The organism is Jejubacter calystegiae (assembly GCF_005671395.1).
GTDB lineage: Bacteria > Pseudomonadota > Gammaproteobacteria > Enterobacterales > Enterobacteriaceae > Jejubacter > Jejubacter calystegiae.
Window position 1 is genome coordinate 346,028 of record NZ_CP040428.1, and the last position, 56,939, is coordinate 402,966.

Sequence of the window (56,939 nt, forward strand, 5' to 3'; positions counted from 1 at the left end):
TCTCTTTACTCTGTTCGCTCCTTGCTGAATGTTCCGCTGGAGATACTGGAGGTTTACTCTCGCGGCCTTCACAGACAACCTGCGTCTCACTTGCTAACGTTAGCCCTACCCTTGGAATGGTTACGATGATCTCGTCATCAATTCCAGCCTTCTTTAGTGCTTTACGTAATATTGATATATTCTGATAATAAGTGTTTGAAGTCACATGTATTCCATTCTTCCCCCAAACTTCATCCATGAACTCCTGCTGCCCGATGATTTCACCCTGTTTATGAATTAACAACAAAAGACAACGTGCAGCGGGTGAGTTTAATTCTACCTCAGAGCCATGACCATCAAGGGGTTTCAATGTACTGACTGCGGGGCGGAATTCAACTTTACTATTAATGATATAGTGATTATGCATACGGTATCACATCCATTGTAAGCATGAATATATGTTTCAGGAAAGTTCCATATGTCATAAGGATATTATTATAATATTTAGCTGAAGTAAATTAATTTTATGAAGGGTTGCTTTTCATACAGACATCGCTTTGTGCACTTTCCTTAACCCTCATAACACATTGATTATTAATACCATTCTACCATGCCTGACATATGCGTTCAGAATACTTCATAGCAAAAGATGAAAATACGTACAATCTCAACCAGCTAATTATCATTATTCAGCTCCATTTTTTTAACTTTAAAAAACATACAGATACGAAATTTCATAAAAAATGAACTCCGATAACCAGAAAGGTTAAACAACTGAAAACTAATTCAATATAGGAATATTCTGCACATACTGAAATTTTCAACATCAAGATTTGATGAAATAATAGCCTGAAATGTTTCATCTAACTCTCCTTCCTTTATAAGGATTGAATAAAAAATCTTACAGAATGCATCAATCATCATATCTAATGCCTGATTGCGCCGTTGCTGCGTTTCCGGAGATTCGCAGACAGGAGTTATCCTACTCTGTGCCATCAGCTTCGAGTTAACTGATTTTTAATGAATTCATAACGCTGAAATCACCATCAACACACCATATAAAATATCTCGCGGCCTGCCAGAATCATGATAGGAAAAATGGCGATACTACTAATACCCAACGACAACACCCCACAAAAAACAAAGGGTTTTACATTTTATGTTATTTTCTCTACTTCCGACTCTGTGAGTTGCAATCATAAATTTATTTTCTTTTTTTCTCCACAAAAAACACTTCACTTTCTCTTTTAAGAAAACCGGACACATAATTAATACATCTTGAATCTCACTGATATGACGCATTCAGGTTGTGCCTGGCATTCTCGGGCATAACCTTAACAAGGCGGACATCGTGAGCATAAAGATGAGCTCGTACTTTAAAGGATTGTTCCTGCGTGTATACCTCCGCTACGGAGAGTTATGCATACGGAATAAATAATGGTGAAACAGCAATATCGCTAAATAAATTTTCACCGCCAATAATATGTTTATATAAAGGAAATTCTATGAACATGAAAACTGGTCTTTCTCTTACTGCGGTAGGGATGATGTTACTGGCTGGCAGCGTTTCCGCGCAGGCTTATGATGGTACCGTTAATTTTGAAGGTGAAATCGTGGATGCAGCCTGTACTGTTGATATCGGTGCCGGTAACAAAATGACCGTCGATCTGGGTAAGGTAAATAAAAGCACCTTTACTGGTGCGGGTTCTACCGCTTCCGCCACTAAATTCTCTCTAAAGCTGAAGGATTGCCCGGATACGATCACCAGCGCCACCGTAAAATTTGACGGTACCGCTTATTCAGGTGACGACTCTGTCCTGGCGCTGACTGAAGAAAGCGGCGTGGCCACTGGCGTAGGTATCCAGCTTTCCGATCGTACTCAGGCTGTACTGCCGCTGTTTACACCGTCCAGCGCCTACCCGCTGCAGGCTAACGTAGAAAACGATCTGCCTTTCTACGCCCGTTATATCGCCATGTCAGACACGGTGACCGCGGGTCCGGCTAACGCCGTTGCGACTTTCACCATGAATTATAACTAAGTTATTACCTTATTGGGTCGGTAACCCCGACCCAATATTTAACCTAACGGAAAGTCATCGATGAAAAAAATGGCTCTGTGCCTGGCGCTTTTTCTTGGCTGTTCCACAGCCTATGCCGGAGTAATTATTGGCGGCACCCGGGTGATTTTTGAAGGAGGAAAAAAAGAAACCTCACTCAGCGTTAATAATCCGGATTCATCGCCCTATTTAATTCAGTCATGGGTTGAAAATACGGATAACGGAAAGCCACCGTTTGTGATTACACCGCCATTATTCAGGCTGGATGCGCAACAGCAGAATATTATGAGAATTCTTAATGATGGTTCAAATCTGGCTGCGGACCGGGAATCTCTGTATTGGGTCAATATTAAATCAATCCCCTCGAAAGCCGCCGATAAAGAGAACGTGTTGCAGGTAGCGATAAAGACGCGCATCAAGCTCATTTACCGCCCCCAGGCGCTCAAAGATAAGCGGCCAGAAGATATGGCGGAACAGTTGCGCTGGACGCGCTCCGCAGGCCAGTTACAGGTGAAAAATCCAACACCGTACTACATGAATTTTTATGAAATTAACGTTGGCGGACAGCGAGTAAAAGATCCGCAGTGGGTAGCTCCGTTTGCGACGAAAACCTATTCGCTTAATGGGGCGGTCTCGGGAAATGTGACCTGGAAGCTAATCAGCGACTTTGGCGCATCAGGCCGCGCGCATCAAGCACAGCTGTAATGATGGGCGTTTCTGATGTCGGGTTCATGAATTAGCCAGAACAGGAAGGGAATCAGTAAATGATGGCAGTGGCGGAATATAAAAAAATCTCCTCAATGTTATTGGGCATCCTTTTTGCGTCCGGCATGACCACGCAGGCCCTGGCCAAAGCGCAATTTAACCCCGCGCTGCTGGAGCGCCAGGGAAGCGATCGTCCCCGGGTAGATCTGTCGGCGTTCGAAGAGGATGCCCAACAGCCTGGCATCTACCATGTCGATGTGGTGGTCAACCGTCAGGATCAAGAAACGCGCGATATAGCCTTTATGCTGAAAGCGGACACCGACGGCAAAAAACGTCTGTGGCCCTGCCTGAGTGAGGACGATCTGATTCGCTACGGCGTGCGGGTAGATGGATTTCCGTCCCTGAACGCCGCAGCGAAATGCGTGGATCTGAACGCCATTCCGGATGCCGACGCGCAGTTGATCTTCAGCGAACAGCGACTGATTCTGAGCATCCCACAGGCGGCCATGACCAATCAGGCGCGCGGCTACGTGCCACCAGAAAAATGGGACGAGGGAATCAGCGCATTCTGGCTGAATTACAGCTTCAGCGGCGCAAATTATTACGCCAAAAAGCCTGGCGCGCGCGATAGTGACAACCAGTATTTAAACGTTCGTCCCTCGCTGAATATTGGCCCCTGGCGTCTGCGTAACTACACGACCTGGAGCCGTAGCAGCCATGGCGATTCGCACTGGGATACGATTTATACCTTCCTGCAACGCGACATCGTAGCGCTGAAGAGCCAGCTTACCCTTGGGGAAAGCAGTTCGCCTTCGGATATCTACGATAGCGTCTCGTTTCGCGGCGTACAGCTGGCTTCAGATGACGAAATGCTGCCTGATAGCCTGAAAGGTTATGCTCCGGTAGTACGCGGCATTGCCCGCACCAACGCACAGGTTATTATCCGGCAGAACGGCTACATCATTTATCAGAGCTATGTGGCGCCTGGCGCCTTTACGATCTCCGATATGTATCCGACCGGCGGCAGCGGCGATCTCTACATCACCATTAAGGAAGCCGACGGCACCGAACAGCACATGGTAGTGCCCTTCGCGTCGGTTCCTGTGCTGCAGCGCGAAGGGCGTATGAAATACAGCCTGACCAGCGGGACCTACCGCTCATACCAGAACAATAACTCGGAGCATACCTTCTTTACCCAGGGAACAGGAATTTGGGGGCTGCCCTACGGCTTCACGATCTACGGCGGAACCCAGCTCTCATCGCGCTATCAGTCGGTGGTTGGCGGGCTGGGGAAAAACCTGGGAATGCTGGGTGCCCTCTCCCTGGACATGACGCAGTCATGGGGAAAGCCAAAGGATGAAGGACGCCAGCAGGGACAGTCATGGCGCGTACGCTACAGCAAGAATTTCGTCGATACCGGAACCAACTTCGCTATTGCGGGCTATCGCTACTCAACCCGCGGTTTTTACACCCTGAATGAGGTCATGGATTCCTGGTACAACAGCGACGAAGACTACGGGCTGTGGCAGGAGCGCCGCCGCAACCGCGCGGAAATGACGCTCAGCCAGAATCTGTGGCAGGGTGCAGGCGCGCTAACATTCAGCCTGATCGGCGAAGATTACTGGAACAATAGCCGCCAGATGCGTTCCGTTTCCGTTGGTTACAACAATAGCTGGGAAGGAATCAGCTATAGCGTTAACTATAGCTATAACCGCAACTCATATAAGCAGGATATCGGTTTCGACGAACACAGTGGCAGGGTTTACGACAAGGACCAGATCCTGGCTTTCAGCATCAATATTCCGCTGGAACGCTGGTTGAGCAATACCTGGGCCAGCTACAGCATCAATACCCAGCGTCATGGGGATACCTCTCAGACGGTCGGCCTGAACGGCACGGCCCTGGCGGATAACAATCTGAACTGGAGCGTTCAGGAGTCCCGGACAAATCACGGCGAAGGAAGCGGCGGTAACCTGAATGCCGATTATCAGGCGACCTACGGCGAAGTGAACGCCGGATACGCCTGGGATAAAAACAGCCGACGCGTCAGCTATGGCATTAAAGGCGCAGCTATGCTGCACGAAGATGGCATCACTCTGAGCCAACCGCTGGGCGAAACCGTTGCGCTCGTGAAAGCGCCAGGTGTAAGCAGTACCCGGGTCATCAACCAGACCGGCGTGAAAACCGACTTCCGCGGATACACCGTCGTGCCCTATATGAGCGCCTATCGCCGTAACGAAATCGCGCTCGATCCGGAAACGCTGGCGGACAACGTCGAACTGGAACAGACCACCCGTAGCGTAGTGCCAACGCGCGGCGCCGTCGTCAGGGCCGACTTTTCCGGACGCGTCGGACAGCGGGTGATGGTGAAGTTGACGCGACCGAATGGCTTGCCCGTTCCCTTTGGGGCAACCGTGACGCCGGAAGGGGAAGGCTCCTCTTACAGCAGTATCGTCGGCGATGACGGCGAGGTTTATCTGAGCGGATTACAGGAAAGCGGAACGCTGGGAGTGTCCTGGGGCAATACGGCGGATAGCCAGTGCCGGGCCAGCTACCGTATCACCAGTGACGGCTCTCCGGGACTTCAGAAAGTGGCGGCGGAATGTCGGTAACGGCAGCCAGACCAGAGCGTATAAAGGAATCAGGAAGGAAAATAATGTTAAACATCCGAACGCTGAGTTTACTGCTAACACCTCTTTTATTTGCTTCCGCGAAGGTGTTTGCCGGCTGTACTTTTGTAGCCTCTCCGGAAACGGTACGGGTGGTGCTCCCTAATCTTGCAGTGGATCCCAATATTCCCATCGGCGGAGTTATTGGAGGAAAAACCCTGAGCGTCGCAAGGTTGCTGACCCTGAACTGTACGGGTAGTACAACGTATCGTTCCTCCCTTCTGGGAAGCTGGGCGACACCAAGCGCCACGGTGCCGGGCGTGTATGAAACAGGATTGCCTGGCATTGGGGTAAAGGTTTCCGACTTTGTGCTACCCGATCGTTCCATGCCGGTGACCAATGCGGCCCTATCCCCTAATCAAACTCTGGGATTAAGCGGTTCCGACATTCAGCTACTGTTTTACCGTACCGGCGAAATTGAACCGGGCAACTTCCCTACCGGCCTGGTGGCCCGTTTCACCCTGCCGGGACCGTCCGGCAGCGCCACTAATATCCTGTCGCTTCAGGTCACCGCCGGCGGCGCCAGGATCAAGAGTTGCTACGCGAAATCGCCCAGCTTTACCGTACCGCTGGGCAGACACCAGCGTACGGAGTTTAACGGCCCGGGCAGTACCAGCGATATGGTGGCCTTTAACGTCGAATTGACCTGCCAGGGAGACAACATGCCCGTGAAAGTCTCCTTTAGCGCCAGCGGCGGATCGGCCTCACCCGAACCAGGCGTTATTCCGCTGGACGGTAGCGAAGGCTCGGCCAACGGCGTAGCGGTCAAAGTCGTCAGAGAAAGCGGCGCAGCCCTGCAGTTTGATACGGAAGAGACATATCACACTGGCGCTGAAACCAGCATTACGATTCCATTACGCGCCGGTTATATACAAACTGCGCCAACGATAACGCCAGGAATCGCCAATACGGCAATGACTTTTACTATTACGCAAAATTAATTTGCGAATAGTGCACAGAATTCATTCGTTATGAATGAATAGCAAAATACTATTGTCTGAATAACTTATTCGTCGGCAATGGTATTTCATATCCTTAACTGATATTAGAAGGTAATAAAAATGAGAGAATTAACCACTATTGAAATTGATGAAGTTGCAGGCGCATATGGCAATGGCTTCTTTTCCGACATCGGCGAAGCAATTAAAAGCGCTGTTGTTGGCGGAGTTGCCGCGGGTTTTGCCGGCGCCATCATCGGCGGCAAGCACGGTGGTGACGGCGGCGGTGTCCTGGGCTTCGGCGCTATCGGCCAGGGTGTTGGTATGGTCGCAGGCGGTTTGATCGGCCTGACCGGCGGGGTTGTCGCCTCTGCCGCCGTGGGCTGGGACACCACCTGGCAGGTTGTTGGCGAAGTCGCCAAAGGCTTCGCCAACGGGACTCTCGTTCCCTGATTATCCGTTCTTTTTAGCCGGGGGAAACCCCGGCTATTCAATAAAACACTGAGGATGTATGAAGACGATATGAGCAATCCTGGTATCTTCCGCTTACAAGTAATTAATCGTCAGAAGGCTGAATGGAGAGGAAGGGCACTATTAACTAACGGACTTCCACCGTGGTTAATTGCGCTACTGAGCATCCTGTTTATGGCCCTGTTACTCTATTTCCTGTTTTTTTTCGACTATACGCGCCGGATTGAGGTTAGCGGAGAGGTGATTACCTTCCCGCACGCCATAAATATCTATTCTCCGCAGCAGGGATACATTAGTAAGGTTTTCGTTAAACAGGGCGACAGCGTAAAATCTGGCGATCCTATCTACAGTATTAATGTCTCCAGGCAAACCACTTCAGGTAATGTAAGCGAGGAAACACTCACGGTGCTCAAAAAGCAAATAGCCAACATCGATCAAATTATCGAAAAGCTAAATAGTAATAAAAAAGAAACTCTCAGTAACTTGCAGGAACAGCTCACTAATTATCAGCAGAACCATGACAAAACCACCCGCCTTATCACCAGCGTCAAAGATGGCGTAGCGAAAATGCGTGAAGGCATGACCAGTTATGAGGGATATCGCAAACGGGGGTTAATTACCACCGATCAGCTAAATAATCAGCGCTTCATGTTTTATCAGCAGCAGAGTAATCTGCAATCGCTCAACAGCCAGGCAATTCAGGAAACGCTACAGATTTCCCAGCTACGCAGCCAGATACTCACCCGTGCGGCAGAATTTGACAATAACATTACGCAGAATATCTATCAGCGTAATGAGCTCCAGCGTAAGTTAATCGAGTCCGATGCCGGAGCGACCATTATCATTTTTTCTCAGGGAGCCGGACGGGTCGAGTCGCTCAGCGTCACGCCCGGACAGATGGTCAATAGTGGCAGCTCTCTGGCACAGATCCAGCCGCAGGAAAAAACGCACTACTACATGGTGCTGTGGATACCTGACAGCAGCCTGCCCTACGTTAAAATAAAAGATACCGTCAATATTCGTTATTCCGCCTTTCCATCAGAAAAGTTCGGCCAGTTTCCCGGCGTAATTAAATCCATTGCCTATATCCCGGCTTCCCGGGAGGAGATGACAGGCTACGGAAGCGCCCCAAAAGAGAGCGCAGGTAGCGCCAGCAATTACTACAAAGTGCTGGTCGACCTGAAAGACACCGATATCAGCGACAAGGGCCAGAAGATGCATTTATCGGGTGGCTTACAGGCAAAGACCATCGTTTTTCTGGATACGCGTAAATTATATCAATGGATGTTTATGCCGTTTTATGAAGTCAAGCATAGCGTGACAGGGCGGGTTGCAAATGAATAAAGAAATACTGGATTACCTCAGAAAAAAAATTAACTTTGGCCTGACCCGAAAAGTCCCACAAATATTACAGATTGAATCCAGTGAATGCGGGCTTGCCTGCCTGGCCATGATATGCGGTTATCACGGCCTGGATATAGATATGCTGAACCTGCGTCATCACTTTTCAGTCTCTTCCCAGGGAACGACGCTTAAAGGGCTAATTCGTACCGCCTCGGCTATAGGATTGAAAAGCCGCTCGCTGTCCCTCGATCTGGACGAAGTGAATAAGCTTAAGCTCCCCTGCGTTCTGCACTGGGATATGAATCACTTCGTTGTGCTTGTCGGCCATCATCGGGCTGGCTGGGTTATCCACGATCCGGCATTGGGCAAACGCGTTATCGGTGTTAAAGAACTTTCTGAACACTTTACCGGCGTAGCTGTAGAGTTCTGGCCCGAAAACCACTTCGAAAAAGGCAGCTATAAAACCCGCGTCAAATTGCTGGATCTGATGCGCAATGTCGAAGGGCTGAAAGGCGCATTAGTCAAAATCGCCGCCCTTTCCATCGTGATTGAAGCCATTAACCTTCTACTTCCTGTCGGTATGCAGTTGGTGACGGACCACGTCATCATGGCTCATGACCGTAGCCTACTGATGGTCATTTGCTGCGGGCTGCTGCTGTTTATGCTCTTTCGCACCTTTATGGGCATGATTCGTTCGTGGATAAGTCTGGTCATCTCGACGTTTATCGATGTTCAGTGGAAGAATTCCCTGTTCGACCACATGATCAAGCTACCGCTCTCTTTCTTCGAAAAACGCCAGGTCGGCGATATCCAGTCCCGTTTCTCTTCCCTGGACGTGATACGACGTACCTTTACCCAGGACGTCGTCGGCGGACTGATGGATGCCATCGTCTCCCTGGGTCTGGTAGTGATGATGGCGCTGTACGGTGGGTGGCTGACGTGGGTTGTTGGGGGGTTCACGGCATGTTATGCACTACTGCGACTGAGTACCTATAACGTTTACCGCCGCATTTCCGAAGAGCAGATTGTAAAAAGCGCCCGGGCTGGCTCGCATTTTATGGAGACGCTGTACGGTATAGGCACCATAAAAGCGCTGGGACTCAACGCCAACCGATCGGGAGGATGGCTAAATCTGAATATCGATGCGGCAAACACCGGCGTGCGCCAGACCCGCTTCGATATGTTTTTTTCCGGCATTAATATTTTTATCAACACCATCGATCAGGTCGCGATTCTCTGGATAGGTGCCCTTATGGTGATAGATAACTCTATGACGCTTGGGATGTTTATGGCGTTTAACGCCTATCGCGGGCAGTTTTCTCAGCGGGCGGGAAGCCTGGTCGATTTGGCGATTAAGCTACGTATGTTATCGCTCCACAATGAGAGGATCTCTGACATTGTCTTTACCGAGCCGGAAAAAGAGAATGCGCCACGCCGCCCTTTTGCCCCCGGCGTTCCCGTCAGGCTGGAGCTAAAAAACCTGACCTTTCAATACGATCCCTTAACCCCCCCCATCTTCAGCGAATTCAACCTCGCAGTAAAACCGGGTGAAAGCGTGGCGATTGTCGGCGCTTCCGGCAAAGGGAAAAGCACACTGATGAAAGTGATGTGCGGCCTGCTTTCCCCCAATGAAGGCGAAGTTCTGGTCGAAGGCATCAACATTAATAATATGGGGCTGAATAATTACCGGGAGGCGATCTCCTGTGTATTACAGGAAGATAAGCTGTTCTCAGGCTCCATCGCTGACAATATTGCCGGATTCGACAGCAATATCGATATGAAGCTGGTGACCACCTGCGCCCTGTATGCCAATCTTCATAATGAAATCATGAAGATGTCTATGGGCTATGAAACACTGGTGGGCGAACTGGGAACCGGGCTTTCCGGCGGTCAGAAACAGCGCCTGCTGATTGCCAGAGCGCTCTATCGTCGTCCGTCGGTGCTATTTATGGATGAAGCGACCAGCCATCTGGATCTGGACAATGAAGCCTTTATTAATAAGTCCATTTCCGAGCTCAAAATCACCCGTATCATTATTGCCCATCGCCCCTCTACGATTGCATCAGCCGACAGGATCGTTCCGTTATGAGCAAGTTCTGCATTGCGATCGCGCAGGATCTTTATCTGCGTCGGGGGATCAGGGAGATTATCTGTCAGAACGATGGTATCCGCTGCTATAGCCTGAAAAAGCTGGCTGAACTCCCTGACATGATGTTAAGAGAAACGCCAGAAATATTGATTCTTGATCATATTCCTCTTACCCGACAGGAGATTTCAATTCTGGACAGATTTCGACGCCAGGCCCCCGATATTCGCCTGGTCGCCATCTGCGGCGCCAGTTACTTCATGTTTTCACGGGCGATACGAATGGGATTCCATGGCTACTTATCCATTACGGCCCCGCTTTCCGAAGCGATACACGCTATTTCCCTGGTAAAGCGAGGGGGCGGTTATCTGTCTCCGGATATCCTGCAACACTATCAGCGCTATCCGACCGACAATCAGTATTTGAGTCGGCTGACCTCGCGCGAGATCGATGTGTTGCAGGGGTTTATGCGCGGCATGGATAGCCGAACCATAGCCCTGGAACTGGAAATAAGCGACAAAACCATTAGCGTGATTAAGAATCATATTATGCTAAAACTGCAGGCTCCCAATCTGGTCAGCATGCTGGATATCGCGTGGCGAAATCATCTGAATCATTAGCGCCCCATAATGTTAACCTCTGGTCTGGCACCGTTACCACAACGCGACGGTGATGTTTGGTTACGACTAAACTGGTAACCGGAGTCTCATTCCTGTTAAAACAGGCAATGTTTCTGCCAGCCCTGCTGCATGCAGAATAAATTGTTGCAGGAGTCACCCAGCCACTGAGGTCACACCTATGAAAGCCTACCGTTATATTACAGGACCAGATGATGCCGAATTTTGCCGTCGGATCACGCAGTTATTAAATCAGGGATGGGAGCTGGCCGGTCAGCCCACATTAACTTATGACGCTAACAAGCAACGCGTTATTTGCGGGCAGACGGTGCTGAAAGAGATTTCTGGTCTGGAGTACAGCGAAGATATCGATCTGAACAGTATTTGATAGCCGGCCCCCAGGGCCGGCACACATTTATTTATTAAACAGCCCTTTCACATCATGGGGCTCGCAGCGCAGATACTGGTCCGGAGCCTGTACCTTCGCCCCCAGTTTCGCCGCCGCATGCCACGGCCAGCGAGGGTCGTAAAGCACCCCGCGCGCCAGGGCTATCATATCGGCTTCCTGTTCCACCAGCACGGCTTCAGCCTGCTCCGGTTCGGTGATAAGCCCAACCGCGATAACCGGAATCGATACCGCCTTCTTCACGGCGGCGGAAAAAGGGACCTGATAGTTAGGACCAACGCTTATCTTCTGCTCCGGCGCCAGACCGCCGCTGGAAACGTGAATATAAGCGCAGCCCTCTTTTTCCAGCGCCTGACTCAGGGCGATGGACTGCTCGATATCCCAGCCCCCTTCCACCCAGTCGGTGGCCGAAATACGCACGCCAACCGGCTTATCCGCCGGGAATACCCGACGCACCTCGCGGAATACTTCCAGCGTCAGACGCATGCGATTTTCCAGCGAACCGCCGTACTCATCGTCACGCTGGTTGGCAAGCGGCGACAGGAACTGGTGCAGCAGATAGCCGTGGGCGGCGTGCACTTCAATCAGATCCAACCCCAGCCGATCGGCGCGAATGGCGCTGTCGATAAAGGCCTGTTTAATCTCTTCAATCCGCGCTTTAGTGAGCGCCAGCGGCTCGCCGTCATGGCTATGGAAAGGCAGCGCGGAAGGCGCTGAGGTTTGCCATCCCCCCTGCTCTGGCGTCAGAAAACCACCGCCGCGCCAGGGAACATCGGTCGAGGCTTTACGCCCGGCGTGGCCCAGTTGGATACCAAGCGGCATTGGGGAATATTTGCGAATATCTTTCAGCACCTCGCCCAGCGCCTGCTCGGTGTCATCATCCCAGATTCCCAGATCCTGCGGGGTGATACGTCCGTCAGGCTCGACGGCGGCGGCTTCCAGAATCAGCAGCCCGGCGCCTGACAGGGCCAGATTGCCCAGATGAATGCGGTGCCACGCGGTAGCCCGGCCGCGTTCGGCCGAATACTGGCACATCGGGGCAATAGCGATGCGGTTTTCCAGGGTCAGGTTGCCCAGTTTTATCGGGGTGAACAGTTGGCTCATGCAGTATCTCCGGTGTTAGTCACAGCGTTAAGCGAGCAGGCTAAGTATATGCCCAAAAATTTGTGCTGCTTCGCAGGCTATGCCGTTAAGCCCGGCAGACTACTCGTGATAAACCTGACTTCTGCCGCCGTCGATGACGATATCCGTGGCATTAATAAAGCGTGCCTCGTCGGATGCCAGAAACAGTGCGGTATAGGCCACTTCATCGGGCTCTCCCGCCCGACGACAGGGCAGAATCTCCTGCTGTCTGCGCCGTTCCGCCTCCGGATCCGGGCAGCTCGCCAGCCAGGCCTCGGCGGCCGGGGTCATAATCAATCCCGGCGAGATACTGTTAATACGTATGCCGCGACTGGCATATTCCACCCCCAGCGAGCGGGTGAGCCCAATCAGCCCGTGCTTGGCCACCGGATACGGGAAAGCGCCGGGGATAATTTTATGGCCGTGAACCGAGGCAATATTGACGATATTGCCATACTCCCGGCCCAGCATCCCCGGCAGCACGCTGCGGATCAGGTTGTACGGCCCCTGTAAATTGACATCCATACAGCGCTGCCAGTCCTCCTGAGAGAGTTCGAGCGCATCGCGAAACACGTTAATCCCCGCGCAGTTCACCAGAATATCAATGCCTCCCAGCGCCTGTTCCGCGGCACCGACGGCGCGTTGTACCTGTTCGGGCCGGGTGACATCCGCCACGCAGGCTAGAGCGCGCCGCTGATATTGCGTCTGGATTTGGGCCGCCAGCTTTTCGGTATTGTCGCTGGAGATATCCAGCAGCGCGACATCCGCCTCCTCACGGGCGAACAGCGTGGCTATCGCGCTGCCAATGCCGCTGCCCGCGCCGGTGATCAGGGCGCGCTTCTGTTTGAGTCTTTCGCTCATGGTTTCTCTCCCTGCATAATCAGCCAGTCGGCCACCTGCCAGCGCTGCCCGCCGCGCTGAATATCAATCAGCGGCCAGTCGCCGCTTCGCGTCAGCCACGCGATGCCGTTTTCTGTCAGTATGGCGGTATCTTCGCTTTTGACGCCGCTCAGAGTGGGATTCCAGGCCAGCGCCGTTCCCGGTGCCAGAACGCCTTCGGTCTGTGGCGTGACTATCCAGTCCCGACAGCCGTAGCCCGTCGGACCGCCCTGATGATGATGGCGCCATTCGCCGTCCTGACCCTGCCTTTCATAGGCCTGCTGGATATCGCTAAAAATCGCCTGCCACGCCCTTCCCGGCCGGGAAGCCAGCATGATATCGACGTGAATTTCCGCCAGCGCCAGAACCCGCTGGCGCAGGGCCGGTTCGGGCTCACCAAAGTGGACAATGCGGGTCAGGCTGACGTGCAGACCCTGGCGTTCTGCCCCCAGCGTCATCATCACTTTGCGGATAACGGGATACGGCCCGGGAACCGGATGTTTAAAGCTGGCGATACGCTCATCGGCGGCCACCAGCACACAGACCGGACGGATCGCCTTTTCCAGGCAGCGATGGGCGATTTCCGCTTCTATCTGCTGTTCGCTGATACCGGGACTGAGCCCTCTGGCAATCTGTTCCAGCAGCGTTGCCGCCTCTCGCCCTAATTCGGCGAAGCGTTCCTGTTCCTGCGGGCTCAGCCCCTGGCGTAGCAGGACCAGTTTATCCGCCACATCCCGGGTCCCTGCCAGAGGCGTATCGCTGCCCAACGCCCCGTTGAAAATGTCAGGAAGCCCCTGTCTGAGGCTCTGATACCAGGGATAGCTCGCGGTTTCGTATTCAAAAGGCATAGGCTCTTCGGCAACAATACGCGTCAGCTCGTTATCCGGGGCCAGCAGCCGCACTTCGCAAGGGGTAATCAGCAGGCTGGCGACCCCGACTTCCGCCCGTTCCACCACATGAAAAGTCGCGCCATCGGTCAGCCAGGCGATATTGTCACGCCGCGTCAGCAGCACGGCATCCAGTTGCCAGCCCGCCAGCGCTTCCTGCACCCGTCTTAGCTTATCGCTCATCAGGCGGCCCTCTCTTTATTCGAATCGGTATCCACGCTTTCACGGCCCATAATCAAATCAGCCGCCCGGTGCGCCACGGCCATGACCACCGCATTGGTGTTGCCGCTAATGATGTTGGGCATCATAGAGGCATCCACTACGCGCAGGCGCCCCAGACCGCGCACCCGAAGGTCGCTGCTCAACACCGCCATAGGATCGTCCCGATGCCCCATACGGCAGGTTCCCACCGGGTGATAGCCGGTTTTCACCATGCGTTTGCAGTGTTCGGCTATCTCGTCGTCAGAGCGGATGTCCACGCCGGGGAAAATCTCTTTGTCGACCATCTCTGCCATCGGCGGCGCCGCTATCACCTGACGGGCAAAGCGGAATCCGGCGATAGTGCGGGCCAGATCCTCCGGGTGGCCAAAAATCTGCGTATCCACCCGGGGTAACGCAGCGGCATCGCGGCTTTCAAGTGTGACGTGGCCCGTCGCTTTCGGTCGTAGCAGCAGGGAATTTATCGTGACGCCGTGGCCGGGGTTTTCCCCCATCACATCGCGGTCGAGGTAGACCGTGGGCACGCAAAACATCTGAATGGTGGGAATGGCTCCGCCGCTGAGCGGGTCGAAAAACGCGCAGCTTTCCACCCCGGTGGTCGTCACCGGGCCGGTTTTAAACAGCAGATACTGAAGACCCGCTTTCATCATCGGCCAGCCCTTGTCCTGACCGTAGTAGCCCCATGCGCCGCGCGTTGTCGCCACCACCGGCACTTCATAGTGGTCCTGCAAATTTGCCCCTACGCCTGGCAGAGAGCGGCGCTGCGGGATCCCCTGCTCGCGCAGCGCCTCGTCTGGCCCCACGCCGGAAAGCATCAGCAGCTTCGGCGTTTGATAGGCTCCGGCAGCCAGAATCACCTCTTTTTCCGCCATTGCGGTTTCATCGACGCCATGACGTTGAAAACGAACGCCAACGGCATCGTCCCCCTCGAACAGGATCTCCTTCACCAGAGCCTGTGAAGCAATGGTGAGGCGTGAATCGCCGCGCAGCGGCGTAATAAAGGCATCCACCACGCTGCACCTTTTGCGCGTCCGCCAGTCGATGGTGTGTTGCATAAAGCCCACGCCGCTCGGATCGCCCGCGTTGAAATCCGGCGAGTATGGGATGCCCATCCCCTGCATGGTTTTCACATAAGCGCGGCTCAGCGGGCTGAAATGGCCCAGATGGGAAACCTTCATCGGCCCCCCGACGCCGTGGCTGGGAGCCCCCAGGTGATCGTTATCTTCGATCGCCATGTAGTGAGGCAGCAGCGAATCCCACGACCAGTCCACGCCTTCGTGACCCAGAGCGTGGTTCCAGTCTTCATAGTCGTGGCGATGACCGCGCATGTAGACCATGGCATTCACCGTTGAGCCACCGCCCAGTACCTTCGCCTGGGGCACAATGACCCCCCGACCGTTCAACTGAGGCTGCGGCTGGGTCTGGTGCATGGTCAGATAGCGGTCGCTGGCCAGATATTTCATGTAGCCTGCGGGCATTTTCAGTACCGGATGGTACTCATCGCTTCCCGCTTCCAGCAGCAGAACACGGGCGTTGGCTTCCTTAACCAGCCGCGCCGCGACGATACAGCCAGCGCTGCCGCCGCCCACCACGATATAGTCGTAACTTTTCATTACCGCTCTCTTATTCTGATATTGCTGAATCCAGTTTTCGTAACCGCGCCACCGCCGGATTATTTTGTTCTCCGGGATCCTGCGGGCTGAGCAGGAACAACCACGAAATAACCGCGCTGATGACGTAAAGCGCCGCATAGCCCCAAATCACCCCTTCGGTGTTGAAGAGTCCGTTGAAAATGCCATACAGCGCAGGGCCGAAGAAGGTGGACATCCCGGCAGCGAAGCAGTAAATCGCCATCGCATTCCCCCGATCTTTTGGCTGACACAGGGTGGAAAAGAGCGCCGCGGCGGGCACGTAGCCACACAGCGTAATGCCGTACAGGCAGGCAAAAATGACGCTCAGTACAAAGCTGCCGCCGCTCCACAGCGGAACGAAGTACATCAGCAGCATGGCGATTGCCGATCCCAGACCGCCGAACAGCGTCAGCACCTTGCGCCAGCCGATAATGTCGCTCATCTTGCCAATAACCGGGTTAAAGCTCATGCCGACCAGCCCCATAATCGTTATCAGGCTGAGGTATTCGGTTTGGGAAAAGCCGATGCGCTCGGTGAAGAATCCCGGCAGGAAAATAAAGAAGCCAAAGTAAGGGGTCGTATTGATGATACGCACCACGGCAGCAGCGGCAATGCGCGGTTCACGCCACAGAATATCGATACCGCCCATCAGGGTGCGTCCTGGGCTCTGGTGGCGATGCGCTTTATCCAGCAGCGGGGCGTAGCCCGTGCGCTCTTTCAGCGCCACCAGCATCACCAGCATCCCGACGGCGACGATCGCCAGCGACAGCCACAGGGTGGCGTATTCATCCATCAGTCCTATCGAAAAGATCGCCACCAGCGATCCCAGGGTCGGCAGCCCACCGGTAAACGACAGCCAGAACCAGCCGGTTGCCGATCCGCGCATATCGGCAGGCGCAGCGGCCTGGATCCAGACCAGGAAGGCGTAGGCAAACATCGGGTAGGCGATGCCGCGCGGGCCGTAGGTGAGCATCAGGGCAATGACGCTTTGTGAAGGTAACGCCACCGCCAGGAACAGGATTTCAAAGACAATCCAGATAACGCCCCCGAGGATCATCACGTTCCTTGGACCAATCAGGGTCGAAAGCGCTCCTGCCAGCCAGGAGCCGATAGTCACCGTCACGCCGTAAAACGCGATGACGGTGGTGGCGATATCCAGCGTGAAGCCGTTACGGCTGAGGTATGGCGCGATAAAGTTAGACTCCACGCCGTCGCCAATCATAAAAAGCAGGACGGCGACGTAGCCCCAGGCCAGTGCGGGCGGAATACCCAGGCGCGACAGGACAGGAGCGCGCGATGCCAGTTGTTGATTATTATTCATAGCAGGTGATTCCCGTTAAAGTTAGCCGTCCTGGGGGAGATAGATCAGTCGCTCTCCTGGCATCATCAGGTGAAATTTTTTGCCGGGATAACGGGTCAGCATGTCATCGACAAACCAGGCGGGGTTGTCGCTGTTGCAGGTAAAGAGATCGTAATGACAGGGCAGCAGCAGATCGCTGCCGATCCTATGGTGCAGATCCGCCGCATCGCGAAAGTTCATATTCGGCATAATGCCCCTGGCGCCGCGCGCATAGTCGCCGCCGTTGATCGGCAGGACGGCGATATTCGGCCGTAACTCGCACATCTGCGTCTGGAGTTCTGGCGTGACCAGCGTATCGCCGCTGTGCCACAGGCTGAGATCCCCGCAGACGATGTGATAGCCCAGATAGCGATCGTTGCCCTGCGCATCACGCTCATATTCGCTGTGGGCTGCGGCAATGGGTAATACCCGAAATTCGCCCACCGTAATTTCCTGCCCGGTTTTCGCGGCAAACACCTGGCCGCCAACGATCGTATTTTCCCGCTGCAGGGTGGCGGCATCCGGCGCCGGAATCCAGAACGGCAGCCCGGGCGCCTGCTGTGCCAGAGGCTCAAGGGTGCCCATATCCATGTGATCGTCATGAAAGTGGCTTATCAGGATGGCGTCGCAGACCGCCAGGGCCTGCGGCGGAATGACAGGAGGAAAACGGCGCACAAATTCCGTACCGGGGTGCGTTCTTTCAATGGCATCGCTCAGGTAGGGATCGATAGCCAGCAGCGTGCCCGCCGCATTTTTTATCACCAGTCCCGCCTGACCAAGACTCCATAGCGCAAGTCCTCCTACTGGAACCCGGGTAGCGGTGAGTTCGTTTGCCAGTTGCTCTGGCGAGCGTAAACCAAATACCATGATTACCCCCTTATCTGGAGAACCAGGACTCTATCTAAGCCTGACTGCCATGGCTGGGGGGGGTGTCACATTGCACAGTAAACGCACTTTACTGAACCAGTGAGAGAGCCCTGCTCATCAGGGGAGGAGACGGGATGCATCAGCCCGGACTGAACAATTTTCAGGTACGTAAACACAATAAGGCCCTGTTTATGTCCCTGATGTGGCGCCATAAGCGGCTCAGCAAGTCGCGGCTGGCGCAGCTCAGCGGACTCACGATTCCCGCATCCAGCAATATTCTTGAAGAGCTGATGAACGAGGGAAAGCTGGAGCATTCGCCGCAATCACTAAGCTCGCGGGGGAAAAGCAGCGGCAGCTATCAGTTGCCGTCCACTGGGGCATGGACGCTGTGTATGTGCGTCACTCCTACCCGTATTGAATACCAACTGGCCGATGCCCAACTGGTCGGTCGGGGCGAATGCGGGCAGATAACCTTTAGCGTGACGACGCCAGAGGCGCTGCTCAGTCAAATCGCCAATATGTGGCGACGGGTAAGCCAGACCTGGCCAAAGCAGCGCATCAATCTGGCGCTGGCCGTTCACGGCCAGGTGGATCCGGTTACCGGGGTTTCGCAACATATGCCCCAGGCCGCCTGGAAAGCGCCGGTCGAGCTAAAATACCTGCTGGAAGAGCAGCTAAAGATTGATGTGCGCGTCGATAACGACTGCGTGATGCTGGCGCTGGCGGAAAAATGGCTGAACCCCCGGCAGCAAAGCGAGTTCTGCGTTATCAATGTCGACTACGGTATCGGCTCTTCCTTCGTCATCAATGGAGAGATTTTCCGTGGGAATCTTTATGGCAGCGGCCAGATTGGCCACACCGTTGTCGATCCTCGCGGCCAGCGTTGCAGTTGCGGAAGATACGGGTGTCTGGAAACTGTAGCCTCGCTGAGTGCGCTAAAACATGCGGCCCGCCAGCGCCAGCCAGGCGCAGAGCCCACCAACCGGCAACTGCTGGCCGCATGGAAGGCCGGCGAGCCGTGGATTCTTGACTGGGTCAGCCACGCCGCCGCCGCCATTGGCATGAGCCTGTATAACTTTCTGAATACCCTTAATATCAATCAGATTTGGTTATATGGTCGCAGTTGCGAATTCGGCGCGCAGTGGCGTGATGCCATTATCCGCCAGATTGCGTTTAATCCCTTCGATCCGCAGGACACCCTGAAAAGCAAAGCCACCAATATTCATTTCGGCCAGTTAGACCGCGCCAGCCAGATACTGGGGATTGGCTATCTGTATGTCGAAGAACGATGATATCCCCGACAGACTCCACGCTGCGGGGACATTATCCGCTCCCCGCCTCCGCCAGTTCACAGGGCGCGTGATAAGGCACATCCAGCAGTCCGTTTTTAAAGATAAACAGGCAGGCTTCGTTGAAGTTGGACAGCCCAAGCCGTTCATACAGCTCGATCCGCTTACGGTACAGGCTTTTCACCGACAGCGCTAAAGCCCTTGCCGCCTCTTCCATAGACTTACCTTCCCTGAGCAGTATCAGCATTTGGCGCTCTTGTTCACTCAGTCGGATTTCATCAAACCACTCTCTGGTCAGGCGATTCCCTTTCGTTTCCAGAAACAGACCAAACATCGCCGCCATATCGGTACGCGCCATAGCCATATCCATACACCACTTCAGGCTCAGCAGATGCGCTTCGCGGTAGCGCATCTCTAACACAATGCCGCTAACGCGCTTACCGTGACTTGCGGTGCTGAGCATCAGATACTCCGAAAGGCGCAGTGGCGCCCGGCTGTCCACCAGTACCGAATATTCATTGCCGTCGCTGTCAAAAATTTCTCCCTCGGTAGAATGCAGTAACACTATATCAGGGAAGAAATTTTTGATTCCCTGAAAGAGATAGCGATCCTGAGTAACCAAAAACATTGAACCCGCCACAAACCATCCCGTTAACAATAATCTAATAAAATCCTTTCTAAAAGCAGAGGCTCGACTTTCTCCTCTACTCCCCGAGTCTGGTTTTCTCTCAGTGACGATATAACTAACCTTTAAGTTAGTTACCCTCAATAACAACTCCACTCCCCATCGGTATTAATAAGCTGTATCTAATCACTAACCCCATTAACTGAAGCATCAATTATAAATAAAACGGAAGTACAAAAAAGCATCTTCTCAATCCATTCAGAATTTTTGTCACGAATCGTCCCAAATAGTTATAAGAAAACCACGAATAACTATAAAAAACTGGCCTGACCGGATAGTTCATGGACTGATAAAAATAAATAAACAACATTTAAAATCAGCAAGTTAAACAGAAATTAAAATAATCATTTTATTCTATCAATACATCCACTACAGAGTTTTCTTAAAAGTATCCACGCGGCTATCTGGGATATTTATTCGAAAAGATATCAGGTGTACATTTCACCCTGGTTATCTCTCCCCCTTATCTGAAAATCGGTTTCATTCATTAACTTGTCATACTTTATGAAAGACGGAGCGACATACAGAAAGAGATCGGCAGCAAAGCACTTATCCAGTCTTTAAATGGTGGGTTTACAACACCACAACTCGCATACAGACACTGTTTGATTTTATTCACAAACGGTGAATAAAACTGCGCCCTGGTGCAGATGGGATATATGGACGTTATTTATGGATCTATTACCTGGTATCAATAAGTTATTCCTTTACAGCAGGACTAAACTATCATTCTCATTAACATTCATATTACTATTCCCGCTTATGGTTCAGGGGACTGAATCGGTATATGAGGAACGAGTATTACAGGCCCGGAATGGCAATTACGCAGCGCTTCTGGACTATCTTCAGCATTATCAGCAGCAGCACCCGCTCAGTAACGAACAGGTAGCAGACTGGATTCAGGTCGCCTCCTGGGCCGGACATGATGATGACGTGGTTCGTCTTTGGTCATTATGGCAGAGAAAAATGGCCCTACCTGCCCGGGCGGATGCGGCGGCGGCACGCTCTTATCGCAATCTCAAACGTTGGGCGCCTTCGCTGGCGCTGTGGGATCGCGCCCGTCGCCTGGCACCAGAAAACGACGACTATCGCATCGGATGGATAAAAACCCTGGCCGATGCCCGCAGGGATGACCAGGCACTGCGCGAAGCCCGCCGTCTGGTCGCGGCCCAACCGAGCGCGCCGCACCTGCAAACGCTCTCTTATGTTTATCAGCGTCAGGGGAAAAGCTGGGATCAGTTACTGAACGATACCCGCGCATACTCTGCCGCACCAGGGGATCAGGCGGTACTTAATCGCCTGATTAACGCCCTGACGCTAAACCGAGTGAGCGATCCCGCTCTCAGGCTCTCAGATAAGGCGGCGCTTTCTCCTGAACAGCGCCGCGCCCTGGAATTAGATGCGGTCGCAGGACTGGTGCGCCTTGCCGATACGCCATCCCGCAGCGAACAGACGCGCTTTACCCTCGCTCAGAAAGCGCTGGACCGCTATGACGCGCTGTTCGCCCGCTGGCGTCATGAGCCCGGGGCCGACGCCGATATCGCCCGGGCGCGTATCGACCGTCTTGGTGCACTGCACGCCCACGGCTACTACCACGACGTTATCAGCGAATATCAGTCGCTCAGCGCGCAAAAGACGGCGATTCCCCCCTGGGCGCTACGCTGGGTGGTGTCTGCATATCTGGCAGAGAAAAAAGTAGATCGCGCACTGGCTATCATTCGCCAGCATCCGGAGCTTCCCCCAGAAACGGAAGAAGAGGATCAGAACGAAATGCTCTACGCCCTGATGGACAGCGGTCAGTATTCATCCGCTCGCCACTACATCGGGCGAATGACCCACAACGTCCCGTACACCCGCTATGACTTCGGTTCGCCTACGCCCCAGCCGAACGATCCGTGGCTTGTCGGGCAGTCGCTCTGGTTTCAGTATCTGCTGATGACTCATGCGCTGCCGGAAGCTGAGAGGCTGTCCCGTCATATGGCGACAACGGCCCCCGGGAACCAGGGGCTACGTATCGACTATGCGTCGCTGCTCCAGGCCCGGGGCCTACCGCGGGCCGCCGAACGCGAACTCAAAGCGGCTGAATCGTTGGAGCCGTCGAACATCGAGCTGGAGCGCCAGCAGGCATACGTCGCCATGGATCTCCAGGAGTGGCGACAGATGGATCTACTGACCGATGACGTTATCGCTCGTACGCCGCTCGACCTCGCCTCACGACAGCTGGCCAGGGCACGCGAGGTGCACCATATGTCAGAACTGCGGATCAACGGTACGCAGGGGATCCATTCAGACAACCCGGTCAGCGGTAGCCACGACCAGAACTGGGAGGCGGCGATCTATGGTCCGCCGATGGCCGACAACTGGCGTCTGTTTGGCGGTACCCGCTTCGCCGCAGGCCGGTTCGATGAAGGCAAGGGCTTCAGCCGCAACGTTTCCGGCGGCGTGGAGTGGCGCCCCCGTAACGCCTGGGCCGAACTGGCGCTGTCCAATAACAATTTTCACGGTGCCAACAAGCCGGGCGCGCGCGTTTCTGCCTGGTATGACGTTAGCGATAGCTGGCGACTGGGGGGCGGGCTTGAGCGTATATCAGCCAGTACGCCGTTACGGGCGCTGCGCAATGGCGTTAGCGCTAATCGCGCCGAAACCTGGGTACGCTGGTATCAAAACGAACGCCGTGAGTACCGGTTCGGCTTCGCCGCCAGCGACTTTTCCGACCATAACCGCCGTCAGGAATATAGCCTGGAGGGCAAAGAGCGCATCTGGCAGGCCCCCACCCTGACTCTGGATCTGATTCCGGGATTATCCGCCAGCGCCAACAGCCATGATGATGCGGCTTACTACAACCCAAAGCGGGATCTTTCCGCCACGGCGGCCCTTGCCGCCGATCACGTGATGTACCGGCGCTACGACACCGTCTGGAGTCAGCAGTTTATGGCCGGCGGCGGCGCCGGATGGCAGAAAAGCGAGGATACCGGCGCCATCGCGCTACTGGGATACGGCCAGCGAATTCAGTGGAATAACGTGGTCGATGCCGGAGTGATGTTGAACTGGGATAAACGCCCCTATGACGGCAAGCGCGAAAGTAATCTCTCCGTTGCCTTTGATGCGAATTTACGGTTTTAAGGATAAACATGCTGAATAAGAGTCTGCGCATCGGCCTGATGGTTATTGGCTGGTTGGCTATCGTTTTTTGCGCCCGGGCCGGGGAAGTCACCTTCGTGGCGCCGCAGGAAAGGCCCCAACTGCAAGCCAGTAAACCCTGGCCGAAAAATCACTTTCTGGTGCTGGCTTACCATGATGTGGAAGACGATGCGGCCGACCAGCGTTACCTGTCTGTACGCACCAGCGCGCTGAACGATCAAATTAGCTGGCTGCTGAGCAACGGCTACCGGGCAGTCAGCGTCCAGGAGATTCTGGATGCTCATAGCGGAATGAAAACGCTGCCGCCAAAGGCTTTTTTACTGAGTTTCGACGACGGCTATAGCAGCTTTTATACCCGGGTCTGGCCGTTGCTTAAGGCGTATAACGTACCCGCGCTCTGGGCGCCGGTAGGAAGCTGGGTGGATACCCCCGCCGACCGCCAGGTTAACTTCGGCGGGCTCATGACGCCCCGGGCCAAATTCGCCAACTGGAAGCTGGTGCGTGAGTTAAGCCAGTCGCCGCTGGTGGAGATTGGCGCCCATACCTGGGCGTCGCACTACGGTATTGTGGCGAATCCCCAGGGCAGCCATGAACCCGCAGTCGCCAACCGTTTTTACGATAAAGTTTCTGGCCAGTACGAAAACGATCTGCAATTTATTCGCCGTATTGATAATGACGTACGCCGGGTCACCGACAAGATTCATCAGGTCACTGGACGCTCTCCACGGGCCTGGGTATGGCCCTATGGCGCGGCAAACGGCACAACGCTTGACGTCGCCAAAAAGCGTGGCTACCAGCTGGCTTTTACCCTGAATAACGGTCTGGCTAACGTGCGGGATCTGGATAATATTCCGCGTCTGCTGATAGCCGGGAATCCGTCGATTAAAGCCTTCGCCAGTATGGTGGCCCGGATTCAGGAAACCGATCCGGTGCGAGTCATGCATGTGGATCTGGACTATGTCTATGACCGGGACCCCGTCCAGCAGACAAAAAATATCGATGCCCTGGTGCAGCGCGTCTACGACATGAAAATCAGCCATGTCTTTTTGCAGGCGTTTTCCGATCCGCTGGGCGACGGCAATATTCAATCGCTTTACTTTCCCAATCGCTGGCTGCCGGTACGCGCCGATCTGTTTAATTTTGTTTCCTGGCAGTTACAGACCCGGGCCGGGGTAAGGGTATACGCCTGGCTGCCGGTGCTCTCTTTCGACTTAAATCCGTCACTGCCGCGGGTTCAGGAGTGGGACCCGCAGTCTGGTTATGCCCGGCGCGCCACCCAGCCGTATCAGCGTCTTTCTCCCTGGAATGCGCAGGCTCGCAGGCAGATCCTGGATATCTATGAGGATCTGGCCCGCCACGCCACCTTTGACGGCATTCTGTTTCATGACGATGCGGTGCTTTCAGACTTCGAGGACGCCGGGCCGGACGCCATGGCCGCCTGGCGCGCCGCCGGTTTTCAGGGCGATATCGCCACAATTCGCCATAACCCGGCGGAGCTTCAGCGCTGGACCCGTTTTAAGAGCCAGGCTCTGGTGGAATTGACCCGCACTCTGAGACAGGGCGTGCGAGAAATTCGCGGTCCCCAGGTGAAAACCGCGCGCAATATCTTCGCTCTGCCAATCCTGGAGCCTAAAAGCGAAACCTGGTTCGCCCAGAATCTGGATGATTTTCTGGCGACCTATGACTGGACGGTGCCCATGGCGATGCCGTTGATGGAAAAGGTGCCGCAAAGCGAGAGCGACGCCTGGCTGACGCGGCTGATCCAGGCCGTGGCGGCCCGCCCCGGCGCGCTGAATAAAACCCTGTTTGAGCTACAGGCCAGGGACTGGAGCCGGAAGCCGCAAAACGCGATTGCCGACCAGCAACTGGCCCGGTGGATGCGCCTGCTGCAGCTTAACGGCGTTAAACATTACGGCTACTACCCGGACGACTTCATTAATAACCAACCTGATATTTCACGCATCAGGCCTGAATTCTCTTCCTACTGGTATCCTGACCATGACTGATCGCATTATTGCATTCTCCATTCTGTGCCTGGTATTCGGGTTGCCATTAGGCGTGGCCGCGATATTCACCGGGGAACTGATTCTGGATTTCGTTTTCTTCTGGCCGCTGTTTATGTCGGTGCTGTGGATAACCGGCGGGCTCTATTTCTGGTTTCAACTGGAGCGCCACTGGCCCTGGGGCAAAAACCGGCCACCGCCGAAACTGGAAGGCAATCCGCTGATTTCCATTCTGATCCCCTGCTTTAACGAAGAGAAAAACGCCCGGGAAACCATTGAGGCTGCGCTGGGCCAGCGCTATGAAAATATTGAGGTTATCGCCATCAACGATGGCTCTTCCGATAACACCGCTCAGGTTCTGCGCCAACTGGCGCAGGAGTGCCCAAAACTTCGGGTGATTCAACTGGCGGAAAACCAGGGCAAAGCGGTGGCGCTTAAAGCGGGAGCGGCGGCGGCGCGGGGCGATCTGCTGGTCTGTATCGACGGCGACGCCCTGCTGGAGCGCGATACAGCCGCTTACCTGGCGGCCCCGCTTATCGAGTATCCCCACGTCGGCGCCGTAACCGGCAACCCGCGCATTCGCACCCGTTCCACCCTGATCGGCCGTATCCAGGTCGGGGAGTTTTCCTCGATTATCGGGTTGATTAAGCGTACCCAGCGGATCTACGGCAGGGTATTTACCGTTTCCGGCGTGATTGCCGCCTTCCGCCGCCAGGCGCTGGCGGATGTCGGCTACTGGAGCCCGGATATGGTAACCGAGGATATCGACATCAGTTGGAAGCTCCAGCTACGGCACTGGACCATCTTCTTTGAGCCCCGGGCGCTGTGCTGGATCCTGATGCCGGAGACGCTAAAAGGACTGTGGAAACAGCGCCTGCGCTGGGCCCAGGGCGGCGCGGAGGTGTTTCTGGTCAACCTGCGTCGTCTGTTCCGCTGGGAGCATCACCGCATGTGGCCGCTGTTCGTGGAGTATGCCCTTTCCACCACCTGGGCGTTTGCCTGTGCGGTCACTATCCTGCTGTTTATCGCCAGCCATCTGATCTCGATGCCGCCCAACCTGACCGTAGACAGCCTGTTTCCGCCGGAATTTACCGGGCTGCTGCTGGGCGTGATGTGCCTGTTGCAGTTTCTGGTCAGCCTGTTTATTGAACGACGCTATGAAAAGAGGGTGGCCGGATCGCTGTTCTGGGTGATCTGGTTCCCGATGGTGTACTGGATGATCAGCCTGTTTACCACGCTGGTCTCCTTCCCCAAAGTGATGCTTAAACGTAAACGCTCCCGGGCCCGCTGGATAAGCCCGGATCGCGGAAAAGGAAGAATATAATGAACGAGAATGCCTTAATACTGACCGAGCACCGCATGCTGCCGCGCGTTTTCGACGGTGTATTAACCACCATCGCCTGGGCCGGATTTCTGTTTTTCCTGTATCACAATTTACTGACCCAGATTACCGCACAGCATAACCAGCGCTGGGAGGTGATTATCGCCTCGTTTAATACGGTGCTGGTTTATCTGCTGATTGCCGTTATCAACGGCTGGCTGCTGATTCTGTGGTATCAGTACAATCTGCGGCGTTATGACGCCAGACGGCACGGCGCTCTGGCTTCATTACGCCATGACGAACTGGCGGAAAGTTTTAACGTAGCGCCCCAGATTATCTCTGAGATGAGTCAGTACAACCTGCTGACGGTCTATCACGACCAGATTGGTCGAATTATTGATTTAAAGGCCAGCCGTTCAGAGGATGAAGACGCATAACTCACGCCCCCTGACGGCACACGTCCCTCAGATAGTCGATAAGCGCCCGCACCGCGGGCGCGGTGTGGCGCTGGCGCGGATAGTAAAGGTGCCAGCCAAGAAACGGCAGGCAGTACGGCCGTAGCAACGGGATAAGTTCGCCGCTTTCCAGCCAGGGGGCGAGCTTATCTTCACTCCAGAAAGTAATGCCCACTCCCTGAACTGCCGCTACTGCGGCCACCTCGCGCCGGGTGGTGATAAGCGGCCCTTCCACCGCCAGCGAGATCCAGTGCCCGTTCTGGAAAAACTCCCAGCGATACAGACTGTTCTGCCCCGGGTGGCGCCAGTTAATGCATTTATGATGTTGCAGATCCCCCGGTGTTTCAGGGGTTCCGAAGCGTGCCAGATAGGTCGGAGAGGCCGCCGCCACCATCCGCAGTTCCGGCCCGAGCGGGCAGGCTACCATATCTTTCTGGACAAATTCGCCCAAGGTAATGCCCAGGTCAAAACCTTCCGCAATCAGATCGACGAAAGAGGATTCCGCTACGATATCCAGCACGATATCGGGATAGCGTGCGTGAAAGCCCCCCAGTACCGGCGCCAGCACATCGTCCGCGGCAATGCTGGAAACATGCAGCCGCACCCGGCCGGACAGTTTTCCCGCCTGGCTACGCGCTTCATGGAAGGCGGCATCCAGTTCATCCAGCGCCGGTCGCAGTCGAGCGTGCAGGCGCTGCCCGGCTTCGCTCAGCGACACGCTGCGTGTGGTGCGATGAAACAACCGGGTGCCCATCTTATCTTCCAGCCGTCGAATCACCTGACTGAGCGCCGAAGGGGTAATGCCCAGGGCTCTGGCGGCGGCCACAAAGCTGCCCTGCTCCGCAATAGACTGAAACGCCCGCAGCTGCTTATAGTCGCTGTCTTTCATGGATTATATATCAGTAGCTAATCAATTCATGAAGAATGCGTGGTATTAAACATCAATGTCAACGCCCGCAGAATAGGAGCCTCACACCATACCGGAGAGATAAAGATGCTGAATCAACGTGCGTTAGGTCGCCAGGGGCTGACCGTTTCTGAAATGGGCCTGGGCTGCATGGGAATGAGCCACGCTTACGGCGTGGCCGACGAACGGGAATCACTCGCGACCCTGGATCGCGCCCTGGCGCTGGGACTCAATTTTTTCGATACCGCGGAATTCTACGGCCCTTACCTGAATGAAGAACTGCTCGGACGCTGGCTCACCCACAGCGGCCAGCGCCAGCAAACCGTTATCGCCACCAAATTTGGTTTCGATATCAGCAAGACGCGGGCCAGCGGTCTGGACAGCCGACCGCGGCATATCCGTGAGGTGGTCGAGGCATCCCTTAAGCGTCTGCAAACCGACTATATCGATCTGCTGTATCAGCACCGGGTCGATCCGGATGTGCCCATCGAAGAGGTGGCAGGCGCCGTCGGCGATCTGATTGCCGAAGGCAAGGTGCGCTACTTTGGCCTGTCGGAAGCGAGTGCGGAGACCCTGCGTCGGGCCCATCGGGTACAACCCGTCAGTGCGCTACAGAGCGAATATTCGCTGTGGGAACGCAATATCGAAGCAGAGATCCTGCCAGTGCTGCGCGAACTGGGTATCGGTCTGGTCCCTTTCAGCCCTCTGGGGCGGGGATTCCTGACCGGCCACGCAAAACCCGCCCAGGACTACCCGAAAGATGACTTCCGCTCCTGGGGCGATCCGCGCCTGCAGGGTGACAACTACGCCTTTAATCTGACCCTGGTCGATTCAGTAAAAGCGCTGGCAGACAAACACGGCGCAACACCGGCACAGGTGGCGTTAGGCTGGCTGCTGCACCAGGGGCCGGATATTGTGCCGATTCCCGGCAGTAAGCGGCGCAGCCACCTGGAGGACAACCTGGGCGCGGCGGCACTCAGTGTGTCGGCACAAGAGTACGCCGGGCTGTCGCAACAGTATCAAACCCAGGGCGAGCGCTATACCGATGCCTTTGCGCGGTTTGTCGACCGTTAAAAGTGATGCGGGGGAATCCACTTCCCCCGCATTCGTCAGCTTATTTTTCCCACAAGCGAATCACCGCCCGCTATTTTTGTCCTGATCCGACAGTCGCTCACGGAGTCGCGGTACGGCAAAGTCGAGAAAACAGCGCAGTTTCAGCGCCATCTTCCCCCGGGATGCGTGAACCAACTGCACGGGTTGTGGCGGCGCTTCATAATGCGACAGAATCTCTCGCAGCGAGCCGCGCGCCAGAGCATCATCCACCTGATAGTACAATAGCCTTGCCGCTCCTGCGCCCTGTTCCGCTGCCTGTACTGCTGCCTCAGCGGCCGTTACCGAGAGACGGGGGAGCACACGACAATCAATCATGGCACCGGAATCCGGCTCGTGAAAACGCCAGTGGGTCAGTGGCAAAGCGCCGGTATTGAGTATTATCGCTGGCCACGCGTTGAGATCGGCGGGGTGTCGCGGCTCCCCCAGCCTGTCCAGCAATTCGGGACTGGCGCAGGTCAGATTACGCATCATTCCGACCCGGGTCGCCACCAGCGAACTGTCTGGCAGGTTGCCAATTCGCAGCGCCATATCCACCTGCTGGTCAATCAGATCCAGGTTGCTGTCTGAGAAAATCAGGCGAATATTGATTTCCGGCCAGGTAGCCAGAAATGCCGTCACGACCGGCAGAAGATGCTTGCGCCCTAACATAACAGGAGCAGTAATCAGTAATTCTCCTCTGGGCGTGGCAAATTCGCCAGCCGCCGCCTGTTCGGCCTCGCTGACCTGAGCCAGAATTTTTCTTGCGGCGGACAAATAGTCGCGCCCCGTATCGGTCAACGTCAGTTTACGAGTAGTGCGGATGAGTAACTGGGCACCGAGCAACGTTTCCAGTTCAGCCACGCTCCGGCTGATCGTTGTCAGAGAAGCCTTAAGCGCCCGCGCCGCGCCGGAAAAACTCCCCTGCTCCGCCACTGTAACAAACATCGCCATCGCCTTAAGCCTGTCCATCCCACCTCCTGCCAGAGCCGCCGGAATAATGTTCAGGCCCCCGCCGGAACAGGCGTCACCCAGTCGCCACGTTTCACCACCCTGGGCACAATACCTAAATCCCTGGCCTTTTCACACAGCCGCGCAACCGCATCCGGCGTCTCTTCATAAATTCCCGGGCGATGAAGCTCGCCGTGATGAATGGGCACAATCTGCGTAGCTCCCAGAATATGCGCCGCCACGGCGGCCTCTTCAGGAAGCATTGTGGCATTAAAAGGGCTGGGTGGCTGGAGGTGAGGAAGTGCCACCACGGCTCCATTCACGGGCAGGAAGGCAATGTCGATATGCGACACCTGCCGGGCCAGCGCCCACCAGTACCCATGATTAAGCGTATCCCCGGCATGAAGGATGCAACACTCTCCAGCTTCGACAATCCAGCAGCATTGCGGATCGCCCAGGCCATCCACGGCCGGACCTGACATCATGCGAAACGGCCCCGCCTGGTGCCACTGCCAGGGTTGGGTTATCACCGTTTTTAAACCCGATAGGGCAAATTCACGCTCCGTCTGAGCCGTCCATGCTAAATCATCCCCCTCGCCCGGAGTGGGTGCCGGTCTGAATACCGGCGCCCCTGGCGCCAGGGCATGAACCAGGGCATCAGGGTCTGCATGATCGGCATGCAGATGCGTGACTAACGCCGCTATTGCGCCCCCTGGACGTAAAGGTTGTGGGAATTGCGCATCGGAAAGAATGGCAGAGGTATCCTGAATATAATCAATAAGGAGCGTCTGACCGTTAAAATCAATTTCGATTCCGGCCCACCCTAAATAACGTATTTTCATTATGACTCCCGACCCGTAAATGAGCCTGAAAGTTTAGGTTTGTCATTTAACGAGAACAATCCATGCCCGATGGGAATAACTATCCCGAATAGCGGGAGAATCGAAAGGTGAAGTCTGGCAGCCGCTACGCCAGTTTGATATCATGAGCACGGCTCACGCCGCATCCGGGACGACCCGGGTGACTTTCATCTTTGTCAGGACGACCTGACGCTAATGGAGAAGTCTGTTATGGCGTGGATTTTCCTTGTCGCCGCCGGTATCCTGGAGATTGTCTGGTCATATACCATGAAACTGTCCCACGGATTTACCCGCCCCAGTTATGCAGTGATTACCATTGTGGCCATGATTGCCAGCTTTGGCCTGCTGTCGTTTGCCATGCGTACCCTGCCGCTGGGTACTGCCTATACCATCTGGACCGGTATTGGCGCGGTTGGCGCATTTATGGTTGGCCTGTTTATTCTGGGCGAACCGGCTTCATTAATGCGAATAATCGCGGCCGTGCTGATTGTTTCAGGACTGGTATTAATGAAGATGGCTTCCTGAGTGAAATAAAAAAGCCATCCGATGAGGATGGCTGATACTCTTTTCGTCAATGGCCAGGACTGTGCTTATTTATAGACTTCTGCCGTAAAGCTGCCGCTGTTATCGACATATTTTCCTTCAGCATCAATCACATATAAAATCAGCTCACCCGTTTCAGGGACCGACCATTTATAAACACCATTGCCAATTTCATATTTTTTGTCTGAACCACTGAATTTAGCCCCCAGCACTTTATTGGCCGTGGCCTTGTATCCTTCTCTTATTCTCCCCTGAGGAGCCGCTAGCGCGAAATCTTCCCTACCATATTTAATCCAACCAGACGCCAGAATAGAAACTTCATCGCCTACCTGAAGCTGGATACCCGTGCTGATGCCTTCAGGAGCAGTCGCATCTATCTCTCCAGACCAAACAGGTTTAACTGCCATTGATAACTCCTTTCATATTGTCGATGAGTTATTAAAATCTCATCCTCATCGTTTATTCTTTGCAAAAAAACATCCCGCTGGACGATTTATATTAAGCAGCTTTCAGGGCCTGAGTTCGGTATTCTATCGAACTCAGGCTTCTTTCTTTCGTTGCCGGGATAGTTTTTTACTCTTTCCGCCAGTGGCGAAGGCCGTGATTACTTATAGACTTCTGCCGTAAAGCTGCCACTGTTATCACCATAGCCATCCGGCTTATCGGCAACGTACAGGTGCAGTTCGCCCGCTTCCGGCGCGGCCCATTTATAAACGCCATTACCAACGTCATAGCTCTTAGTTGAAGTACCAATACGCGCTTTCAGCACGATCTCATCTTTGGTCTCGAGCCCGGCGCGAACCCGCCCCTGCGGCGCGGCCAGCGCGTACTCTTCCTTGCCGTATTTGATCCATCCGTATGCCTTGATGGAAACTTCATCGCCCGCGTTGAGCTGAATACCCGTAGCAGCGCCCTGCGGATTGTTTGCCGGAACCTGTCCTGACCATGCAGCTTTTGTTGCCATTGATGTTTCCTCTTCGGTGGGGTGAATAAATTAGCATTACTTATCTTTCGGACCAGTACAGAATATTAGTCATTTATGAGAGAAAAGAAGGGATATAAGGGATGGTAGCTTGTACAAAAATTATCAAGCAATTGAAATAAATAATCAAAATAAAATATTTATAGGATTTTTCTCACAAATAACATTAATTAATTAAATGATATTATAGAATAATAAAGCATATTATCACCAGGGATTCTTATAATTCATGCCGTTATTTTTTCATCAACTCACGCCGCCCGATAGCACTCGGGCGGCAAATTCCCCTGGCAATCAGGCGGATAATTAATCCGCCACCCAGCTCGTGCCTTTGATATCAATCACAAACCGGTACTTCACGTCGCTTTTTAGCATTCGGGCAAAGGCCGTTTCTACCTCTGCGCCGCGAATCATCTCTATCTCAGCGGTAATGTTATGTCGACCGCAGAAGTCGAGCATCTCCTGGGTCTCTTTAATGCTGCCGATGGAGGTGCCGCTAATGCTAAGGCGGCGGAATACCATGGGCGTGACGTCCGGTGACGGATGGGGGCTGTCGGGGATCCCCACCAGCACCAGTTGCCCATTGGTTTTCAGTGCCGCCAGGTAAGGATCGAGTTCGTGCGGCGCGGCCACGCAGTCGAGAATCACGTCCAGACTTGCCGCACAGGCGGCCATCTGATCGGCGTCGCGCGATACCACCACCCGGCTCGCGCCCAGGCGACGGGCATCGGCCCCTTTTTCCGGCGAGGTGGTGAACAGGGTCACTTCAGCCCCCAGCGCGCTGGCAAGCTTCACCGCCATATGGCCGAGCCCGCCCAGACCGATCACTCCAACCCGGTCGCCAGACTTCACATTAAAGTGGCGCAGCGGCGACCAGACGGTTACGCCCGCGCACAGTAGCGGCGCCACGCCCCGGGGATCCAGATTTTCCGGAACCGAGACCACAAAGCGCCGATCCACCACGATATTCTGGGCGTAGCCGCCCCGGGTCATCTCCCCGGTATAGCGATCCTGACCGTTATAGGTAGGCGTAAAGCCCGCTTCGCAATACTGCTCTTCGTGCTGCTGGCAGAAATGGCAGTGACCGCAGGCATCCACCATGACGCCAACGCCCACCAGATCGCCCGGCTGGTATTCGCTAACCGCCTGACCGGTGCTCACTACCCGCCCGACAATTTCATGGCCCGGCACCAGCGGATACTGGCTGACGCCCCACTCATTGCGCGCCATATGCAGATCGGAGTGACACACCCCGCAGTAGAGAATGTCGATCAGCACATCGTCCGGCTGCACGTCACGCAGCGTGACTTCACCCACGCGCAGCGCCTGGTCGGCCGCCTGCGCCATTATTCCGCGAATTTTCATCGTTACCTCTGGCCGGTTATTAACAGGGCGCACACTATAGACACACGGTATCTTTATTGGTAGTAGTCACCAAATGGTGACCATTAAACAGAAGGATATAAGATGCCGGTGATTGTTGACGGTAAACTCTGCTTCTTTGCAGATTCCGCGCCGCGCAGGCTGATGGCGCTTTTTTCGGTCAAGTGGAGCACCATGGTGCTGCATGCGCTGTGGCACTGGCCGGGCCAACGCAGCCGACCCGGCGAGCTTCAGCGCAGTTTGCAGGGTATTTCCAAGAAGATGCTGCTCCAGACGTTAAGGGAGCTGGAACAGCGCGGGCTGATTACCCGCCACGTCTACCCGGTAGTGCCGCCAAAGGTCGAATATCAGCTCACACCGCTGGGTAAAACCTTTGCCGAACCCATCGAACAGATGTATCAGTGGGGGCTGGATAACGAGGCCGCGCTGGATGAAATGGAACAGAATTACCGCAAGGCGCAACAGCCCGGCGACCCGGTCTGATGCGCCTTATGATTCGATTCAGGGAGCATTCAGGAAGTCGATAACTGCGCTATTGAGCGGCCCCGGGCACTCTTCCGGTAGCCAGTGTCCGCAGCCGGGCAGCACTTTGCCTGTGACATTGCTTGCGTAGCGACGCAGTTGATCGACCTGAAACTGCCCCATTCCACCGTGCCCGCCGCCGCCAATCGCCAAAACGGGAAGCGTGAGCGGCGTGCCGGAAAGCTTCCGGTTATCCTGTACGTTCTGATTCAGCTCGCGATAGTAGCCAAAGGCCGCCGCCAGGCTGTGCGGTTTGGCGTAAGACTTCGCATACATATCCAGCAGTTTTGGGGTGAATACCGCCTTATTAACGGCATGCGTTTTAATAAAGTGTTCGAAGAACAGGCGCTCTTTACCGGTAATCAGCTTTTCCGCCAGTTGCCCATCTGCCGCAAAGAAACTGAAGTGCCAGACCAGCGATTCCCCTTCAGGCGTGAAGGCCGGAAATTCGTAAATGCTGTCATCAGGTATCGGCGCTTCCATATAGACCGCCTTGCGGATCTGCGCCTGGTGCTGCACCAGCATCGGCCAGGTATTCCAGATTCCAATATCGTGGGCCACCAGATCGAACTTCTGTTCACCGCTAAATCGGGTGGCAAGCTTAAACAGTAGCGGTGCGACGTCCCGCCCCCGTAATGAAGGCGCTGGCGCTGACTGCCCCAGCCCCGGGAGATCCGGCGCTACCACCGTGTAGTGCTGCGCCAGCAGGGGCATGAGCTGGTGCCACTCATACCAGGTTTGGCCAAAGCCGTGAACCAGAAAGACCAGCGGCCCGCTACCGCCTTTGACATAGTGCAGCTTAACGCCGTCAACGGTCTGATAATGGCTGGTAAATCCCGTCGGGATCGGAAACTCTTCCTCTGCGCAGGCCGATACGGAAGACAGCAGCGCCAGGGCGCCGCACAGAGCGCCAGTAAAATTACGTAACATGATGATTTCCTTAATTAGATGGGGAAATTACAGAGTGCCGGTACGGGCACCCGGACGAAAACCGTGGCGCCGGGCCGCCAGCGCGATACAGAATCCTGCCGCCAGCAAAATCAGCAGCGCCCAGGGAAAGGAGTCAGCCCCCCAGCGGTTCAGCAACAGCCCCCCAACAATGCCGCCACCGGCAATTGCGCTATTCCAGGCCACCACATTCATCGACAGGGCGACATCGGCGCCGTCGCCGGCGCTATCCGCCAGCGCGGTCTGCAACAGCGTGGCCGCACCGCCAAAGGTGATCCCCCAGAGCGCAACACCGGCATAGATAACCATGGTCTGAACGGGGAACAGGGCAAACAACAGGGCGACCAGCGCAAAAATCGCCAGACTGACCAGTACGCACAGCCGCAGCCAGCGATCCACAAATCGCCCCGCAAACCCAATTCCCACCAGCGCCGAAAGGCCAAAAACCAGCAGGATCACATCCACGTGCGCCAGTAACCCCGACAGCGACACGAAGTCAGCGATATAGGTGTAGAGAATGTTGTGGGCCAGCATCCAGACAATCACCACGCTCAGTATCGAACGAACGCCAGGCGTACTGAGCACCGGGCGCAGCCCCAGGGCCTTAGCGCCGGATTCGCCAGGATAGTCAGGCACCTTTGCCAGCACCCAGCCGATCAACCCCAGCGTCAGTATCGACATCACGCCAAAGGCCATACGCCATCCCACCAGGTTACCCAGCCAGGTTCCCGCCGGTACGCCAAGCGACAGCGCCACCGGCGTGCCGACCATGGCTACCGCCATCGCTCTTCCTTGCATGAAATCCGGCACCATCCGTCGTGCATACCCGGCCAGCAGGCTCCAGGCCAGCCCGGCGGAAACCCCGGCGAAAAAGCGCGCCAGCAGCGTCAGCCAGACGTTAAACGACAGCGCGGTAACAGTGTTGAAGATAAGAAATCCCACGATAGTCAGCAGCAACACAGAACGGCGACGCCAGCTACGGGTGGCGATGGTGAGCGGGATGGCGGCTATCAGCGAGCCGATGGCGTAAGCCGTAACCAGCTGTCCAGCCAGGGGCCGGGATATATTCAGCCCTTCCGCCAGTTGCGGTAGCAGTCCCGCTGGCAGGGTTTCGGTCACGATACAGATAAATCCCGTCATCGCCAGCGCCAGCAGCGCTCCCATGGGTAAGCGATGAACCGGATTTTCACAGGTGGTGGTGGTCACAGATTCGCCCTCATTGCAGGTGTTATTTTTAATTAAATACCAATCGGTATATATTTATAGTGTGAACCTTCCGGCGATGTCAACGACATAAATATCGATCGGTATAAAATTGGTAAATCTGCTGGCGACGAGCTTGTCCACGACTTATGTATCTATTAGTCTATAATCCGGCGTACTCCAGGAGACAAAACGATGGCGAAAACGGGTCGACCGCGGACATTCGACCGCGAAGAAGCAGTAGAGCAGGCAATGTATCTGTTCTGGCAGAACGGCTATGAATCCACCTCCCTGAGCCAGTTGAAAGCGGCCATTGCAGGAGGGATCACCGCGCCCAGTTTTTACGCCGCATTCGGCTCCAAAGAAGCCCTGTTTCTGGAGTGCGCGCAGCGCTATCTGGCCACCTGGGCCCACGTGACGGAATGTCTGTGGGATACCGATCTTCCCCCTCGTACAGCGATAGAAACCGCGCTTCTCCAGTCGGCCAGAATGCAGTGCGGCGAAGGGCATCCTAAAGGCTGTATGGTTGGGTTAGGCACCATGAGCGCCCCATCAGAAAAAAACGCCGCGATTACCGAACCCCTGACCCGCTCCCGGGCGCGTACCCGGGCAGGTATTACCGCCTGTATTAAACGCGGCATTGCCAGCGGCGAATTGCGTGCCGGTACCAACATCGCGGCACTGACCACGGTTTTCGACAGTTTTCTGCTGGGGCTGTCGATACTGGCCAGAGACGACGTCGCTCTCGATGCGATGGAGGGCGCCATCTCCCTGGTCATGCGTAACTGGGACGCAGAAACCCGGGACTAAACCCGTTAAATATCCCCCAAAGCCCCGGCCAGGAAGGCCAGAAAGTGGCGCACCGCGGGCATCTGACCGCGACGGGAGGGATAAAGGGCATGAATAATGCGCTGCGCCGGACGCCACTGGGGCAGAATATTCACTAACTGCCCGGTCAGCAGGTCGTCACGAATCATCATATGCGGCAGAATGGTGACGCCGTTGCCCGCAAGCGCGGCCTGACGCAGAAGCACCAGATCGTCGCTGGCGAGCCGCGGGCGGTAGGTCAGCAACCGCTCTTCCCCTTCGGCATTCATCAGGCGCCACTGGCGATAGAGCCGCTCTTCTCCCTGACCGGCGCCCAGCAGCGGCAACTGCACCAGAGATTCCAGACTTTGCGGCTCGCCATAGCGCGCCAGCAGATCCGGATGGGCCACCAGTAGCTGATGGCTTTCCCCCAGTACCTTGATCACCAGTTCGCTGTCTTCCAACGGCGGCGGCAGCACCCGCAGCGCCAGATCCAGCCCTTCACCAATGACATCCACCCGGCGATTGGTCGCTTCCACCTCTACCATCACATCCGGATAGCGCCGCATATAGTCGGCCAGGATATCGCCAACGTGAGCATGCAGCAGGACCACGTGGCAGCTCAGGCGAATGGTGCCGCGCGGCGTATCGCTGGCCCTGTCGATCACCGCCTGAGCCGCCTGGGCATCCACCAGTAGCGCCTGACAGTGCTGGTAATACTCCCAGCCGATATCGGTAACGTTAAAACGACGGGTCGAGCGTTGGATAAGTCTGACGCCCAGCCGCTCTTCCAGTGCCGCGATGCGGCGACTGAGCGTGGAGCGGGGAATGCCAGTGGCCCGGGCCGCTTCGGCGAATCCGCCCCGCTCCACCACTTTGGCGTAGTAATACAATTCGTTGAGATCCTGCATTGCACTGGTTCATTTATGGAATAGTGATGTCCATTTTAGGCCATTTTATTAGCATCGGCTCAAATATAAACTTATCCGGTTCTTTCCCCACTTATCGTCCGATCCGGAGGTTTGCTTTTCCATGTCCGTTACCCCCGAACAACGCTTCCGCCGCTGGACGCGTTGCTCTTTACTACTGGCCGTACTGACCTTCGGCTACTTTGTGGTGGCCGATATTCTGATGCCTCTGACGCCCCATTCTCGCCTGTTGCACCGGGTGATTCCGGTCGCTCCGGAGGTGAGCGGTCGGGTGGTGGAGGTGAGCGTTAAAAACCATCAGTATGTTCACGCCGGCGATGTGCTGTTCGTTCTGGATGACAGCGATTACCGCACCGCGCTTCACGATGCCGAACTTAGCCTGCAGCAAACCCAGGATCAGAACCGGGAGCTGGATGCCTCACTGGCCGAAGCCCGGGCCAGCCTGGCGCAGGCCGAAGCGGCCTGGCGAGTCGCCAGCAATGACGCCCACCGCTACCGCAGTCTGGGAGGCGTCGCCGTTTCTCGTCAGGAGGTGGATAAAGCCGTCGGCAGCGAGCGGGAATACGCCGCGCAAATCGCTCAGGCCAGAGCGCGCATTCACAGTCTGGAGATCCAGCGTGGCCTTTCGGGCGAAGCCAACCTGCACGTGCGTCAGGCCCGCAGCGCCATTCATCTGGCCCAGATCAACCTGGATAGAACCCGGGTGCGGGCGCTGGAGTCCGGCTATGTCAGTAACCTGAACCTGGAGCCCGGCGACTATGCCAGCACCAGTTCGCCGCTGCTGAGTCTGGTCAGCCCCCGGGCACAGATTTACGCCGACTTCCGCGAGAAATCGCTGCGCCACGCCGGGGCTGGCAGCAATGCCCGGGTGGTCTTTGATGCCCTGCCGGGCGAGGTGTTCAACGCTCAACTGGTGTCCGCCGAAGCGGGGATCGCCGACGGGCAGATTCTGGCGGACGGTAAGCTGGCGGCCACCGAGGCGGGCGATCGCTGGGTGCGTGATGCTCAGCGTCAGCGGGTCTACCTCGAACTGGAAGAAACGTTGCCGGTAAATCTGCCCAGCGGCGCCCGTGCGACCGTTCAGATTCTGCCTCTTCACCACCCGCTGCTCAGACCGCTGGCCTGGCTACAGATTCACACCGTCGCGTTGTTACACTATGTCTACTGAACAAGCTCTTCACCATCTTGATGAGAATGGCCTGCAACAGGTAAAACGCCTGGTACTGGGCGCGCTGGCCGGTTTCGTTATCCCCAAATTTTTTGCCTGGGATTACGGATCTTACTTCGCCATTTATCCGATGATCCTGATGGGGCTGGTGCCGGTGCTTACGCCACACGTGGTACGCCAGTTTCTGTTTAGCGGCTGCTTTAACGTGCTGGTGACGGTGGTTATCGCCGACATCTTTATCAATCAACCGGCGCTGATGGTGTTATTGATGCTACTGGTGAATTTGTTCTGCTTCTGGCTGATGGCCAGCGGTATAGCCTTTCTGGCGGGCGCCCAGTCGCTGCTGGCGATTCACGCCATGGTGCATCTGGGCAGCTATCACGACACGCCGCTGACCGATTTGTGTCAGTCACACCTGGCAGCTACCGCACTGGCGCTGGCCAGCGCTTTCGTTGCTTACTGGCTGTTTCCGGACCGCGAGCCTCGCCCGACACCGCCGCAAATAACCAAAGACAGCAATACGCTACGCCACCAGATTACCATTGGAACCCTACTGGCGACCCTGTCGTTTCTGGCTTTCCAGCTATTTGACGAGAAAGATTCGCTGGCGGCACAGGCGGCAACGCTGCTGATCCTGTTTCCCATGCGCTGGCAGGGCATTTACGCCATCAGCATCCACCGCATTTTCGGGACGCTAATCGGTTCTGCCAGCGCCATTCTGATTCAGGCGCTGCTGTTTACCTGGGGGGAAAATCTGACGCTGATGAGCCTGTTCTACGGCCTGGGCGTGGCCTGGTTCGCGGCAGAGCACGTGCGGGAACGCAGCGGTCCGGTGCAGGGCTTTTGCGCCATGACGGCGCTGGCTATCTTTTTCGGGCTAAAGACGCCGGGTTCGGATGTCTTTTACGGTGCGCTTTATCGTTTCTCTTCCGTGTGCGTCGCCATTGCCTGCACCCTGGCGTGCGGCTTTCTACTGCATCAGATGCTTGAGAAAGTCTGGCCTCAGCAGCACTGAGCTTCCGACATCAAATCATCTTAAAATTATGTAATCACAGGATTCTTGAATCCTGTGATTACACATTTCAATGCTCCAGCCCGGTGAATCCTGTCATCACAACATCCTGTAATCATTAAATCATAAAATCCAAAAACCAGCCCTCAGACCGCATGTTCTCTGACCTTTCTTCAATACTTCCCCGCCACACTCTTTAATTAAAAGATTATAGGATTATTTAATCATTAAATGATGTCATGCAAAGATACAAAAATCAGACTGTTATCTATGGCCGTAATTATGTAATGATGAGAATCTAATAATCATAAGATGATTACATTAGATAAGGATAAGCCATGACTAAGATTATCGCTTTTCTGAACGGGAAAGGCGGCGTGGGAAAAACCACTGCGGCGGTGAATGTGGCAACCGCCATTGCTCGCAAAGGCTACTCGGTCGCTGTTGTCGACACCGATCCCCAGCAGAGCATCAGCAACTGGTATGAAGAGAGTAAGTGCCAGTTTGATCTGACCGAAGCGGCCAGTGAAAAAGAGGTTTACCAGGTCCGTAAGGCGTTAAAATCCTATGATTATGTCATCATCGACGGCGCCGCCGCGATTTCAGCCATTTCGGCTGCGGCGGTGATGGTTTCCGACCTGGTGCTGATTCCTGTCACCCCTTCCCCGCTGGATTTCGCCGCCTGTAGCGCGATTCTCGCTGTGCTGGAAGCGCGACAGGATCTGCAACCCGTCGTCGCTCGTTTCTTTATTACCCGTAAAGTGCAGAAAGCGCGCATGCTGTCGGTACTTAAAGCCTCCATCGCCGATACCGGCGTACCGGCGCTACGCACCGGCATGGCCCAGCGCCAGAGCTATGTACGAGTGATGCTGGACGGCAGTACCGTATTCGATACCGATGACGGTGCCGCAAAAGGGGAGATTGAAGTGCTGACCAACGAGATACTGGAGCTGCTGGTATGAAAATGAAACTCGGCCAGAACCGCAACACGGTTCAGGCAGTCAATTCGTTACGCAACGCTACCGGTTTGACCAAAAAACTGCAGATGAACATTCCGGAAGAGTTGCACAAGTCCTTTAAGATGGCCTGTCTTAAGGCCGATATGGATATGACAGAAGTGACAACAACGCTGATAAAACAGTGGCTTAAGGAAAGAGGCGAGGATTAAACACTCTTGTAATCCTGTAATCATAAAATCAAAAGATTACAGGATTATAGAATGATTGAATCCTTTCAGGCTTCCCTTCCCACCAGGGAATGTCGCTCAGGGCAGAGGAGAGCAGACAGAATGCTTAGGCGTTTTTCCCCGAATTCTTAAGGCCATTACCCAGTGTTATGGGAATACGCTTTAGCCCAGGTTTACGTACTATGTTTGATTTATGGACACTAATCGTTTTTTCACTGCGGGAGAGTCTATCGGATATAATTTTATTCGTGGCACTGTTCAAACAAACCAGAAATATTTTTCTACAATAACGGCCGGACGATAAAGAATAACTACGCTGTAATTATTCATACTTAGCGGCCCGCCAAACCCCCGAAGATATTCGGCATGGATAATAGAATCAGATTATTTACGCTCATGAACACACTGAACATCTGTTCTAGCCAACCTATTAATTATTATATATAAAATACTCACACATCTCTGCTCTTTGTTCCAGCAATGTGCCACAGCAGTTGAACCCGGTTTTAAATTTTGTATAGATTGAATAACTCACGCTATATTTCCAGCCCAACCTGGTATCTTTACCAAAACAATGAGATTAAACAACTCAAGCAACATATTTTTTAGCTTCGCGCCTCACGATCTGAAAAATATCAAACGACATCATTACGCATCGGGTAAAGAGATGTTTTATAAACGCATCGTCCGCCAATACAACGGTATACCGCACTGGCGGGAAAGACCCCGGCTTCTGCTACACTATTCTGTCTTTACAGGTCTCTATCACTTAACAAAAGGCGGAATACGATGTCGCAACACGAATATCAACCTCCCAGAGTATGGACCTGGGAACAGCCTGAAGATGGGGGCACCTGGTCCTCCATTAACCGCCCTGTATCCGGCGCCACCCATGAGACGACGCTACCGCAAGGCAAACACCCATTACAGCTCTATTCACTGGGGACTCCCAACGGCCAGAAGGTCACGATTATGCTGGAAGAGTTACTGGAGAAGGGGGTAAAAGAGGCGGAATATGACGCGCACCTGATTCGAATCGGCGAAGGCGATCAGTTCTCTAGCGGGTTTGTCAGCGTCAACCCGAACTCCAAGATCCCGGCCATGCTGGACTGTTCCACCACCCCGCCGACCCGCCTGTTTGAGTCCGGCTCTATCCTGTTCTATCTGGCGGAAAAATTTAGCCACTTCCTGCCAACCAGCCAACCTGCGCGCGCCGAAACCATGAACTGGCTGTTCTGGCTCCAGGGATCGGCCCCCTTTGTAGGCGGCGGTTTTGGCCACTTCTATGCCTATGCGCCGGTCAAAATCGAATACGCCATTAACCGCTACGCCATGGAAACCAAACGCCTGCTCGACGTGCTGGACAGGCAACTGGCGAATCACGAATGGGTGGCGGGCGATGAGTACAGCATTGCCGATATGGCTATCTGGCCCTGGTTCGGGGGACTGGTACTGAACCGCTCTTACGATGCCGCCGAATTCCTGGATGCCGCCAGCTATAAGAACGTGGTGCGCTGGGCGAAGGCGGTAGATGCCCGACCCGCCGTGAAACGCGGACGTATCGTCAATCGCACATCGGGGCCGCTTTCCGAACAGCTACACGAACGTCACGACGCTTCGGACTTCGATACGCTAACGGAAGATAAACGCCAGGGATAACCCTGAATGGAACGCGCCGGGCACTATCGCCCGGCGTTCTTTTATCGGGCCGAAAGCGGCTTCATGCCAATACGTCGCTTGCGGTTACGCCTTACCAGCGCCACCGCTTCTGAATGACTTTCCACTGCTGGCGGCGAACCAGCCAGCGGCTGGCGCGAGCTCTCTTTGCTCAGCCAGGCAGCGGTTCCCCCAACGGCTGCGGCAAACATCAGATAAAACGCCGGTGCGAGCGGGTGCCCGGTGCTTTCCACCAGCCACGCGCTAAACAGCGGCGCCGTACCGCCAAACAGCGAGGTGGAGAGGTTATAGGCGATCGCCATACCGCCATAGCGGACCGAAGTGGCGAACAGCGCCGGAAGCGTGGAAGCCACGGTACTCAGAAAACAGCTCAGCAGCAGGCCAAGTACCAGCATCCCCACAAACGCCAGCCCCAGATTGCCGCTACCCAGTAGCCAGAAGCAGGGCAGCGACAGGAACAGGAACCCCAGACAGCCGGTCATCCACAGCGGACGGCGCCCGATGCGATCCGACAGCATGCCAACGAATGGGATCACCGCCATCATGCACAGCATGGCGACCATTACCACCGCCAGCCCCTGAAGTTCGCTAAACCCCATCACCACATTCAGGTAGCCCGGCATCCAGGTCAGTAGCATGTAGTCCGAAACGTTAAGGATAAACACCAGCCCGATGCAGATCAGAAACGGGCGCAGGCTGTTCGCCAGCAGATCCCGCCACTGCTGTACCATGCCGGGCGGCTTCTCTTTCGGCGCCTGCTTTTCCAGGTACTGACGAAAGGCCGGAGTCTCCTCCAGCCGCAGCCGCAACCATACCCCTAAAAGCCCCAACGGACCGGCGATCAGAAAGGGAATTCGCCAGCCCCACTCGCGCATTGCCTCATTGCCCAACAGGTGCGTCAGACCGGTCACCAGCATCGCCGATATCACCAGCCCGAACAGCGTGCCGATCTCCAGCCAGCTTCCCATAAAGCCGCGCTTTTTATCCGGCGCATATTCGGCAATAAAGGTCGCGGCACCGCCATATTCACCACCGGTGGAAAATCCCTGAACCAGACGCGCCAGTAGCAGCAGCGCCGGCGCCCATAGTCCGATAGCGGCATAGCTGGGGATAAGCCCTATGGAAAACGTGCCCAGCGCCATCAGAATCATGGTTAATGCCAGTACTTTCTTACGGCCAATGCGATCCCCTAAGGGGCCAAAGAAAAGTCCACCCAGAGGGCGAACCAGGAAGGCCACCGCAAAGGCGGCATAGGTCGACAGCAACTGCGCTACCGGGCTGGCATCCGGGAAAAAGACCGAACCCAGAATGACGGCCAGGTAGCCGTAGATGCCGAAATCAAACCACTCCATGGCGTTTCCCAGCGAAGCCGCACCAATGGCGCGCTTCATCAGCGGCTTGTCCACTATTGTGACATCGCTGACCTGCTGCGGCAGTTCCTGATCTACAGATGATGAGTTTGTCTGCATCGCAATTTTCTCCTGCCAGGTCACGGCCGACGACCGGTGTCGCCACCCGAGCGGAAAAACCTCTGTCATCAACAAACCCCGTTTCCGGCAAAGTACCCGGACGCCATCAGGCACACCTCGCCCGCCAGGCCAAAGCCTGAGAGCGTCTGATAAGGGGATCGGGAAAAAGCGTCTGATATCGGGTGCCGGAGCCGTCACCGGACAAGCCAGAACGGCGCGTGCTGGACCCCGTAGTCAAAATATCCGGCAGGCGTAAGCAGCGGGACGTTTTGAATACCGATTCCGCAACGGGCGGATTTTCCGCATGATTTACCTTTAAGTCGACCGATCCCCCTGTCAAAATGACCGAACGGCAGCCACGGCTGCCGTTCGGTCATGATGTTATGTTGGGGATAGCAAAATTGCGCCCCTCTGGCAAACCTGGCCGATATTTCTGCCCGTCGCCCGGCACTTTGCCGTAATTAAGAGTATTCGCAGAAGGGAGAAAACGCCGCGTGAAAACGCGCGGCGCCATCAGCAACGCGGAAATCAGAGCGCGATATCGGCCACCGTTTCCGGTTGTGCGGCCGGAATACCGCGATCCGGCTCCGGAGCGGCATCGGGACGCCAGGTCGGGACCGGATTATCCAGTTGCAGCACTTCGCTGGTATAGCTCAGCGCCTGTTCGGTCGCCTCGACATTACCATTAAGCTTTGTGCCCCAGGATGGAATGATCTGTTGTAGCTTCATACGCCAGGAGGCGCTGGCCATCTGCTCGCTGAAGGCCCGCTCCAGCAGGTTGAGCATAATAGGCGCGGCGGTCGATGCCCCCGGCGACGCCCCCAGCAGCGCGGCGATGGTGCCTTCGCGATCGCCTACGATCTCGGTGCCCAGACGCAGCACCCCGCCTTTTTGCGGATCGCGCTTAATGATCTGCACCCGCTGCCCGGCTTTCCATAAACGCCATTCATCCGGATTCGCATCCGGGTAGTACTGGCGCAGCGCGTCAAAGCGGTCTTCATCGCTCTGCATCACCTGGCTGATAAGGTACTTCACCAGATCGAAGTTATCGAGCCCGACCCGCATCATCGGCATCAGGTTGGAGCCGTTGATGGTGCCGAACAGATCCCAGAGCGAGCCGCTCTTCAGGAATTTGGTCGAAAAGGTGGCGAAAGGCCCGAACAACAACACGCGCTTGCCATCCAGCACCCGGGTGTCCAGATGCGGTACCGACATCGGCGGCGCCCCTACCGACGCTTTGCCATACGCCTTCGCCAGGTGACGGTTGACTACTTCCGGGTTATCGGTCACCAGGAACTCACCGCCCACCGGGAAACCGGCATACTCTTTCGCTTCCGGAATACCGGATTTTTGCAGCAGGCTCAGCGATGCGCCGCCCGCCCCCAGGAAGACAAACTTTGTTTTGACCACCCGATCCTGGCCGGTTTTACTGTCGGCAAGGGTCACGCTCCAGGTACCGTCACTGTTGCGCTTCAGTGTGCGAACCTCGGTATTCAGGTGCATCCTGAAGTTGGGTTTCTTCTGCAGCGATGCCACCAGTTGACGGGTGATTTCGCCAAAGTTCACGTCGGTGCCGATACCAATACGGGTGGCGGCGACCTTCTGTTCGCTATCGCGCCCTTCCATCATCAGCGGTACCCATGCTTTGATCTGCTCCGGATCTTCTGAATACTCCATACCGCGGAAAAGGGTACTCTGCTGCAGGGCGGCAAAACGTTTGCGCAGAAAGTTGACGTTCCGATCGCCCCAGACGAAACTCATATGCGGGACGCTGTTGATAAAACTCTGGGGGTTATGCAGAACGCCATTGCGAACCTGCCATGCCAGGAACTGGCGGGTTATCTGGAAGGATTCATTGATGTTAACGGCTTTGGTAATCTCCACGCCGTCGGCGGTTTCGGGGGTATAATTCAGTTCCGCCAGCGCGGAGTGGCCTGTACCCGCGTTGTTCCAGCCGTTCGAACTCTCCTGCGCCACACCGTCCAGGCGTTCCACCATTTCGATGGTCCAGTCCGGTTCGAGTTCCTGCAACAACGTGCCCAGCGTCGCGCTCATGATTCCACCGCCAACCAGCAATACATCGACGGTTTTCTCTTCCGCTACGTCCACTTTGTGGTTCGCGCCCAGCAGATTGGCCGCGGGCATGACAAGCGCCAACTTCCTCATCTCTACTGCCTCTTTTGTTTTTTTCACTATCCAGGAGTCACTACAGAGTCAAAAAGTGCAATAATTCCCAAGAAATCAAAAAATTATGCTATGGCTGACGCTGGGCGGCACCGGAGCGATACCGTCTGAAACAGTCAAAGCCCGATCAACATATCACTTTTTCGGATATGTTAAAAATTTTTGTTAAAGATTAAAATTTAATAGACATATCGTTAACATTAGTAGAATTAATGTTCTCGCCGGTTATCCGGGCCCACCGTTCCCCTTCTGCTACAGGAGCCTGAAAAGATGAATAACTCTATGAATAAACATGCGTTTCCTGTCTTTGACGGGCATAACGATCTGCTCCTGCAACTGTGGATGCTGTCAGGCTCGCCGATTGAGGATTTCCTTGATGGCACGATGCCGGGACAGCTCGATTATGCGCGTATGCGCCAGGGCGGCTTTGTGGGCGGTCTGTTCGCCGTTTTTGTACCTCCGGCCCACTACGTGGCGCAGATGCTCAATATCTCTCAGGAGCAGGCGGAACAGTTGAGCGCACTGGAGATTACCGAACGCCAGATGGCGCTGCTGCACGAGCTGGTTGGGCGCTCCAGGGGCCGGGCGCGTCTGTGCCTGAACGCAACGGAGATCGAGAACAGTATTCACGACGGCGCAATCGCGATGGTGATACATATCGAAGGCGCAGCGGCGCTGGATGCGGATCTGAGCCAGCTCGAAGGATGGTATCAATCGGGCCTGCGCAGTATCGGCCCCTTCTGGAATCTGCCGAATGCCTTTGGTGAAGGAATTAACGGCAGCTTTCCCGGCTCGCCGGACAGCGGCCCCGGGTTGACGCAGGCCGGTCGGCAACTGATTCACGCCTGTAACCGGCTGGGTATAATGCTGGACGTCTCACATATGAATCAGAAAGCCTTTTTCGATACCGCTGAACTGAGCGATGCGCCGCTGGTCGCCAGCCACTCTAACGCCCATGCCATCTGTCCCCAGCCGCGTAACCTTACCGACGATCAACTGACCGCCATCGCCGCCAGCGACGGCCTGGTTGGCGTTAATTTCGGCAACGCCTTCCTGCGCGACGACGGCAAGCGGGAATCCGACACACCCCTGACTCAGGTGGTGCGCCATATTGACTACCTGATTGAAAAACTGGGGGAAGACAGAGTCGGCTTCGGTTCGGATTTCGATGGTACTCAAACCCCGGACGCGCTCCGCGATGTGGCGGCGCTTCCACATCTTATCGATGCCCTGCGCCAGGCGGGCTACCCGGACTCATTACTGGAAAAACTGTGCTGGCGCAACTGGCTACGGGTGCTGAAGCAGAGCTGGGGTTAGTTAATCGTGCGAAACCCGTTAATGGTTTGCATGATTTGTTAATTAAAAATTGTGATCGTGATCTAAAATAGGGCCTCATGACCCGGGTCCAAAACCCGGGATTATCACCCTGACGCTATCCTGATAAGCGGGAGAGTGGCAAGTCAGTCCCTCGTTAACATAACGGATAGCCCTGACTGGGTGGCGATTAATAACCGGAGGTAAATAATATGAAAACATGGTGCACGCCTGATTTTGAAGATATGCGTTTAGGCCTGGAAGTGACGCTGTACATTTCCAACCGCTAAGCACGCCCGGCTTCTCCCGAATCGGGAGGAGCCTTTCCCACCAAAACGGATTTACCATGAAAATTAAAGTCCTGGGTTCCGGCGCCGGGGGCGGTTTTCCTCAGTGGAACTGCAACTGCCGGAACTGTCGGGGCGTTCGCAACGGTACCATCAAAGCCACGCCGCGTACCCAGTCTTCCATCGCGCTGAGCGACGACGGGAAAAACTGGATCCTGTGTAACGCCTCACCCGATATCGCCCAACAGCTGGCCGCGAATCCCGAACTCCACAAGACCGATGTTCTGCGGGGAACCGCGATTGGCGCCATTATTCTGACCGACAGTCAGATAGATCACACCACCGGGCTGCTAAGCCTGCGTGAAGGCTGCCCGCATCAGGTCTGGTGCACCCCCGAAGTCCATGACGACCTTAATGAGGGGTTCCCGCTGTTTCCCATGCTGTCGCACTGGAATGGCGGTCTGGTACATCACCAGATAACACCGGACGAAGCCTTTAACCCCGGAATCTGCCCGACGTTGCGTATTACCGCCCTGCCCATCGTCAGCAATGCGCCGCCCTATTCGAAATATCGCGGCCGTCCGCTGCCCGGACACAACGTAGCGCTGTTTGTGGAAGATACCGCCAGCGGCAGCGCGCTGCTCTATGCCCCCGGGCTGGGCGAGCCTGACGAGGCGCTGATGCCCTGGTTCCGGCGCGCTGATTGTCTGCTTGTGGACGGTACCCTGTGGCAGGATGACGAGCTGGCCGCCACCGGCGTCGGCAGCCATACCGGCAAAGAGATGGGACACCTGGCCCTTGGCGAACAGCAGGGTCTGATGGCGCTGCTGGCGGCTCAACCGGCCCGGCGCAAAATCCTTATTCATATTAATAACACTAACCCCATTCTTGATGAGGAGTCCGCTGAACGCCTGGCGCTAACCCGCCACGGTATTGAAGTCAGCCACGACGGCATGCTCATCGAAATTTAGGTAAAACACGACTATGCAAACCGCACCCATGACCCCTGAACAATTCGAACAGGCGCTGCGTGACAAAGGCGCTTACTACCATATTTATCACCCTTATCACGTGGCGATGCATAACGGCCAGGCGACCCGGGAGCAGATCCAGGGCTGGGTGGCGAACCGCTTCTACTATCAGGTCAATATCCCGTTGAAAGATGCGGCGATCATGGCTAACTGTCCGGATCCCGACACCCGCCGCAAGTGGGTTCAGCGCATTCTGGATCACGATGGCTATCAGGGCGCCGAGGGCGGCATTGAAGCCTGGCTGCGGCTGGGTGAAGCGGTCGGTTTGAAGCGTGAAGAGCTGATTTCCCATCAGCATGTGCTGCCGGGAGTGCGCTTCGCAGTGGACGCTTACGTTAACTTCGCGCGCCGCACCATCTGGCAGGAGGCCGCCTGTAGCTCCCTGACCGAGCTATTCGCACCGCAGATCCACCAGAAGCGGCTGGACACCTGGCCCGGCCACTACCCGTGGATCGAAGCCGAAGGTTACGACTACTTCCGCCGCCGTCTGAATGAGGCCCGTCGCGACGTGGAACACGGTCTTACGCTTGCAAAAACATTCTGTACTACGGTTGAAAGACAGCAAAGAATGTTGGAGATCCTACAGTTCAAACTGGATATCCTGTGGACGATGCTGGATGCCATGACCATGGCCTATGAGCTGCATCGCAAACCCTATCACAGCGTCACCGATAAAGACGCCTGGCATACCACGAGGCTCGTCTGATGAGTACCGAACAGATCCCCGTTTTCCGCCGTGGCTACCGCCTGCAGTGGGAAGAGGCGCAAAATTGCCATGTGATTCTTTACCCGGAAGGTATGGCAAAGCTGAACGGCCCCGCAGCGGAAATTCTGCAGCTGGTGGACGGTAAGCGCTCCATTGCCGGGATAATCGATGAACTTAACCAGCGCTACCCCGATGCAGGAGGCGTGGATAACGACGTTGTCGCCTTCTTCCCGCGCGTGGTGCAACAGAAATGGATTTTATTACGTGAGCCAGAGTGAATTAGCCATTAAACCGCCGCTGTGGCTGCTGGCAGAGCTGACCTACCGCTGCCCGCTGCAGTGCCCTTACTGCTCTAACCCGCTGGATTTCGCGAGCCAGGAAAAAGAGCTGACCACCGATCAGTGGATCCGGGTCTTTGAACAGGCCAGAGAGATGGGTGCGGTACAGCTCGGTTTTTCCGGCGGCGAGCCGCTGACCCGTAAGGATCTGCCCGAGCTGATTCGGGCGGCGCGCGATCTTGGTTTCTACACCAACCTGATCACCTCCGGCATTGGTCTGACGCGCAAAAAGATCGCCGACTTCGCCGATGCCGGGCTGGATCACATTCAGATCAGCTTCCAGGCCAGCGATCCGGATCTCAATGCTGCGCTTTCGGGATCCCAGAAAGCGTTCGAGCGTAAGCTGGAAATGGCGAAAGCGGTGAAAGAGCACGGCTACCCGATGGTGCTCAACTTTGTTCTGCATCGCCACAATATCGATCAGATCGATAAGATCCTCGACCTGAGCCTGACGCTGGAAGCCGACGACGTGGAGCTTGCCACCTGCCAGTTCTACGGCTGGGCGTTCCTGAACCGCGAAGGGCTACTGCCGACCCGCGATCAGATCGCCCGGGCGGAAGAGGTGGTCGCCCGTTACCGCACCCGTATGGAGCGTGACGGCGTACTGACCGACCTGCTGTTCGTAACCCCGGACTACTATGAAGAGCGCCCTAAAGGCTGCATGGGCGGCTGGGGAGCGGTATTCCTGAGCGTTACGCCGGAAGGCACCGCGCTGCCCTGTCACAGCGCCCGTCAGTTGCCGATCGAATTCCCGTCGGTGCTGGAGCACAGTCTTAAGCATATCTGGTTCGAATCCTTCGGCTTTAACCGCTTTCGCGGCGATAGCTGGATGCCGGAGCCCTGCCGCTCCTGCCCGGAAAAGACCAAAGACTTCGGCGGCTGTCGCTGCCAGGCCTATATGCTGACCGGCGATGCCGCCAACGCCGACCCGGTGTGCAGCAAATCCCCCCATCACGGTAAGATTATCGAAGCCCGCCGCCAGGCGGAGTGCGCATCGCTCGATATCCATCAGCTTCAGTTCCGTAACCGCGCTAATTCACAGCTCATCTACAAGAGCCACGTATGATCGTTCGCCGCCTCGCCAACGGACTGCGGGTCCATGCCATTACGCAGCCGGGGGCGAAGCGGGCGGCGGCGCTGGTTCGCATCGAAACCGGCAGCTGTCACGAACCCGATGCCTGGCCCGGGCTGGCCCATCTGCTGGAACATACGCTGTTTGCCGAAAGCGCCCGCTACCGTGACCAGCAGCGGCTGATGCCCTGGGTTCAGCGCCAGGGCGGACAGCTCAACGCCACCACTCGCGGTGAACAGACTGCTTTCTTTTTTGAAGTCGGATCCGGGCGACTGGCTGACGGTCTGGAACGGCTGCTCGATATGCTGTCTGCTCCGGCCTTTCCCCTGGCGGCTCTCCAGGCGGAAACCGCGGCTATTGATGCCGAATATGGCCTGCTTAAGCGCCACGGTGAAACCCTGCGCGAAGCCGCGACGCTACTGGCCTGTACGGGCTCCCCGGCCCTGCATCGCTTCCATGTCGGTAGCCAGGCCACCTTCGGCGAAGACACGCAGGCCATCCGGGCCGCCTTGCGCGATTTCCACCAACGCCATTACCACGCTGGCAATATGTCGCTGTGGCTCCAGGGACCGCAAAGCGAAGAAACGCTCATGGCGCTGAGCGCCCCCTGGGCGCAGTTGCCCAATGGCGCAGAACCGTTCCCGATCGCTCTTCCCCTTGCCGTTGAACCACGGCGTATGGCGCTAAAGCTGGCGGAGACGCCACTACTGCGGCTGGCCTTCGCCGTTGATAATCATCCCGCTATTGTCGAAGCTGCGGCCCTGCTCCAGGGATTTATTCAGGACGATGCGCCAGGCAGCCTGGCTCAGGCATTGGGCAAACAGGCTCCAGGCGCTCGCCCGGCATTGCGCCAGGTGCTGGAAAATCCACATACCCGGATACTGGCTATTGACCTTCCCTGCGGCGAAGCCGCGCCGGAAAGTATCGCCGCCCTGTTTTTCGACTGGCTGGCGCAGTTACAACGCCAGAGTCCGGAAATCGCCCGCCACTATGCGACGCTGGCCCGGCGCGAATTTAACGCCGGCTCCCCTCTGGAACAGCTACGCTCCCGGGCGTTGATGCTGGGTGAAGCCGCCTGTTCCAAAGCGTGGCGGCCGCTGTTACAGGCAATCACGCCGGACAGCCTGTTGCGCCTGTACAGCACGCCCCGGCTCGACGGTCAGACGGTTAACAGCCTGGGATTCAGACTGGAGATGGGAGAGTATCCCTCCACCAGCGACGTGCTCCCGGTGACAGGCTGGCAATTTATGGATGACCACTGCCCCGCGCTTTCACCAACGCCGTTGCGGTCAGTCGAACTGGCGCAGCTAACATGGCAGGGAGCACCAGCCTTTTTGCTTGGCGCGCGACTGCCTGACGGGCAAGGCCTGGCCCTGCAACTGGTTTGTGCACCGCTGGCGGCGGCCTGTCGCCACTACGGCGGCGACATGGAATTCAACTGCGTCGACGGCGAATGGCTGCTGTCGTTAAGCGGCCCGCCGCTGGTGATGGAATGGGCGCTGGACAGCGTACTGAACGCATTTGGACAGATGACGCCCGAAACGTGGCGACGGGGCGAAATCGCCCGGGCCCGGCAGGAGCAGCAATTAATGGGCGAGATTGCCCTACGCGCCCTGATGGCGCAGCTTCCGGCATTGCTGGGGCCCCCGGAAGATAAACCGTACTGGCAGGCGGCGCTGATGGGCGGCGATGACGCGCTACGTCGGCAACTGGCGCAGCGGCTTAGCAGGCTACCGTGGCCACTGACCCGGGATAAAGCGCCTGCCCCTGCCGCCAGTGGACATCACTATCTGCCAGCAAACAACGATGAAGCGGCCATTCTGCTCTTCTGTCCGGCTCCCGATACCCTTCCCGCCAGCGAAAGCGCCGTGCGCCTGCTGGCCGCGCTGCTGGCGCCGGATTACTTCCGGCAACTGCGCGATGAACTGAGGGTCGGCTATGCGGTTAGCTGTCGCTTTCACCAGAGTGCCGGATGCTGCGGGCTGCTGTTTATGGCCCAGTCGGCACACTTTAGCGCTCAGACATTGCTGGATATCACCCGAACCTTCCTTGAGCGAGCGCAACCGCAACTGGCCGCTCTGACCCCGGAAGATCTGGCTCCCCTGCTGGCAGCATCCGGCAAACCGCCGTCAGAAACGCCGCTGATTCAGGCAGCCCTGACCTGGCAGGCCCATCGTCGTCACGGTCAGGCGAGCCATGACGTCCCCACGCCGGACACGCTTTATCGGCTGTACCGACAGATCCTCGCCGAACCGGCGCGCTGGCTGGCGGTGCAAAATCCTCAGAATTCCGGGGTGGTATAACGACAGCGGGCGCTTTAGTATAGGGATTAGAAACACCGTTTCAAAAACAAGAAAGGAGTAACCATGCCTTACCTTGCCAACCCTTCCCGCTACGAACAGATGCAGTACCGCTACTGCGGTCGCAGCGGTCTGCAACTCCCCGCTCTTTCCCTTGGCCTGTGGCACAACTTCGGTGACGTCAGTCCGCTGGATAACCAGCGTGCCCTGCTGCGCAAAGCGTTCGATCTGGGCATCACCCACTTTGACCTTGCCAACAACTACGGGCCGCCGCCGGGCAGCGCCGAAACCAACTTTGGCCGTCTGCTGCGCGAAGATTTCGCCAGCTATCGCGACGAACTGATCATTTCGACCAAAGCGGGCTATGACATGTGGCCCGGCCCCTACGGCAGCGGCGGCTCGCGCAAGTATCTGCTGGCAAGCCTCGATCAGGGCCTGCAGCGTATGGGGCTTGATTACGTGGATATCTTCTATTCGCACCGGGTGGACGAAAACACCCCAATGGAAGAGACCGCTGGCGCCCTTGCTCACGCGGTGAAGAGCGGTAAAGCGCTCTATGTCGGGATCTCCTCCTATTCGCCGGAGCGTAGCGCTGAGATGGCGCGCCTGCTGCGCGAACAGGGCATTCCGCTGCTGATCCATCAGCCCTCTTATAACCTGCTGAATCGCTGGGTGGACAGCAGTGGCCTGCTCGATACCCTGGAGGAAAACGGGATGGGCTGTATCGCCTTTACGCCGCTGGCTCAGGGTCTGCTGACCGGGAAATACCTGAACGGTATTCCGGCCGGATCGCGCATGCAGCACGAAGGTAAAAAAGCCCGCGGTCTGACGGAAAATATGCTTAGTGAACGCAATCTTAACAGCCTGCGTCTCCTTAATGATATGGCCCAGGCTCGCGGTCAGAGCATGGCTCAGATGGCCCTGAGCTGGCTGCTCAAGGATAATCGCGTCACCTCGGTACTGATTGGCGCCAGCCGCACTGAGCAGTTGGAAGAGAACGTGAAGGCGCTGGACAACCTGCGCTTTAGCGAGGAAGAGCTGAAGGCCATCGATGCTCACGTCAGCGACGGAGAACTGAATCTGTGGCAGGCATCTTCAGATAAATGATCCCGGCAGGCCCGGCAAGCCGCCGGGCCTGTTACGCGGTTAATGATCCCCACGGGTAAGTTTGTCCAGATAACCCATGACAAAAGCAGAGAGCACAAAGGTGAGGTGGATAATCACGTACCACATCAGCTTATTATCCGGAACGTTCTTCGCGTCCATAAAGACGCGTAGCAGATGAATTGAGGAGATAGCCACAATCGAGGCCGCCACTTTATTTTTCAGTGATGTGGCATCCATTTTTCCCAGCCAGTTCAACTTCTCTTTGTTGCTGTTAATATCCAGACGAGAGACAAAGTTTTCGTAGCCAGAGAACATCACCATCACCAGTAGCCCCCCCACCAGCGTCATATCCACCAGCGACAGCAGCAGCAGAATCAGATCCGATTCGGCGATGGTAAAAAGGTTGGGAATGACGTGGATGATCTCCTGAAAAAACTTAACCGTCAGAGCGATCAACGCCAGCGACAGACCAAAGTAGACCGGTGCCAGCAGCCAGCGAGTGGCGTACATCGCATTCTCAAAAAAGCGCTCCATAAACGTCCTGCTGAGTAAAAAAGGAGCCGCCAGTATAGCGTAGCCAACGCGGCGTAAAAGCGGGCTTACGGATGTTTACGGTGCACGGTTTTTATCATCGATAAGCGCTGTCACCTCGTTCAGCGAGCCAATACACTCCTCACCGGTACGACCGCGTTTACTACCATCCATCAGCAGTAGCGACTGCTCCGCACGGCTTAGCAGCAGTTGTTTAAAACGCGCATTCCAGCCCTGAACGTCCCAGATATCTCCCGCGGCATCCACCCCCTGGCAGGAGAAGATAAACAGATCGATTTCTATGTGGCGCAACAGCGCCAACAGGGCCGGATTCTCATAGCAGGCGCTGTCGCGATCGAGCCAGCCGCCGCTGTGCAACAGTTGGATATGCGATCGCCGTTCCAGCGCCTGGCAAATACGCAAACTGTTAGTGAATACCCTGAGGGGCAGATCGGGGAGCTGGCGCGCCAGATACCAACTGGTCGTGCTGGCATCCAGCGCCAGGGTGATACCTTCGACGATCCAGGGTAGCGCCTGGCGGGCGATATCCGCTTTGCGGGCGTGGTGGCTCTTCTGGCGAGCGCGAAACGGATCGGCATAGGATGTCCCTGCCATCAGGCTACGCGCCCGCCCATGGCTGCGCAGAATCTTTCCCTGACGTTGAAGTTCGCGCAGATCGCGGCGCAGCGTCTCCTGGCTTACCGCCAGGGCGCATGCCAGAACATCGGTGGCTACCCAGTTGTGCTGGCCGAGCAACGCCAGTATCCGCTGATGTCTTTCATCCTTCATAGCCCGCTCCCCATGACCTGTAGCGCTATTCTGTGATGACGGGGCGGCGCTGTCAAAGCACGTGCTCTTAAAGTCTGAAGCTCATAAAAAAACCCCGACATTCAGTGCCGGGGTTTACCGTTTTAACGCTAAAAAAACCGCTACTTATGGGAAACTTCCTGTCCCACCAGGCCAATCTTGAGATAGCCTGCCTGGCGCAGTGTGTCCATTACATCCATCATGGTTTCATAGTTCACGGTCTTATCGGCGCGGAAGAACACGGTGGTGTCCTTCTTACCTTGCGTCATGGCGTTCAGCGCGTTGACCATATTCTCTTTGGTGACCGCATCATCGCCAAGGAACATGCTGTTGTCCGCCTTCACCGACAGATAAACCGGTTTTTCCGGGCGCGGCGCCGGCTTGCTGCTGGACGCTGGCAGGTTAACTTTCACGTCCACCGTCGCCAGGGGCGCCGCCACCATAAAGATAATCAACAACACCAGCATCACGTCGATAAAGGGCGTGACGTTGATATCGTGCATTTCGCCGTCGTTA

General features: G+C 55.7%; 54 protein-coding genes (2 of these 54 running past the window's edge). 31 read left to right on the forward strand and 23 right to left on the reverse strand.

Annotated elements, in window-relative coordinates:
* Positions 1-406: the 5' portion of a winged helix-turn-helix domain-containing protein gene (locus FEM41_RS01390; protein WP_138093719.1), read on the reverse strand. Its footprint begins 446 nt before the window's first position; only the first 406 of its 852 coding nucleotides appear in the window; the start codon lies at positions 404-406; its stop codon lies off the left edge, out of view.
* A 1,084-nt stretch (positions 407-1,490) separates the two neighbouring features.
* Between FEM41_RS01390 and FEM41_RS01395 the strand changes: the two genes are divergently transcribed.
* The 9 genes from FEM41_RS01395 to FEM41_RS01435 all read left to right on the forward strand — a co-directional run bounded on the left by FEM41_RS01395 (position 1,491) and on the right by FEM41_RS01435 (position 11,254).
* Complete coding sequence (locus FEM41_RS01395; RefSeq protein ID WP_138099079.1) at positions 1,491-2,018, forward strand: fimbrial protein; 528 nt, start codon at positions 1,491-1,493, stop codon at positions 2,016-2,018.
* A gap of 60 nt (positions 2,019-2,078) precedes the next feature.
* A complete protein-coding gene (locus FEM41_RS01400; RefSeq protein ID WP_138093721.1) occupies positions 2,079-2,741 on the forward strand; it encodes a fimbrial biogenesis chaperone in 663 nt (220 codons plus the stop codon).
* Between the two features lie 62 nt (positions 2,742-2,803).
* Positions 2,804-5,353: a fimbria/pilus outer membrane usher protein gene (locus FEM41_RS01405; RefSeq protein ID WP_138099080.1), complete on the forward strand. Its 2,550-nt coding sequence runs from the start codon at positions 2,804-2,806 to the stop codon at positions 5,351-5,353.
* Positions 5,354-5,397: 44 nt separating this feature from the next.
* Positions 5,398-6,351 (forward strand): fimbrial protein, encoded by a 954-nt coding sequence (locus FEM41_RS01410; protein ID WP_168198750.1) that lies wholly within the window; start codon positions 5,398-5,400, stop codon positions 6,349-6,351.
* Between the two features lie 120 nt (positions 6,352-6,471).
* A complete protein-coding gene (locus FEM41_RS01415; RefSeq protein ID WP_138093725.1) occupies positions 6,472-6,801 on the forward strand; it encodes a colicin V synthesis protein in 330 nt (109 codons plus the stop codon).
* 69 nt (positions 6,802-6,870) lie between these two features.
* A complete protein-coding gene (locus FEM41_RS01420; RefSeq protein WP_241666558.1) occupies positions 6,871-8,163 on the forward strand; it encodes an HlyD family secretion protein in 1,293 nt (430 codons plus the stop codon).
* A complete protein-coding gene (locus FEM41_RS01425; RefSeq protein ID WP_138093729.1) occupies positions 8,156-10,252 on the forward strand; it encodes a peptidase domain-containing ABC transporter in 2,097 nt (698 codons plus the stop codon). The genes FEM41_RS01420 and FEM41_RS01425 overlap by 8 nt, the downstream gene beginning before the upstream one ends.
* Positions 10,249-10,869 carry a response regulator transcription factor gene (locus FEM41_RS01430; protein WP_138093731.1) on the forward strand — a complete coding sequence of 207 codons (621 nt, stop codon included), beginning with the start codon at positions 10,249-10,251 and terminating at the stop codon, positions 10,867-10,869. Before FEM41_RS01425 ends, FEM41_RS01430 begins: the two co-directional genes overlap by 4 nt.
* Before the next feature lie 178 nt (positions 10,870-11,047).
* Positions 11,048-11,254 (forward strand): DUF1737 domain-containing protein, encoded by a 207-nt coding sequence (locus FEM41_RS01435; RefSeq protein ID WP_138093733.1) that lies wholly within the window; start codon positions 11,048-11,050, stop codon positions 11,252-11,254.
* 27 nt (positions 11,255-11,281) lie between these two features.
* On the opposite strand, the gene FEM41_RS01440 is transcribed toward FEM41_RS01435, so the two are convergent.
* The 6 genes from FEM41_RS01440 to FEM41_RS01465 form a co-directional block, all read right to left on the reverse strand.
* The gene (locus FEM41_RS01440) at positions 11,282-12,376 is read right to left on the reverse strand and encodes an NADH:flavin oxidoreductase/NADH oxidase (protein WP_138093735.1); all 1,095 of its coding nucleotides are present in this window, start codon (positions 12,374-12,376) and stop codon (positions 11,282-11,284) included.
* Positions 12,377-12,475: 99 nt separating this feature from the next.
* Positions 12,476-13,255, reverse strand: coding sequence for an SDR family oxidoreductase (locus FEM41_RS01445; RefSeq protein ID WP_138093737.1), 780 nt, complete (start codon positions 13,253-13,255; stop codon positions 12,476-12,478).
* On the reverse strand, positions 13,252-14,343 hold the full coding sequence (locus tag FEM41_RS01450; protein ID WP_138093739.1) for a M24 family metallopeptidase: 1,092 nt from the start codon (positions 14,341-14,343) through the stop codon (positions 13,252-13,254). Before FEM41_RS01450 ends, FEM41_RS01445 begins: the two co-directional genes overlap by 4 nt.
* Positions 14,343-15,992, reverse strand: coding sequence for a GMC family oxidoreductase (locus FEM41_RS01455; RefSeq protein ID WP_138093741.1), 1,650 nt, complete (start codon positions 15,990-15,992; stop codon positions 14,343-14,345). The genes FEM41_RS01450 and FEM41_RS01455 overlap by 1 nt, the downstream gene beginning before the upstream one ends.
* Before the next feature lie 10 nt (positions 15,993-16,002).
* Positions 16,003-17,331, reverse strand: a complete 1,329-nt coding sequence (locus FEM41_RS01460; protein WP_138093743.1) for an MFS transporter — start codon at positions 17,329-17,331, stop codon at positions 16,003-16,005.
* 21 nt (positions 17,332-17,352) lie between these two features.
* The gene (locus FEM41_RS01465; protein ID WP_138093745.1) at positions 17,353-18,216 is read right to left on the reverse strand and encodes an MBL fold metallo-hydrolase; all 864 of its coding nucleotides are present in this window, start codon (positions 18,214-18,216) and stop codon (positions 17,353-17,355) included.
* 134 nt (positions 18,217-18,350) lie between these two features.
* On the opposite strand from FEM41_RS01465, the gene FEM41_RS01470 reads away from it, so the two are divergent.
* The gene (locus FEM41_RS01470; RefSeq protein WP_138093747.1) at positions 18,351-19,508 is read left to right on the forward strand and encodes an ROK family protein; all 1,158 of its coding nucleotides are present in this window, start codon (positions 18,351-18,353) and stop codon (positions 19,506-19,508) included.
* A gap of 31 nt (positions 19,509-19,539) precedes the next feature.
* On the opposite strand, the gene FEM41_RS01475 is transcribed toward FEM41_RS01470, so the two are convergent.
* Positions 19,540-20,133, reverse strand: coding sequence for a helix-turn-helix transcriptional regulator (locus FEM41_RS01475; RefSeq protein ID WP_138093749.1), 594 nt, complete (start codon positions 20,131-20,133; stop codon positions 19,540-19,542).
* A 729-nt stretch (positions 20,134-20,862) separates the two neighbouring features.
* Here FEM41_RS01475 and pgaA point away from each other — a divergent pair.
* From pgaA to pgaD, 4 genes are read left to right on the forward strand one after another with little or no spacing between them, the layout of a single operon-like run.
* Positions 20,863-23,313, forward strand: coding sequence for a poly-beta-1,6 N-acetyl-D-glucosamine export porin PgaA (pgaA, locus tag FEM41_RS01480; protein ID WP_138093751.1), 2,451 nt, complete (start codon positions 20,863-20,865; stop codon positions 23,311-23,313).
* Positions 23,314-23,321: 8 nt separating this feature from the next.
* On the forward strand, positions 23,322-25,337 hold the full coding sequence (gene pgaB, locus FEM41_RS01485) for a poly-beta-1,6-N-acetyl-D-glucosamine N-deacetylase PgaB (protein ID WP_138093753.1): 2,016 nt from the start codon (positions 23,322-23,324) through the stop codon (positions 25,335-25,337).
* Complete coding sequence (gene pgaC / locus FEM41_RS01490) at positions 25,330-26,658, forward strand: poly-beta-1,6-N-acetyl-D-glucosamine synthase (RefSeq protein WP_138093755.1); 1,329 nt, start codon at positions 25,330-25,332, stop codon at positions 26,656-26,658. Before pgaB ends, pgaC begins: the two co-directional genes overlap by 8 nt.
* Positions 26,658-27,092 (forward strand): poly-beta-1,6-N-acetyl-D-glucosamine biosynthesis protein PgaD, encoded by a 435-nt coding sequence (gene pgaD, locus FEM41_RS01495; RefSeq protein ID WP_138093757.1) that lies wholly within the window; start codon positions 26,658-26,660, stop codon positions 27,090-27,092. The genes pgaC and pgaD overlap by 1 nt, the downstream gene beginning before the upstream one ends.
* Before the next feature lies 1 nt (position 27,093).
* On the opposite strand, the gene FEM41_RS01500 is transcribed toward pgaD, so the two are convergent.
* Complete coding sequence (locus FEM41_RS01500; protein WP_138093759.1) at positions 27,094-27,999, reverse strand: LysR family transcriptional regulator; 906 nt, start codon at positions 27,997-27,999, stop codon at positions 27,094-27,096.
* 108 nt (positions 28,000-28,107) lie between these two features.
* On the opposite strand from FEM41_RS01500, the gene FEM41_RS01505 reads away from it, so the two are divergent.
* The gene (locus tag FEM41_RS01505; protein ID WP_206665552.1) at positions 28,108-29,091 is read left to right on the forward strand and encodes an aldo/keto reductase; all 984 of its coding nucleotides are present in this window, start codon (positions 28,108-28,110) and stop codon (positions 29,089-29,091) included.
* Between the two features lie 60 nt (positions 29,092-29,151).
* Here FEM41_RS01505 and FEM41_RS01510 read toward each other — a convergent pair whose 3' ends face one another.
* Positions 29,152-30,078, reverse strand: a complete 927-nt coding sequence (locus FEM41_RS01510; protein ID WP_138093763.1) for a LysR family transcriptional regulator — start codon at positions 30,076-30,078, stop codon at positions 29,152-29,154.
* Positions 30,079-30,110: 32 nt separating this feature from the next.
* The gene (locus FEM41_RS01515) at positions 30,111-30,899 is read right to left on the reverse strand and encodes an MBL fold metallo-hydrolase (RefSeq protein ID WP_138093766.1); all 789 of its coding nucleotides are present in this window, start codon (positions 30,897-30,899) and stop codon (positions 30,111-30,113) included.
* Between the two features lie 228 nt (positions 30,900-31,127).
* Between FEM41_RS01515 and FEM41_RS01520 the strand changes: the two genes are divergently transcribed.
* A complete protein-coding gene (locus FEM41_RS01520) occupies positions 31,128-31,442 on the forward strand; it encodes a DMT family transporter (RefSeq protein WP_138093768.1) in 315 nt (104 codons plus the stop codon).
* 65 nt (positions 31,443-31,507) lie between these two features.
* Here FEM41_RS01520 and FEM41_RS01525 read toward each other — a convergent pair whose 3' ends face one another.
* The 3 genes from FEM41_RS01525 to FEM41_RS01535 form a co-directional block, all read right to left on the reverse strand.
* Positions 31,508-31,867 (reverse strand): LecA/PA-IL family lectin, encoded by a 360-nt coding sequence (locus FEM41_RS01525; RefSeq protein WP_138093770.1) that lies wholly within the window; start codon positions 31,865-31,867, stop codon positions 31,508-31,510.
* A gap of 197 nt (positions 31,868-32,064) precedes the next feature.
* Positions 32,065-32,424: a LecA/PA-IL family lectin gene (locus FEM41_RS01530; protein WP_138093772.1), complete on the reverse strand. Its 360-nt coding sequence runs from the start codon at positions 32,422-32,424 to the stop codon at positions 32,065-32,067.
* A gap of 324 nt (positions 32,425-32,748) precedes the next feature.
* Positions 32,749-33,807: an NAD(P)-dependent alcohol dehydrogenase gene (locus FEM41_RS01535; protein WP_138093774.1), complete on the reverse strand. Its 1,059-nt coding sequence runs from the start codon at positions 33,805-33,807 to the stop codon at positions 32,749-32,751.
* A gap of 102 nt (positions 33,808-33,909) precedes the next feature.
* On the opposite strand from FEM41_RS01535, the gene FEM41_RS01540 reads away from it, so the two are divergent.
* Complete coding sequence (locus FEM41_RS01540; protein WP_138093776.1) at positions 33,910-34,308, forward strand: winged helix-turn-helix transcriptional regulator; 399 nt, start codon at positions 33,910-33,912, stop codon at positions 34,306-34,308.
* Positions 34,309-34,326: 18 nt separating this feature from the next.
* On the opposite strand, the gene FEM41_RS01545 is transcribed toward FEM41_RS01540, so the two are convergent.
* Both FEM41_RS01545 and FEM41_RS01550 read right to left on the reverse strand, forming a co-directional pair.
* Positions 34,327-35,277, reverse strand: a complete 951-nt coding sequence (locus FEM41_RS01545; RefSeq protein ID WP_138093778.1) for an alpha/beta fold hydrolase — start codon at positions 35,275-35,277, stop codon at positions 34,327-34,329.
* A gap of 27 nt (positions 35,278-35,304) precedes the next feature.
* Positions 35,305-36,459 carry an MFS transporter gene (locus FEM41_RS01550; protein ID WP_138099081.1) on the reverse strand — a complete coding sequence of 385 codons (1,155 nt, stop codon included), beginning with the start codon at positions 36,457-36,459 and terminating at the stop codon, positions 35,305-35,307.
* A gap of 234 nt (positions 36,460-36,693) precedes the next feature.
* Here FEM41_RS01550 and FEM41_RS01555 point away from each other — a divergent pair, with 234 nt between their 5' ends.
* A complete protein-coding gene (locus tag FEM41_RS01555; protein ID WP_138093780.1) occupies positions 36,694-37,308 on the forward strand; it encodes a TetR/AcrR family transcriptional regulator in 615 nt (204 codons plus the stop codon).
* A 5-nt stretch (positions 37,309-37,313) separates the two neighbouring features.
* On the opposite strand, the gene FEM41_RS01560 is transcribed toward FEM41_RS01555, so the two are convergent.
* Entirely contained in the window at positions 37,314-38,216 is a 903-nt protein-coding gene (locus FEM41_RS01560) for a LysR substrate-binding domain-containing protein (protein WP_138093782.1), read from the reverse strand.
* A 121-nt stretch (positions 38,217-38,337) separates the two neighbouring features.
* On the opposite strand from FEM41_RS01560, the gene FEM41_RS01565 reads away from it, so the two are divergent.
* The 4 genes from FEM41_RS01565 to FEM41_RS01580 all read left to right on the forward strand — a co-directional run bounded on the left by FEM41_RS01565 (position 38,338) and on the right by FEM41_RS01580 (position 41,582).
* Complete coding sequence (locus FEM41_RS01565; RefSeq protein ID WP_138093784.1) at positions 38,338-39,402, forward strand: HlyD family secretion protein; 1,065 nt, start codon at positions 38,338-38,340, stop codon at positions 39,400-39,402.
* Positions 39,392-40,417: a DUF2955 domain-containing protein gene (locus tag FEM41_RS01570; protein WP_138093786.1), complete on the forward strand. Its 1,026-nt coding sequence runs from the start codon at positions 39,392-39,394 to the stop codon at positions 40,415-40,417. Before FEM41_RS01565 ends, FEM41_RS01570 begins: the two co-directional genes overlap by 11 nt.
* Positions 40,418-40,752: 335 nt before the next feature.
* Positions 40,753-41,376, forward strand: coding sequence for a ParA family partition ATPase (parA, locus tag FEM41_RS01575; RefSeq protein ID WP_138093788.1), 624 nt, complete (start codon positions 40,753-40,755; stop codon positions 41,374-41,376).
* A complete protein-coding gene (locus FEM41_RS01580) occupies positions 41,373-41,582 on the forward strand; it encodes a plasmid partition protein ParG (RefSeq protein ID WP_138093790.1) in 210 nt (69 codons plus the stop codon). Before parA ends, FEM41_RS01580 begins: the two co-directional genes overlap by 4 nt.
* A gap of 124 nt (positions 41,583-41,706) precedes the next feature.
* On the opposite strand, the gene FEM41_RS25125 is transcribed toward FEM41_RS01580, so the two are convergent.
* Complete coding sequence (locus FEM41_RS25125) at positions 41,707-41,862, reverse strand: LuxR C-terminal-related transcriptional regulator (protein ID WP_168198751.1); 156 nt, start codon at positions 41,860-41,862, stop codon at positions 41,707-41,709.
* A 527-nt stretch (positions 41,863-42,389) separates the two neighbouring features.
* Between FEM41_RS25125 and yghU the strand changes: the two genes are divergently transcribed.
* Complete coding sequence (gene yghU, locus FEM41_RS01590) at positions 42,390-43,259, forward strand: glutathione-dependent disulfide-bond oxidoreductase (protein WP_138093791.1); 870 nt, start codon at positions 42,390-42,392, stop codon at positions 43,257-43,259.
* A 41-nt stretch (positions 43,260-43,300) separates the two neighbouring features.
* Here the strand turns inward: yghU and proP are convergent, their stop codons facing one another.
* Together proP and mqo are read right to left on the reverse strand one after the other, a co-directional pair.
* The gene (proP, locus tag FEM41_RS01595; RefSeq protein WP_138093794.1) at positions 43,301-44,746 is read right to left on the reverse strand and encodes a glycine betaine/L-proline transporter ProP; all 1,446 of its coding nucleotides are present in this window, start codon (positions 44,744-44,746) and stop codon (positions 43,301-43,303) included.
* Positions 44,747-45,274: 528 nt separating this feature from the next.
* The gene (mqo, locus tag FEM41_RS01600; protein WP_421805388.1) at positions 45,275-46,891 is read right to left on the reverse strand and encodes a malate dehydrogenase (quinone); all 1,617 of its coding nucleotides are present in this window, start codon (positions 46,889-46,891) and stop codon (positions 45,275-45,277) included.
* A gap of 309 nt (positions 46,892-47,200) precedes the next feature.
* Between mqo and FEM41_RS01605 the strand changes: the two genes are divergently transcribed.
* The 8 genes from FEM41_RS01605 (at position 47,201) to mgrA (ending at position 55,085) form a co-directional block, all read left to right on the forward strand.
* On the forward strand, positions 47,201-48,247 hold the full coding sequence (locus FEM41_RS01605) for a dipeptidase (RefSeq protein WP_138093798.1): 1,047 nt from the start codon (positions 47,201-47,203) through the stop codon (positions 48,245-48,247).
* A gap of 209 nt (positions 48,248-48,456) precedes the next feature.
* Positions 48,457-48,534, forward strand: a complete 78-nt coding sequence (gene pqqA / locus FEM41_RS01610; RefSeq protein ID WP_138099083.1) for a pyrroloquinoline quinone precursor peptide PqqA — start codon at positions 48,457-48,459, stop codon at positions 48,532-48,534.
* A 56-nt stretch (positions 48,535-48,590) separates the two neighbouring features.
* A complete protein-coding gene (gene pqqB / locus FEM41_RS01615) occupies positions 48,591-49,502 on the forward strand; it encodes a pyrroloquinoline quinone biosynthesis protein PqqB (RefSeq protein ID WP_138093800.1) in 912 nt (303 codons plus the stop codon).
* Between the two features lie 28 nt (positions 49,503-49,530).
* Positions 49,531-50,268, forward strand: a complete 738-nt coding sequence (gene pqqC / locus FEM41_RS01620; protein WP_421804789.1) for a pyrroloquinoline-quinone synthase PqqC — start codon at positions 49,531-49,533, stop codon at positions 50,266-50,268.
* Positions 50,268-50,546: a pyrroloquinoline quinone biosynthesis peptide chaperone PqqD gene (gene pqqD / locus FEM41_RS01625; RefSeq protein ID WP_138093804.1), complete on the forward strand. Its 279-nt coding sequence runs from the start codon at positions 50,268-50,270 to the stop codon at positions 50,544-50,546. Before pqqC ends, pqqD begins: the two co-directional genes overlap by 1 nt.
* Entirely contained in the window at positions 50,533-51,672 is a 1,140-nt protein-coding gene (pqqE, locus tag FEM41_RS01630; RefSeq protein WP_175340742.1) for a pyrroloquinoline quinone biosynthesis protein PqqE, read from the forward strand. Before pqqD ends, pqqE begins: the two co-directional genes overlap by 14 nt.
* Positions 51,669-53,981: a pyrroloquinoline quinone biosynthesis protein PqqF gene (pqqF, locus tag FEM41_RS01635; RefSeq protein WP_138093806.1), complete on the forward strand. Its 2,313-nt coding sequence runs from the start codon at positions 51,669-51,671 to the stop codon at positions 53,979-53,981. Before pqqE ends, pqqF begins: the two co-directional genes overlap by 4 nt.
* 63 nt (positions 53,982-54,044) lie before the next feature.
* A complete protein-coding gene (gene mgrA / locus FEM41_RS01640; RefSeq protein WP_138093808.1) occupies positions 54,045-55,085 on the forward strand; it encodes an L-glyceraldehyde 3-phosphate reductase in 1,041 nt (346 codons plus the stop codon).
* Positions 55,086-55,124: 39 nt separating this feature from the next.
* Here the strand turns inward: mgrA and FEM41_RS01645 are convergent, their stop codons facing one another.
* The 3 genes from FEM41_RS01645 to exbD all read right to left on the reverse strand — a co-directional run.
* Positions 55,125-55,619 (reverse strand): TIGR00645 family protein, encoded by a 495-nt coding sequence (locus FEM41_RS01645; RefSeq protein WP_138093809.1) that lies wholly within the window; start codon positions 55,617-55,619, stop codon positions 55,125-55,127.
* 75 nt (positions 55,620-55,694) lie between these two features.
* Entirely contained in the window at positions 55,695-56,405 is a 711-nt protein-coding gene (gene fucR, locus FEM41_RS01650) for an L-fucose operon activator (RefSeq protein ID WP_138093810.1), read from the reverse strand.
* Positions 56,406-56,545: 140 nt separating this feature from the next.
* Positions 56,546-56,939, reverse strand: the 3' portion of a protein-coding gene (gene exbD / locus FEM41_RS01655) for a TonB system transport protein ExbD (protein WP_138093811.1). It continues 29 nt past the right edge of the window; 394 of the gene's 423 nt are visible here — the last part of the coding sequence; the start codon falls outside the window, past its right edge — the gene reads right to left on this strand; the stop codon is at positions 56,546-56,548.

What these genes read in the sequence shown, in the direction of transcription:
- FEM41_RS01395 (WP_138099079.1), top strand. Translation starts at nt 1,491, where the DNA reads ATGAAAACTGGTCTTTCTCTTACTGCGGTAGGGATGATGTTACTGGCT.
- FEM41_RS01400 (WP_138093721.1), top strand. Translation starts at nt 2,079, where the DNA reads ATGAAAAAAATGGCTCTGTGCCTGGCGCTTTTTCTTGGCTGTTCCACA.
- FEM41_RS01405 (WP_138099080.1), top strand. Translation starts at nt 2,804, where the DNA reads ATGGCAGTGGCGGAATATAAAAAAATCTCCTCAATGTTATTGGGCATC.
- FEM41_RS01410 (WP_168198750.1), top strand. Translation starts at nt 5,398, where the DNA reads ATGTTAAACATCCGAACGCTGAGTTTACTGCTAACACCTCTTTTATTT.
- FEM41_RS01415 (WP_138093725.1), top strand. Translation starts at nt 6,472, where the DNA reads ATGAGAGAATTAACCACTATTGAAATTGATGAAGTTGCAGGCGCATAT.
- FEM41_RS01420 (WP_241666558.1), top strand. Translation starts at nt 6,871, where the DNA reads ATGAGCAATCCTGGTATCTTCCGCTTACAAGTAATTAATCGTCAGAAG.
- FEM41_RS01425 (WP_138093729.1), top strand. Translation starts at nt 8,156, where the DNA reads ATGAATAAAGAAATACTGGATTACCTCAGAAAAAAAATTAACTTTGGC.
- FEM41_RS01430 (WP_138093731.1), top strand. Translation starts at nt 10,249, where the DNA reads ATGAGCAAGTTCTGCATTGCGATCGCGCAGGATCTTTATCTGCGTCGG.
- FEM41_RS01435 (WP_138093733.1), top strand. Translation starts at nt 11,048, where the DNA reads ATGAAAGCCTACCGTTATATTACAGGACCAGATGATGCCGAATTTTGC.
- FEM41_RS01440 (WP_138093735.1), bottom strand. Translation starts at nt 12,376, where the DNA reads ATGAGCCAACTGTTCACCCCGATAAAACTGGGCAACCTGACCCTGGAA.
- FEM41_RS01445 (WP_138093737.1), bottom strand. Translation starts at nt 13,255, where the DNA reads ATGAGCGAAAGACTCAAACAGAAGCGCGCCCTGATCACCGGCGCGGGC.
- FEM41_RS01450 (WP_138093739.1), bottom strand. Translation starts at nt 14,343, where the DNA reads ATGAGCGATAAGCTAAGACGGGTGCAGGAAGCGCTGGCGGGCTGGCAA.
- FEM41_RS01455 (WP_138093741.1), bottom strand. Translation starts at nt 15,992, where the DNA reads ATGAAAAGTTACGACTATATCGTGGTGGGCGGCGGCAGCGCTGGCTGT.
- FEM41_RS01460 (WP_138093743.1), bottom strand. Translation starts at nt 17,331, where the DNA reads ATGAATAATAATCAACAACTGGCATCGCGCGCTCCTGTCCTGTCGCGC.
- FEM41_RS01465 (WP_138093745.1), bottom strand. Translation starts at nt 18,216, where the DNA reads ATGGTATTTGGTTTACGCTCGCCAGAGCAACTGGCAAACGAACTCACC.
- FEM41_RS01470 (WP_138093747.1), top strand. Translation starts at nt 18,351, where the DNA reads ATGCATCAGCCCGGACTGAACAATTTTCAGGTACGTAAACACAATAAG.
- FEM41_RS01475 (WP_138093749.1), bottom strand. Translation starts at nt 20,133, where the DNA reads ATGTTTTTGGTTACTCAGGATCGCTATCTCTTTCAGGGAATCAAAAAT.
- pgaA (WP_138093751.1), top strand. Translation starts at nt 20,863, where the DNA reads ATGGATCTATTACCTGGTATCAATAAGTTATTCCTTTACAGCAGGACT.
- pgaB (WP_138093753.1), top strand. Translation starts at nt 23,322, where the DNA reads ATGCTGAATAAGAGTCTGCGCATCGGCCTGATGGTTATTGGCTGGTTG.
- pgaC (WP_138093755.1), top strand. Translation starts at nt 25,330, where the DNA reads ATGACTGATCGCATTATTGCATTCTCCATTCTGTGCCTGGTATTCGGG.
- pgaD (WP_138093757.1), top strand. Translation starts at nt 26,658, where the DNA reads ATGAACGAGAATGCCTTAATACTGACCGAGCACCGCATGCTGCCGCGC.
- FEM41_RS01500 (WP_138093759.1), bottom strand. Translation starts at nt 27,999, where the DNA reads ATGAAAGACAGCGACTATAAGCAGCTGCGGGCGTTTCAGTCTATTGCG.
- FEM41_RS01510 (WP_138093763.1), bottom strand. Translation starts at nt 30,078, where the DNA reads ATGGACAGGCTTAAGGCGATGGCGATGTTTGTTACAGTGGCGGAGCAG.
- FEM41_RS01515 (WP_138093766.1), bottom strand. Translation starts at nt 30,899, where the DNA reads ATGAAAATACGTTATTTAGGGTGGGCCGGAATCGAAATTGATTTTAAC.
- FEM41_RS01520 (WP_138093768.1), top strand. Translation starts at nt 31,128, where the DNA reads ATGGCGTGGATTTTCCTTGTCGCCGCCGGTATCCTGGAGATTGTCTGG.
- FEM41_RS01525 (WP_138093770.1), bottom strand. Translation starts at nt 31,867, where the DNA reads ATGGCAGTTAAACCTGTTTGGTCTGGAGAGATAGATGCGACTGCTCCT.
- FEM41_RS01530 (WP_138093772.1), bottom strand. Translation starts at nt 32,424, where the DNA reads ATGGCAACAAAAGCTGCATGGTCAGGACAGGTTCCGGCAAACAATCCG.
- FEM41_RS01535 (WP_138093774.1), bottom strand. Translation starts at nt 33,807, where the DNA reads ATGAAAATTCGCGGAATAATGGCGCAGGCGGCCGACCAGGCGCTGCGC.
- FEM41_RS01540 (WP_138093776.1), top strand. Translation starts at nt 33,910, where the DNA reads ATGCCGGTGATTGTTGACGGTAAACTCTGCTTCTTTGCAGATTCCGCG.
- FEM41_RS01545 (WP_138093778.1), bottom strand. Translation starts at nt 35,277, where the DNA reads ATGTTACGTAATTTTACTGGCGCTCTGTGCGGCGCCCTGGCGCTGCTG.
- FEM41_RS01550 (WP_138099081.1), bottom strand. Translation starts at nt 36,459, where the DNA reads ATGGGAGCGCTGCTGGCGCTGGCGATGACGGGATTTATCTGTATCGTG.
- FEM41_RS01555 (WP_138093780.1), top strand. Translation starts at nt 36,694, where the DNA reads ATGGCGAAAACGGGTCGACCGCGGACATTCGACCGCGAAGAAGCAGTA.
- FEM41_RS01560 (WP_138093782.1), bottom strand. Translation starts at nt 38,216, where the DNA reads ATGCAGGATCTCAACGAATTGTATTACTACGCCAAAGTGGTGGAGCGG.
- FEM41_RS01565 (WP_138093784.1), top strand. Translation starts at nt 38,338, where the DNA reads ATGTCCGTTACCCCCGAACAACGCTTCCGCCGCTGGACGCGTTGCTCT.
- FEM41_RS01570 (WP_138093786.1), top strand. Translation starts at nt 39,392, where the DNA reads ATGTCTACTGAACAAGCTCTTCACCATCTTGATGAGAATGGCCTGCAA.
- parA (WP_138093788.1), top strand. Translation starts at nt 40,753, where the DNA reads ATGACTAAGATTATCGCTTTTCTGAACGGGAAAGGCGGCGTGGGAAAA.
- FEM41_RS01580 (WP_138093790.1), top strand. Translation starts at nt 41,373, where the DNA reads ATGAAAATGAAACTCGGCCAGAACCGCAACACGGTTCAGGCAGTCAAT.
- yghU (WP_138093791.1), top strand. Translation starts at nt 42,390, where the DNA reads ATGTCGCAACACGAATATCAACCTCCCAGAGTATGGACCTGGGAACAG.
- proP (WP_138093794.1), bottom strand. Translation starts at nt 44,746, where the DNA reads ATGCAGACAAACTCATCATCTGTAGATCAGGAACTGCCGCAGCAGGTC.
- mqo (WP_421805388.1), bottom strand. Translation starts at nt 46,891, where the DNA reads ATGCCCGCGGCCAATCTGCTGGGCGCGAACCACAAAGTGGACGTAGCG.
- FEM41_RS01605 (WP_138093798.1), top strand. Translation starts at nt 47,201, where the DNA reads ATGAATAACTCTATGAATAAACATGCGTTTCCTGTCTTTGACGGGCAT.
- pqqA (WP_138099083.1), top strand. Translation starts at nt 48,457, where the DNA reads ATGAAAACATGGTGCACGCCTGATTTTGAAGATATGCGTTTAGGCCTG.
- pqqB (WP_138093800.1), top strand. Translation starts at nt 48,591, where the DNA reads ATGAAAATTAAAGTCCTGGGTTCCGGCGCCGGGGGCGGTTTTCCTCAG.
- pqqC (WP_421804789.1), top strand. Translation starts at nt 49,531, where the DNA reads ATGACCCCTGAACAATTCGAACAGGCGCTGCGTGACAAAGGCGCTTAC.
- pqqD (WP_138093804.1), top strand. Translation starts at nt 50,268, where the DNA reads ATGAGTACCGAACAGATCCCCGTTTTCCGCCGTGGCTACCGCCTGCAG.
- pqqF (WP_138093806.1), top strand. Translation starts at nt 51,669, where the DNA reads ATGATCGTTCGCCGCCTCGCCAACGGACTGCGGGTCCATGCCATTACG.
- mgrA (WP_138093808.1), top strand. Translation starts at nt 54,045, where the DNA reads ATGCCTTACCTTGCCAACCCTTCCCGCTACGAACAGATGCAGTACCGC.
- FEM41_RS01645 (WP_138093809.1), bottom strand. Translation starts at nt 55,619, where the DNA reads ATGGAGCGCTTTTTTGAGAATGCGATGTACGCCACTCGCTGGCTGCTG.
- fucR (WP_138093810.1), bottom strand. Translation starts at nt 56,405, where the DNA reads ATGAAGGATGAAAGACATCAGCGGATACTGGCGTTGCTCGGCCAGCAC.